Source organism: Flavobacterium frigidum (assembly GCF_048286795.2).
Genome location: NZ_JBLVPT020000004.1, coordinates 57,672 through 115,342 on the forward strand (window position 1 = coordinate 57,672; position 57,671 = coordinate 115,342).

Here is a 57,671-nt window from a genome sequence, read left to right on the forward strand (position 1 = left end):
TACAATAGGATCATTTCGGGAAATGTCCAACAGCGACTTGAAGTGGATAGTGTGGTATGTGATTTTGAAACCTATCCTTATGCTGTGAAAACGTACTCTAAGCAGTTCATCATTCGATCCAGTAATGTGACAAAAAGGAATCTCGTCACTTCGTGCTACCTAGTGAATTCCGTTCGTTCTGATAACAATCCACAAGGATTCAATATGGAGAAGTTTACGGTTTTAGAAAATAATGACCTAGAAATTATTGAACGTTAAAAATAACAAAGATGAAAGAGATTCGAACAAATATTGATCTATGGATCAATGAAGTTGAGGTGAAATGGAGGATGCTTCCATTGTAGAAACAGTATAAATATATCATGGTTTGTTTTGCCGTCTATCTAATGATCAGCATAGCTGGTATTCTTATCAGTTTGATTTAGTTCCAGTAGCGTGCAATCCCTTGAGGGATCATTAATACTAATTATAAAAAAGAAAAGACATGAAAGAAAGTGAAAACAAGAAAAATGCAGTCTATGTTACAGATGGCAGTGTACATACAGCTTCTGAAGGACTGGAAGTGATTAGTGAGGGTAAAGCCGAAAAAATTAAAAAGCCAATCATTTTTGGATTGATGGCAATCGTATTTTTTGGTTGTATGTATTTGATATTTAAACCAGCAGAAAATATAAGAAATATTGAGATTCTAGGACTTAACGACTCTGTTCCTCAGGCTACAACTATTGGTTTAGAAAATGACAAACAAAAAGCCTATGAACAGGAATTATTAGAACAGAAAAATCAAGAAAAACAAAATGCCCTGACATCTCTATCTGATTACTGGAATGAAGGGAGTACAGAAGAATCTTTGCAAGATGTTCCTGAAAAAAAAGGGAATACTAACGCCTCATTAAATAGTTATCGCAATGCACAAAATACATTGGGCAGTTTTTACAATAATGATAATTCTGAAACGCAGGAATTACGCAAGCAACTAGAGGAACTAAAAGAAGAACTGGCAAGAAAGGAAGAAACACCAACTAATATTGTTGATAATCAGTTGGAGTTAATGGAGAAATCGTATCAGATGGCGGCTAAATATTTGCCGATCAGTTCAGCTTCGCCCGAAACCAAGGCAACTGGAATTTCTTCACCACCAAAAGAAGCCTTTGTTTCCATAATTCCAGAAAGGCACAAGGTCGTTTCTAACCTGGAGCAAAAAGTTGAGGAACATCCAGTAGTAGCGGCTAGCAATAGTAAATTCACAAATAATAATCAACAACAGCAAGCAAAGAATAGTATTCGTGCTGTTGTTCAAGAAACACAACTCGTCTCCGAAGAAACTAGTGTTAGCTTGCGTTTATTGGAGCCCGCAAGGATACAGAACAAAACGATCCCTGTCGGAACTATTGTAACGGCAAATTCAAAGTTTCAGCAAGGTAGGTTACAACTGAAGATCAGCTCTATTGAGTTGGAGGGAAATATTCTCCCCATTGAACTCAATATCTATGGTTTGGACGGACAACAGGGATTGGCAGTACCTTATTCTCCAGAACGTACCGCTATGACCGACATGGCAGCCAATATGGGACAAACTTCTGGCAGCAGTATAATGTTGTCAACTTCCGCTGGACAACAGATCGCAGGGGATTTAAGCCGTGGATTAGTCCAAGGTGTTTCAAATTATTTCTCCAAAAAAATTAAAACTTCGAAAGTTACCCTAAAAGCAGGACTGCAAGTACTGTTAGTCTCAAAAAAATAATTGTTTAAAATGTAAATTATATAAAATGAAAACAACCGTAAAAAACACTTTGATTGTACTAATTTTAATGTTAGGATACACATCAATTACGCACGGGCAAGAGGCCTTGTGCACGAATGCAAAGAAAATTTTAAGTATAATAGAACCCTACGATATAGAAGTAACATTCGATAAAACCTCACATCTATTATTTCCCTCTGGTATTCGTTACGTAGATTTAGGTAGTACTAACTTGGTTGCTAGTAAGGCTGATGATTCTGGTAATGTTTTGAGAGTAAAAGCATTTGTTCGGGATTTTGAAGAAGAAACTAATTTTTCAGTAATTACGGAAGACGGAACTTTCTATAGTTTTAATGTCTCCTACAATTCGTGTCCTAGGGTTACTAATTACAGTTTTACTAAAACTCAAAAAAGCGATCGTGAATGGAATTCAAAACCAATTTTGTTTAAAGAACTTGGAACAAATTCGCCCAACCTGGTCGACGAATTAATGGAGGAGATCTATAAGCGAGACAAACCCTTTATAAAACAAATTGGTACAAGAAAATTTGGAATAGAATTTCTCTTAAAAGGTATTTATATTAACGACGACAAATTTTATTTTCATACACAAATTAAGAATTCAAGTTTCGTTTCATTTCCGATTGATTTTATAAATTTTAAAGTGATAGATAAAAAGAAAGCCAAACGCACGGTTGTACAAGAAGTAATTAAACAACCAATACGAGTTTATAGCGCTATCGATGAGGTACAAGGAAAAACGGTTTCCAGAAATGTTTTTGTTTTGGATCAATTTACCATCGCTGATGACAAAGTACTTCGCATAGAACTCCATGAAAAAAATGGTAGCCGATTGCAAGTTTTGGAGATTAAAAACAGTCACTTACTTAAATCCAAGTTAGTTAAGAAGCAACATACAGCGGAAGATTTAGAGTAGTGATCAAAACTAAATAACAACTGATTGCTTTACTAGATATAGTTTAGCAGTCACTTTGATTTTAAAAATTATAAAAAAATGTAACTATCTTCAAATAAGATACTTGTTGTTAGGTTGTTGCTAGTTTGTTGCTTTTTTTTGTAAATTTATAAAGTAATTTTTATAAATCTTTGAATATGAATCCTGCATTGTTTTTAGGTATAATTGCTCTAATTATAGGTGTAAGCCTTCGATATTGGATCAACAGACGAAAGTTTTACAGACGAAGTCCAATGGGAGTTGAGGGGTTTTCGAGTTACGAAAAATCAGTAGTAATAACATTCTTTGAAAGTGTGACCAAATGGATTTCCATTGGATTAATTTTTTTTGGTCTTCTTATGTTATGGAGTTATTCGAAAAAGGAGTCAAACGAAAAGAGGCCAGCTCCAATCAAAGTAGAAAATTTGCAATAATAAAGCGGCATTCTTTTGCTTCTTTTCTTTTGGCGCTTTTGTGGAAAGAAAAGAAGGCAGAAATAAGTAATAGGATAACGAATATCCTATCATTCAACTCGAACCTTTTCAGAAAGAATAGAAGGAAGCGTTGCGTACTGATTACTTTTTTCTGAAATGGTTCAACTATTTTCTTCAAAAAGACTTTCCCGACCATTTGGAAGGGAAGGTCTTTTTGAAATTTAAAATCGTAAGATATATATTCCCTAAAACAATAATTTAAAACTAATAAAAATAGACGGCCACTATCAAATTGGGCCGTCTATAGTTTTTAAAAGGATTACTAATTAAAACAATTCACACCCAGTTTTTGAAAATTAGTACAGATTTCAAAAGCTTTTTGAGATTTTAATTGAGCAGTACCCCCCAAAATAATGGATTGCAATTTGGCAGCGGTATCCTTGTAGCTACGTACATTTTGGTAGTAGCCTGTTACAGCGTTGTAAGCTCCAAACAAAGTTCCTTTTGTAGTGTTCATTTGTTGTGAGTCACTTGTCATAGCATAGGCAAAAGCATCTTCAACGGTATTTTTAAATACTGTGGATATTTCGTCATCATTTCCAGTTTTTAGATGTTGTAAGGTTTCTTTGTTAGGGCATAGTGCGAATTGGATCATTTTTTTAATTTCATTGTCGGCCACTTTTACTTTTGCCCAAATATTAAAAATGTCCTCTAAATGATTGCTAAATTCGTTTGCCAATCCCATTACTTTGTGCGCATTCTCCAAACGTTGTTTTGCTCCTGAAGTATGGCGTATGCGTACTACATTACTCATATTGCGAAGAGATGCGTTTAGGGTATTTTGGCAAACAATCCTAACGGGTGTAAATGCTGCCGTAATGCTTCCGCTACCATCGTGTGAAGTAGTGAGGAAAATATATTTTTCTGTAACATCATCACCATTGCCCACACGAATATAGTCCGGTAATTTAGCCGTAATAAAAATACGTTCTCCATTTCCTAAAGCGCCTGCAGTCTCGTACAAAATCCCATCAGTACCACCTACAATAGCATCAAAGAAACTAAATGCTTCACGATTTTGTACAATGTGATACTCTTTACCTACTACACCCAAAACAGCATTGTTATCCTTACGGATAGTAGCAAAATAATTGGGTACGTTTACTTCGTTGCCCCTTATTTCTAAACTGTCAGTAGGATCAATTATGTTTGATGCGTTGGTATAAAGAGGACTTTTTATAACTTCATAATCAAGTCCTGCGTGTTTAATAGCTTCGGCGCTTGTGGGATAGTCTGCTACTATTTGACCTAAACCGTGCCAAGCTTTTTCTTGAATGCTAAAAAATGAATAACGTCCTGTTCTTTCATTAAAATTTAAATTGTGTGCCATGATATTAAAATTTTAAAAGTTGAAAAAATGATTAAGTATTTAGTGTTAAAATGGTAGATCATCTAAAGGTTCCTCTATAATGATCTTTGTATTTTCTTGTTTTACGATAACCTGTGCATGTTCTATTTTCTTTTTACTTCCATGTAATTTAATAGTAGCTGTGTGAAAATTTAAGCTAGATCTTAGTTCTCCGTTATTAGCAGTCCAAGCTCTTGTACTTACACTTCCCGTTAGCTCTACTAAAGCACCTTTAATGAGTATTTTTGCTACATTTGGACTTATCCAGTAAGAGCAATCAAAATAGCTAGTTTGCTCTATGCGTTCACCTTGCTTATTTCGGTGGCTATCATTGATAGCTACTGAAAAATTCACTACTTTTTTGTCCTACGGTGTTGTGTGTACTTCCGCATCCCTTGTCAATCTTCCGATGATGTTCATGATTTTTATTTTAGGATTATTTTTTAAATTAATTTATTCGGTAATGAGAGGAGGTGTTGTTTTGTTTCACTCTAATTCCAATATAAATAGTATTAAATTTCATTGTTGACATTTTTTTTATTCGTCCAAAGAGCCGGAGTATGCTATGTTTCGTTTCGAGAGCATAAAAGGTTAGTGTTTAGCAAAAACAAGGTTTTATCAAATAAATACTACCCGAATGGGTGGAGATTTTTTGATAAACCCGTAGGGCTTGACCTTTTTTTTGCGTTAAAAACACTAGAATACCTTTGCTCTTGAAATGGGACAATTTAGCATACTGGTTTTTGAATAGTAATAGACTGGAAGCAAGGTTGCAAAGAGGATTGTGTGGGATTATAAAGTACAAGGTGACTCGTCAAATAAATAGTATGTAATATTATCAATCAACTATTTATCCAAAATAATGATATGGCTAGATAAGCCATGAAAAAGGATTTTGAAAATTATGGATACGTAACCGCTTAAATTTTCAAGATTCTTTTATTGATTATCCGACTAAGCTCTTTTGTGCTGAAGCGTAGCGGAAGTATAAATGTGCTTTGAGGATTGTATTGAATTATAATTGCTGCTCTTTAAATTGTTTATAATTTCAATTTTACAAAAATGAAAAATTTCTTAAGTGATTTAATGTTTTAGATTAGTGTGAAATAACTAAAGAATACGACTTAAATCGTCAGCCTTTTATTGGTAGTATTTTGGGAATAAGGAATTACGATTTACTAGTAAACAGAAGTTGTACAAAGTCAAGATTGTATTAAATAATAGACAGTTGTAGTCAAATTGGGTCTTTAGATGACAGAGTACAATTTATGAAATGGTTCTCTTTAAATTTAATCAACTAATTTTTATTGTTAACATTACAATTATCATTTAGTTGCTTAACGAAGAAAGGGAGGTTGTTTATGGAGGATGAAGTTAAAGACTTGATTAATATAGATATAGACTTGTTAAAAGATATAAATAATATTGAGAAAGAACAAAAATTTGTAAATTTGATGATCGATATTATTATCACAATCACATTAAACGAATTAAATGAAAAGAGCGATTAGATATTTAAGGTTCAGTCAATTGGGGCAAAGTAATGGTTCGATTGAAAGGCAGGAGCTTTATACAGATCAGTGGCTACAATTTAACAATGTTGAATTAGCTGATACTTTTATTGACCGCGGAAGAAGTGCAAAAACATTTGATCGCCCCGATTTTATAAAGCTTCAAGCGTTTATTTCCAAACATTTTAAAAGTGTTGATTATCTTCTGGTAGATCAGATGGACAGGTTTAGTAGAGATGCCGGTGAAGCAATGAGTATGGTTAAAATGCTACAACGGAAATACAGTATTCAAGTTGTAAGTGTCACTGAAGGAATAACATTCGATTATGATACGCCAGGAAGCTTTTTCAGAGCGGGACTACAACTTCTGCTAGCGGAAGAAGATAATATTAATAGAAGTATTAAAATCAGAGGTGGTTTATATACGGCTAGAGCAAAAGAAGGACGATATATTGGAATCAAGGCTCCCTTCGGCTATGTTAAATCTGGTGAAGGAAAAGCTAGAATGCTAGTAATTGAAGAGTCTCAGGCCAAGACAATTAAATTTATGTACGATTCTTATCTGCATGATATTCCACTTTATATAATTAAAGAACAAGCGTTTAAACTGGGGTTTAAAGCGAGAGGGAATACTGCAGTTGAGAGGATTTTGACAAATCCTGTTTATGCAGGTATGTTGCAGGTACAGGGTTATAAAGAGTATCCTGGTGGAATCTTTCCTGCAATACATGAGGCTATAATCGATAAGACAACTTGGCAATTGGTACAAAATAAAATGAAGAAGCCTGAAAAAATCAGGACAATATTGGATGAAAACTTACCACTTCGGGGAATTTTAAAATGTCATTGTGGAAACATACTTACAGGTGCTCCATCAAGAGGAAAATCTGGAAAGTATTTTAACTACTACAAGTGTAAAACGTCTAAACATAATAATATTAGCGCACTCAAAGCACATAATCAGCTTGCTGAAATTTTTGAGCTGATGAGTTTGCCACAAAATATAATATCTGATATTAAAAAGTCATCTGTTACAAAAATGGAAGAGAATTTAAAATCTAATAAACTTGTAATAAACCAAAAGAAAATTCTACTAGATGCAGCTCAAGAAAAAATGTTTTCTGTTGAAGAGAAATGGATTAAAAATGAGATATCTAAAGAAACATATGATAGATGGTATACCACTTATAATACCGAAGTCACATCTTGCAAAGATTCTATCACTCGTCTAAGCCATGTAGATAAACATGCATTTACAATTTTACAAAAAAACTTGGATTTACTTGTTGATTTAAAATCAATATATAATCGAGCTACTATTACCCAAAAGAGAGAATTTGTAAAGCTGGTGTTCGACAGCAACTTATACTATCAGGATGGTATCTATCGAACACCTACAATGATTGATTTATTATCACGTAATCACCTGTTAATGAAGGAAAAAGGTTTGCTTTTATACAATAAAAAAAGGGATGATTTTTCAATCATCCCATCCAGTGGAGTCGCCGGGAATCGAACCCGGGTCCAAACAAGCAACTAAAAAGCTTTCTACGCGTTTATTTCCTGATTGAGTTTTCGATAGTGTGCTAGGCCAGAAACAGCCACACGCTACTTATCTTCTTAATTTTGAAATCCACCCGAAGCTCATGGAAATCTAGGTTTATTTTTACGGTTCTCCTGGACTGAACGCCACAAACCAAGGCTTTCAAGGAGAATCCAGCTTTCCTATCTGATAGGAACGTGGCGTAATCGTACTATAATTCGGATTATGCAGCTAAAGCGTAGTTATTTTCGCCGTGTAAAATGGTAAGATCTTATATTTACGAGCAAGGTCTCAATGCTCGACGTGCTTACTGATCAATTCGACTTGCTGTCAAAACCAGTCGACCCCTTTTTATTTAAAATCAAAAACTGAATTTAAGTCTGCAAATGTACACTTTTTAACTTGAAAAAGTAGTGCTAGAACCATACTCAATTAGTATTACTTTATTCTTTTATTTTTATTCGTCTTTCAATTTGAAGGGATAGTCTCCAAACAACACTGCTAGTTTCCTTACGTCGTATGTTTTTCGGGTAAATTTATTCGAAAGTGCAATTATAGTGACGCCTTCTTTTCTTAGCGTAATGTAGGATGATGTATTTCCATGCCACCAACCGTTGTGAAAATAGAAGTTTTGTCCTGTTTGCCAATTAATCATTCGAATACCTAATCCATAATTTTTGGTACCCTTTCTTTCGTTGCTATACCCTTGATATACTTGTTTTTGAAGATCAGGTGTCAAAAATTTTGAACTATTTCTGGCTCTATCAAATTTCAATAAATCTCGTGGCGTAGAATAAATATTTTTATCGCCATAAATTGCATCCAAGTAGTCTTTGCCAATTTCTACTTTGTTTCCTTTATAAGAGGTAACGGCAGAATCTTTATCCCTATCGTAGTCAAAAACATAAGTGTTTTTCATGCCCAGCGGTTGAAAAATAATTTGGTGCATCGCATCTTTATAGGAAAGTTTTGTGATTTTTTCGATTATTAACGCCAACATCGCATAATTAGTATTGCAATAACTAAATCGCGAGTCTGTCTTAAATTCTAAACCAATATTTTTTGTTGCCATAATGCTCAAAATATCTTGGTTTGTTAATATGTTATGCCTATCCCAAACTGTTTTGTCACGATCTGTAAAATAGGCATAATTACGCATACCACTTCTGTGATTCAACAAGGTTCGAATGGTTACATCGGGATAGGGGAATTCCTTTAAAATTGTATTCACTTTTTGATCTAATTCAATCCTTTTTGCATTTACTAATTTTAGAATTGCAGTGGCTGTGATCACTTTACTCACTGAGGCAATGTGCAGTGGAGTAGATTTGGTAATTAGTGTTTTAGCTCTAAAATTAGAATACCCTTCGTACTGTTCGTAAATAATTTGGCCATTTTTAGCAACAAGAAAACTTCCGTTCGCACTATTATTAGGCCATTTTTTTTTGTAAAAAGAGTCGATAGAAGCCTTTTTTGTTTGAATATATTGAGCGGTTAACTTTGGCTCAGATTCTTTTAAGGGCTTCATTACAGGCAATGTACTTTTAGGGAGTTGCGCATCGTTTAATTCGATTTTCTTTTTCTCTTTATTGCAAGAGCTCAAAACCAAAAAAAGAAGCGATATATGTAGTATCTTTGTGTTTTTTGTAAAATTCATTGTCAAAGTGATAGAAAAGCAAATATATAGAATCAATGTCTTTTGATACCCTGTTTTTTTGAAACCTTAACAGTACTTTATAACTAAGCATTCCTTGTGTTTTTGTATCGTTTTGTACGTCAGTGTTTAAAAATATCTAACTTCCCGAATTGTACTAAAAAATAAATCATTTTTAGATTAAATTGTTATATTTGTAACAATAATGTGTTATAAAGTTATATTAAAATAATAAGATAAGAGAATATATGAAATTTGGAATCATAAAAGAAAGAAAAAATCCACCAGACCGAAGAGTTATTTTTTCACCAGATGAGCTGACGAGATTGAAAAATCAGTACCAAAATTGTTCCATAAAAGTAGAAAGTTCTGATATTCGGATTTTTACTGATGCGGAATATACAAATGTAGGAATTGAAGTTGCTACTGACATCAGTGATTGTGATGTTTTATTTGGAGTCAAGGAAGTTCCTTTAGAAAATTTAATTCCGAATAAGGCCTATTTCTTTTTTTCACATACCATAAAAAAACAGCCCTACAATAGAAAATTATTACAGGCAATTTTAGAGAAAAATATTGATTTGTATGATTACGAAACTATTGTAGACGAGCACAATCGCAGATTAATAGGTTTTGGTCGTTATGCGGGAATCGTAGGTGCATACAATAGCATTAGAGCTTTTGGGATAAAATTCGAGTTATTCAAATTGCCAAAAGCAGAAACATTATCTGGTAAAGAAGCTTTAATTGCACATTTAAAACGCTTGGTTTTACCACCCTTAAAATTTGTAATTACGGGAACTGGAAAAGTAGGAAATGGTGCCAAAGAAATTTTGGATGCTATAAAAATTAAGGAAGTTTCAGTTGAAAATTATCTAACAAAAAACTATACACAACCAGTTTACACCCAGATTGATGTATTGGATTATAACAAACGCAAAGACGGACAAGTATTGGATTTTAATGACTTTTACGATAATCCAGAGGACTATATTTCAGATTTTGAGCGATTTACAACGATCTCTGATGTTTATATTTCTGGGCATTTTCATGCCAATGATGCTCCCGTAATTTTAAGTCGTGAGATGCTCCAATCCAAAGATTGTAAAATCAAAGTTGTTGCTGATGTTTCCTGTGATGTTAATGGTCCTATTGCTTGTACGCTTCGATCATCTACAATTGCAGAACCTTTGTATGGTTACTTGCCATCAGAGCATAAGGAAGTTGATGTTTTTCATCCTGCAGCAATCGTAGTTATGGCAGTTGATAATTTGCCATGTGAATTACCAAAAGATGCCAGCGAGGGATTTGGAGAAATGTTTTTAGAACATGTTTTTCCTTCTTTCTTCAATGGTGACAAAGATGAAGTACTAAAAAGAGCTAAAATAACTGAACAAGGAAAATTGACTCCAAGATTTAGTTATCTGCAAGATTTTGTAGATGGGAAGTAATTTTTATTCTAATACGTTTAAAAAAACAGTTGTAAAATTAATTTTGCAACTGTTTTTTTTTGAAAGCAAGCATTGTTTATAAATCAATTTTTTTGTTGTCTCTAAATTTTAGTATACTACTAAAATACATACTAAAATAAGATTTTTTTCTTTTTTAGCCTTTCTTTTCCTATATTAACATAAAAAATCGATTTTTTTTGAAATTTTAAGATTAATTAGTTTTAAAAACCAAAATAATAATCTAATTTGCCTTCGACAATGCTTAATTATATGTTAAATCAAGAATTGTCTTTAATATAAGGAACTATTAACCCAAAAAGACCAATGAGAACGAACTTTACTTTGCTATTATTTTTACTTATTTCTTTTGTTGGATTAGCTCAAAAAAATGAGATTAAACAGGCTCAAGCCGAATTTAAAAGCGGTAACTTTAATGGAGCTTTATCTACACTAGTGAAAAGTGAATATTTAATCATCAATGCAACCTATGATGACAAGTCTGAATTTTATAAATTAAAAGCAGAAATCTATAAAAGTATTGCAGACAAAAATATTGACCCTGGGGCAAACTTAACTGCTGCTGTTGCTGCTTATAACCAATTGATGTTTGAGGAAGATCTTGGCCAACAATATAAATATACTTTGAAAGCAAAAGAATCTATTAAGTTGATTAAAACTGAAATGGAAAATAGTGCCAATAAGGATATTAAAGCTGAAAAGTACGCTGACGCAGCAAAAAAAATGTATAGTTTGTATGAATTAGATAAAAAAGACACTATTAATTTATACTTGTCTACATCTTATTATATGAAGGTTAAAGATTATGATGCCGCTCTTGTGAACTACAAATTATTACGCAAAATAAACTACACAGGCAAAGGAATGGAGTACTATGCTGTAAATAAGAAAACAAATGTAGAAGAGTTGTTTTTATCCGTTAGTGATAGAGACATTAATATAAAAGCGGGTTTACATGAAAGACCAAAAAATGTTTCGGCTAAATCTAAAAAGAATGAAATTTACCTGAATATGGGTTTCATTTACAGCGAAAAAAAGGACTTAAAATCAGCTGAAAATATTTACAAAGAGATGATTGCTTATAATCCTAAAAGTGCGGAACCGTACATTGAATTAGCATACACCTTGCTGGATCAAAAGAGGGCATTAAACGAACAAATGAGTCTTCTGGGCACTTCTGCAAGTGAAATGCTTGCCTATGATAAACTAAAGTTAAAAATGGATGATGTCGTTAAAGAGGCCATTTCATACTTAGAAAAAGCAAATGCAATCGAACCCAAGAATACAATTGTTTCCGATATATTACTTAAATTATATCGGTCAATGGATTTAACTGCAGAATACAATGCGCTGAAAGCAAGAATGTAATTTCCCTAAACTAATAAATATAATAAAAGCCCTGTAATTTATAAGAATTACAGGGCTTTTGCTTAAATTAGAGGAGTTTTTATTTGAGACTTCCAACCATATCTTCGGGTTTAACCCAAGCATCAAAATCTTCCGAAGTTACATAACCCAAACGAACGGCTTCTTCTTTTAAAGTAGTTCCGTTTTTATGTGCAGTTTGTGCAATTTCGGCTGATTTATAATAGCCTATTTTTGTATTCAAAGCTGTTACTAACATCAATGAATTGTCAACCAATTCTTTGATGCGTTTGTAATTTGGTTCAATTCCTTGCGCACAATGTTCGTCAAAAGACATACAAGCATCACCCAACAATCTAGCTGATTGCAAGAAATTTGCAGCCATTAAGGGTTTAAAAACATTCAATTCATAATGACCTTGCATTCCTCCAACAGTAATAGCAACATCATTTCCCATAACTTGCGCGCAAACCATCGTTAATGCTTCACATTGTGTTGGGTTTACTTTTCCTGGCATAATAGAAGATCCAGGCTCATTTTCTGGGATAATTATTTCTCCAATTCCGGAGCGTGGTCCAGAAGCCAACATACGTACATCGTTTGCAATTTTATTCAATGAAACAGCTAGTTGCTTTAAGGCTCCATGTGTTTCTACTATAGCATCGTGTGCAGCCAACGCTTCAAATTTATTTTCGGCAGTAACAAAAGGATGTCCTGTAAATTCAGCAATATATTCCGCTACTTTTACGTCATATCCTTCTGGAGTATTTAATCCTGTTCCTACCGCAGTACCGCCTAGAGCAACTTCTGATAAGTGAGCTAATGTATTTTTAACCGCTTTCAAACCGTAGTTTAATTGCGCTACATAACCTGAGATTTCTTGACCTAGAGTAAGTGGTGTAGCATCCATTAGATGTGTACGTCCTATTTTTACGACAGTATTAAACTCAATAGCCTTAGAATGTAGTGTATCTCTTAATTTTTCAACACCTGGAATGGTAACTTCTACAACTGCTTTATAGGCAGCAATATGCATTCCTGTTGGGAAGGTGTCATTTGAAGATTGTGATTTATTTACATCATCATTGGCTTTAATAAATTGTTCGCCTTCGCCAATATTAAATCCTTTCAGCACCTGCGCACGATTTGCAATTACTTCATTGACGTTCATGTTACTTTGCGTACCAGAACCCGTTTGCCAAATTACCAATGGAAATTCGTTATCTAATTTTCCAGCTAGGATTTCGTCACACACGGCACCTATTGCATCTCTTTTTTCTTGGGGTAATACTCCTAAATCACAATTGGCGTAGGCCGCTGCTTTTTTAAGATAAGCAAAACCTTCAATAATTTCCTTTGGCATGGAAGCCGATGGACCTATTTTGAAGTTATTTCTAGAACGTTCTGTTTGTGCGCCCCAATATTTATCTGCTGGAACTTGCACTTCACCCATGGTGTCTTTTTCTATTCTGAATTTCATTTTGTTGTTATTTAGAAAAAATTATTTTGTTTATTACGTTTTTTAGCCCTGATGGGAATGGAAATCCTTTTATTTTTATTTTCAAAAATAAAAGATTGGAGTGTACAGCGGGAAATAGCTCCAAATTCTGAGTTCAAAAATAAGGATAATTCCTTTTTTATAAAAATTGATTGGTAGTTTTTATGGTTTTTTATTGGTACGAAAAGGAATTAAACTTACATTTGTGGCTACATTCAAAATTCCGGAAAACATGTTTGAATTTTCACAGTATTTAGGCTTTTTACTTTTCTTAACCATTCTTACAATTGGGTTTTGGTTGATGTTTTTTCTAGTTGGTTTCGTATCCTATTGGGTAGGTGGAGCAAGTTGGGAGGCATACAAAGAGAAAAGAGCAAAAAAGAAGCAAGAACAATCAGTTTAATCTTTTTGTTAAATAAAAAAAGGACTCCTAATTAAGAGTCCTTTTTTTTATGTCTTAAAAAAAAATAGGACCCGTTCTCACGAGTCCTAATTTTTTATCCTTGATAATCTCCTTCACTATCTTGTTGATTTCGTTTAGATTGTTCTCTTTCGTTTTTTGCTTTGTTAAAACGGTAGGTGAATGATAGGGTAAACTGTCTTTCTCTCCACTGCATTTCACTGTAAGAACTTACAACACCTGGAAGAAATGTCTCCATCATTCTTTTTCTAGAATTGAATACATCGCTGATGTTGAATGAAAGTGTTCCTTTGTCTTTTAGAATGTCTTTACTAAATGCTAAGTTAGCACCAAAAACACCTAAACTTCTCCCTTGTGCATTATTTTGTGGTCCATTATAGGTAGCATTTGTTTGCCAGTCAATTTTGTATGGCAAGGTGATTTTTGAAGTCAGTCTTGTAGACCAAGACGTTGCTACATTATCAAAATTTTGTACAATTTCATTACTTTTAAAATCGATATAAGTAAAATCTCCTTGAGTTTCATTTCTAAAGAAATTGAAGTTACTGTTTAATTTCCACCATTTGAAAGGAGAATAGTTCAAAGTGAATTCAAATCCTAATCGATATTCTGTGGCTAAGTTTATTGGTGAGCTTATGATAACAGGCGTACGTTTGTCTGCACCACCATTAACTTGTGTTACTTCGCCATTTACAAATGTATCTTCTCCGTCAATTATAGTGACAACAAATTCACCAGATTCTCTACGAGCAAACTGAAAGGAATCGGTAGTTTTGTTTACATATAAGGAAGTATTAAAAGTTAATTTATCCCATCTTTTTATGTATCCAAAATCTAATGCATCTGTAAAAGCAGGATCAATATCAGGGTTTCCAACAAATATGTTTATGTTGCTTGACAAGTTGTTAAAAGGATTTAGTAATCGTCCTCTAGGTCTTTGTACTCTTCGGCTATAACTTATAGATGTACTACTCTTATCTGATATTTCGTAAGTGAAGAAGGCGCTTGGAAAAAAATTATTGTATTTTTTAGTATTGAAATCATTGGTTGCTAATTGATTGATTTCAATATTAGAATCTTCAAATCGCAATCCAAAAAGAGCAGAGAACTTATTAAATTTCACTCCATATTGTGTATAAACTGCATTTACTTTTTCTTTATATTGAAGCGTGTTAGTGAAATTTGTATTGATTTTACCATCATTAACTACACTATAATCGGTAAGCAATTCGGAGAAATCACCACGATATCCTGCTTCAAATTGACTGCTTTTCCCAAAGGGTAGCACATAATCTGTTTGTAGTAAGTTTCTACTTTGCTTTTGATTATTAATGGTATTGTCAAATTTAACTATACTTGTATTGGTGCGGGTATCTGTAATTAAAGCATCATTAAGTTCATCACTAGTCGAAAACGAGCCGTCGAAAGTCAATTTATGACCGTCTTTTTTGAATTTCTTAGTAAAATTCGTTGTAAATTCTACGTTTTCACTGTCGCTGTTTTCTAAATTGATACGGTTACGGGTATAGTCGTAGTTAAAATCGGCATCATAGTTATTCTGGAAAACGTTATCCACGTTAATACCATTACTTTTTCTGTAGTTTATTGAATTGGTCCATGAAGTCTTTTCATTCAAGTACAACTCAATTCCAAATGTTCCATTATACCCTTTATTGTCTCTTTCGTTTTCTCTAGTTTCATTTACATAATCGCGAGTCGAATTATCAGCATTTAAATACCTTGAATTTGTAAATGCATTTCCAGGATTACTGCGGTCATTATAACCTTGAGTAGTAAATAAGTTGAAATTTTTTGATTTGTAGTTCAAAGTACCGCTCAAACCATACGTTTCAGGATATCCAGCAGAAGCTATAATAGTTCCATTTAAACCTTGGTTTTTTCCTTTTTTTAAGATGATGTTTAGTAAACCTCCTCCGCCCTCGGCATCATAACGAGCAGAAGGATTGGTAATTACCTCTACTTTTTCGATTGCATCAGCAGGAATCAAACGGAGCGCTTCGGCAATATTAATGGCATTTGATGGTCTTCCGTCGATTAATACACGTACATTTTCATTTCCACGAAGGCTCACATTTCCCTCTACGTCTACAGAAACAGATGGTATATTATCAAGGACATCGCTTACAGTTCCTCCTTTTACCATAAGGTCACTACCTACGTTGTATACTTTTTTGTCTAATTTGATTTCGACAGTTGTTTTTTCGGAACGAATAACAACTTCGTTTAACTGATTTGCATCTTCATCTAAACTAATCAAGCCTAAACTGGTGTTTTTTTGAAGATTTTTTTGTTTAATTTCAGCTATTTTAAAAGATATAAACTCAATTTTTATGTCATATGTACCCGGTTTAACTTCTATTTCAAATTCCCCTTTAGGATTTGTAATTCCACCTGCTACAGGTTTTGGATTATTTGGAAGTAAAAAGGTTATTGTAGCATATTCAAGAGGTTGTTTACTGATTTTTTCAACAACTTTTCCTGTTATTTTAATTTTTGGAGCAACGACAACTTGTTGAGAAAAACTAAACAAAGTGGTGAATAATAATACAATAATTAAAACGGATTTGATTTTTTTCATTAGTTAAAAACTTTAGTTATGGCGTTTAGATTATAAAAGTATGTTTTGGTTTAATACTATAATTCACAAAAAAATGTTAATTAAATTAACTTGTGATTTAGAGGATAAAATCGGCGACTTTTTTTAGATCTCGTCCAACAATGGCGGAACTTTCTTTAATGACTATGGGTCTTTCAATTAATATTGGATTGGAGACCATGGCTTGAATGATTTCTTGTGCATTCAATTTTTGATCTTTAAAGTTTTCAATCCAAACTTTTTCCTTTTGACGAACCAGATCAAGAGGATCTAGCTGTAATTTCTCAATAACAACAGACAACTCGTCAAATGTTGGAGGATTAATTAAATAATTAATGATTTTGAATTCTTTTTTTGAATTTTCAATAAAAGCCAGGCAATCTCTGGATTTGCCACAGCGTGAATTATGGTATATTTGTATCATATTTTAGTACATTTCAGAATTTAAAAAGAATTAAATTTGTAACAAAAGTAAGGTTTGTTAAACTAATTAACGATAATATTAAACAAAAATAAAATGTTTGTAGAACAAGGAATTAAACCAGAGAACAAGTTTTGGAAGTATATCGTAGGTTCATTGATACTAATTTTAGCTTCGTTTATAGGTCAACTACCACTTATGATTGGTATAATTTATGAAACTCTTTTTAATGGTAAAGCATATCCAACAAATAATACAGCTTTGATGCACTTTTTTGATTCGAATGTAATGTTGTTTTTGATGTTGCTTTCATTTGTATTTATAATGCTAGGGATTATAATGGTCGTTCGTAATTTGCATAGTCAGACTATGCTTTCTGTTACCACGTCAAGAAAAAATATGGATTGGAGTAGAGTAGGGTTCGCTTTTGTGATATGGTCTCTTTTTACAGTAGTAGTGACCTTACTTTCTTATTATTATAGTCCGACTGATTTTGTTCTTAATTTTAAACCAATACCATTTGCAATTTTATTGATTATTGGTGTCGTTTTAATTCCGATTCAAACAAGCTCTGAGGAATATATCTTTCGAGGATATTTAATGCAAGGATTCGCTAATCTTGCAAGGAATAAATGTTTTCCGCTCTTAATGACTTCGATTATCTTTGGTGGGATGCATATTTTTAATCCTGAAGTGTCAAAAATTGGGTACATTATATTAGTATATTATATAGGAACAGGATTGTTATTGGGGATTGTTACCTTAATGGATGAAGGGATGGAGCTTGCATTAGGATTCCATGCAGCCAACAATTTAGTGGGTGCCTTGCTCATAAGCTCAGATTGGTCTGCATTTCAAACCAATTCAATTTTTAAAGATATTTCAGAACCATCTGCTGGATTAGACGTTATTTTTCCGGTGGTTATTATTTACCCAATACTTTTATATATCTTTAGTAAAAAATACAATTGGACCAATTGGAAAGAAAAATTAACAGGTTCAGTTTAATTAATGGTACTGTTTAAAACTTTAAAATTAAATCATTATGATTGCTACAATAACCTATCAAAATGTTCACAATCTTTTTAAGCTCAACGGATTTCACTTAAATCGTAACGATTTGTGCAGGGTAGCATATAGTTTTATCAAAGAAGGTGAGGAATTTGAAAAATCTGTAGGAGATTTTATTTTAGATTGGTTTGATAACAAATCATACATCGAAATGAATACTTCTGGAACTACAGGAACACCAAAATTGATTCGAGTAGACAAACAAGCGATGGTAAATTCAGCGCTAGCTACGGGAGATTTTTTTGAATTAGAACCTGGTGATAAAGCTTTGCATTGCTTGCCTACTAAATACATTGCAGGAAAAATGATGTTTGTGCGCGGTTTTATATTGGGACTTGAAGTTGATTTTGTGGCACCAAGTTCACATCCACTGCTACATAACGATACCAAATATGATTTTGTAGCGATGGTTCCTTTACAAGCCCAAAACTCCTTGTCTGCATTAAAAAATGTTAAAAAAATGATAGTGGGTGGGGCGAAAATGAGCAAAATACTAGAAAGCGGACTTTCGAAACTAAACTCAAAAGTTTTTGAAACCTACGGAATGACCGAAACCATAACCCACATTGCTGCAAAGGAAGTAGGAGAGCGTGCTTTTTCAGTTTTACCCAATATCCAAATCACTACAGACGATCGCAATTGCTTGGTTATAGATGCACCCTTGATATCAAATGAGCAAATTTGTACTAACGATATTGTAGAATTAGTGGGAGAAAATCAATTTGTTTTTTTAGGACGAATGGATAACATCATTAATAGTGGCGGGATTAAATTAATTCCAGAAAAAATCGAAGAAAAATTGTCAGATAAAATTGAGTCGAGATTTTTTGTAACAAGTACCGAAGATGCTGATCTTGGAGAAAAATTAATTTTGGTTATTGAAGGTGAAAAGCAGACACTGGATACAACTATCTTTGATAGTTTAGATAAATATGAAAAACCAAAAGAAGTTTTTTTTGTATCACAGTTTATTGAAACTGCAAATGGAAAGATAAAGCGTAAAGAAACTGCAGCTACTATTTGAAGTAATAGCTTGAGAGGCTGTTTAATCTATCAGTTAGTTATACCCAACATCCTTTTAAATTTGTTAGTTACATTAGTTTTTAGATCACTTTATAATACAAAAAAATCCCAATATTTATTGGGGTTTTGTTACCTTGACTGAAACAAACGCTTATATTATTAATATAACAAAAACGCATATAAACATATATATATTATACTAATAATATAAATATTACCATATTTATAGTGTAATATATTTGTATTTGTTTGTACGATGTCGTGTGGATTGTCGTGTAAAAATTAATGCTAAATGCGATTGAAATAAAATTTTAATATCAATAATTTTATTTTTATAAACAAGCAATTTGTAATAATTTTTTTATAAATTAGTCTTGATGAAAATTGTTATTTACAAGAGAATACGGACTCAATAAATTTACTATTTTTTAAAAAAAAACTCTAGTAATTGACTTTTTAAACTAAGTGAACAGTTATTTGCCGAAGCTAGTACAAAATTGATAAAATGAGCAGACTCCAAACAATAGAAAATAGACTGAAAGAAATAAATGGAACTGTGTTCCAAGAGCTTTGCGATAGTTATTTAATTATAAGAGATAATAATTACTTGGCTATATCTAGAACAGGAAGCCAAACAGGAAAACAAAAGACAACAAAAGGAACTCCTGACACATTTTTTCAATTGCCAAACGGCAACTTTTTATATTCAGAAATTACAACTGATACGAGTACAATAAATAAGTTAGCTAATGATATAAAAGCTTGTTTTGACCCCGATAAGACAAAAATACCTATTGACAAAATTCAAGAAATCGTACTTTGTTTCAATTGGAACATAGATCAAGAGAAAATAATTGAATTAAATGCATTAGCCCAAACTTTTAAAGCTGATATTAGAATTCGCTATTTAATGTTGCAAGAATTCGCGTTAGAACTCCATTTAAACCATAGAGATTTAGCTCATCATTATTTAGGGTTGCCTTTAGATACAGGTCAAATAGTTTCCATAGACAACTTTATCAAAGAGTATGATAGAGCGTCAAAGGGTATTGCTACTCCTTTAAACAACAGATTCTTACATAGGGAGACAGAATTAGAACAATTAAGTAATGCTATAGATAGTCACGACTTTATAATACTTACAGGAGCTCCTGGAGTTGGAAAAACAAAGTTAGCGATTGAAACAATCAACAATTATTTAGCAAACAATGAATCTTATCAAGCATATTGTGTTTCATATAAGAGCCACACTTTGCTTGAGGACTTGTATCAATATTTTGATGTAGAAAAAGACTATTTACTTTTTGTTGATGATGCAAATAGGATTGATGCTTTTGAACAAATAACAGGCTTTTTTAAGGCTAATAGAAACGGTAAACTTAAAATAATAATTACTGTAAGAGATTATGCGTTTCAAGAAATCGGAAGGAAATGCCAAGAGTTCTCAACTCAAAGAATAGACTTGCAAAAGCTAAACGATGAACAAATTATTGATATAATAAAATCTGAACCGTTTGAAATTTTAAACCCTGATTATCATAAAGAAATAGTTAGAATCTCAGATGGTAATCCACGATTAGCAATAATGACTTCCCTTTTGGCAAAAAAGGAACAAAACTTATATGCTTTACATGATGTTTCCGATTTATTTGAAAAGTATTTTTCAACTTTCATCAAAGATGATGGTGAGTTTGAAAATCCCTTAAATATTAGATGTCTTGGAATTATTACTTTCTTTTATACTATTCCGTATAAGAATAAAGAAGTAACAGAATCAATTTTAGAAAAATTTGATATTTCTTACAGTGATTTTATAGATACTATTGACAAACTTGACAAGTTGGAGTTGGCAGAAATACAATTTGAACACGTAAAAGTCCCTGAACAAAATCTTGCTACGTTTTTCTTTTACAAAGCATTTATAAAAGACAACTTACTTTCTTTTCAAGTTTTGCTAAACAACTATTTTGAAAATTATCAAAGTAGATTTACAGACAGTATAATTCCTGCGAATAATACATTTGGCCCACAAAATGTGATGGACAAAATTAAACCTGAGTTAGTTGAATATTGGAGCTTAGTTCGAATCAACAGTGAAAAGTCTTTTAATTTTCTCAATTCATTTTGGTTTTATTTACAAGACCAAACTTTAGAATTCATATATAAGTACATGGAAACATTTCCGAAAATTGAAAAAACTAAATATGATACTTCTTATGAAAATAATCAATTCAATTATGACAAGGATAATGTAATAGAATTACTAGGTAATTTTTTTCGTCTTAATAGTAGCACCTTAAAAGATTCAATTGAATTGTTGTTTGAATATGTCACCAGGAAACCATTTAAATTGCCGGAACTTATTCATAAAATTAGAGAATTATTAATTTTCGATAGAGATGATGAACATTTCGATTTTTATAGACAAAAAACTCTTTTCGATATATTAATATATGGTCTAAACAAAGATGATGAATTACTTTCAACATCATTTTATGAGCTTTCAAAAACTTTCTTATCCTATCAATTTCAACAATTTAAAGGAGCTAGAAATAATAGTTTTATTCACTATCAATATCCAATTCCTAACAATAATACTATACAAGAATTTAGAACAAAAATATGGGATTCATTAGATAATAGTTTTGCATCTCGTCGTGAAATGGCTTTCAGGTTATTAAAGAATTATTCACGAGTTCATCCCGATGTAAATAATGACATAATGGAATTTGACATTCCATTTGTTCTCAATATAATAGATAATCACTTAAACAATAAAATTTTCGAACATTGTAAATATGTTCAAGACCAAATTAGGTGGTTCAAAAGACACGAATTCAATTTACCTGAGTTCTCAAACTTCACCAACAAATTTGTTAATGAAACTTACTTGACATTCCTAAAAATAGATTGGGATAGATTTAGAGATAAGGAAATGTATGAATTTGATGATTTTCGAGAGTATGAAAGATTAAAAGAGGCAGAAATAAGAACCTCATTCATATTAACCAATGTTGATGAAATCATTATGTTTTACGACACATTTGTTCTATTAAAAAATTCTACAGACAATAATTGGAATTATAACAATACTCTTGATTTTGTTATTGATGAGAATTGTTCAAGAGATTTCGATATTGGACTTGCTTTATTAAAGAAAGTTGTTGAAAATGGTAATGAAATTAAATATGTGCCAACAGGCATTTTTATAAATCATTTAAAAATTGAAAATACAACAAATCAAATTTGGGAAATTATTCAGCAATTTGAGTTTGAATTAAAGGAACTTTGGGAGTTATCCTACTACCAGTACATAGATGATTCTTTAATCAATGCCGAACTGTCTGTATCGTTGGTAAAGACGATTTCCGAAATGAATAGTCCGAACACTATTTATTTTGACAGGCTCGCACGATTTTTAAACGTAGAACCAAACTTATTTCAAATAATTTTAAGAACCATTACAGAAAAAAACGAAAGAGAAGGTACACGATTACAAGTTTGGATGGACTTCTTCAGTAAGCATTTTGACAATCTCGGAGACGACATTGTGTTGATAAAAAAAGCTTATATACAACAAAACTTGATTCAAAATCATTTTGACTACGAAGGAAAAGGTTTTTTAGAAATACTAAAAATTCATAGAAATTTCTTAATAGAATTTGTTGAGAGTTTATATTCAGCAACTAACAGACATAGTCTTGGAGGTGACCATAGTGATATGAGCTATGTTTGGAATATAGAAAACATAGATGAGACGTTAATCCAAGTATTCGATTTAATAATTGAGAAAGACTCATACTTTGGTATTTTGGAACATTATTGTAATGTTTTCTTCAGAAACCCAAAAGAAGAAGAACACAAAAAAAGAGCAGATAATTTTATTAGACAATACGTCATTGATAATAATCACGATTATAAAAAAATGCAAATCATTGTTGACTTGATAAGACATTCAAGAAAAGAATTATTTGAAGAAATCTTTTTGCTATTTATTTCATTAAATCAAGATAGAGAGATTTTTGGGAGACTAATGTGGAGAGGAAATGGAGGAACATATTCAGGAGATGTAATTATTGGAGATATACAAGCTGCAGAATGGAGGAATTTATTTGAGATAACAAAAAAATCTGCTTTAGGAATAAAATTAATTCCAATTAAAAATTATATCAATGATCAAATTGAAAATTGTTTACGAAGCGGTGATAAAGAAAGACAGCGAAAGTTTTTGATAAAGGGTTATTGAATACAAAATTGAAAATTAATTGCCAAAAATGACTCTAACAATTTTATAAGTAAGGTAGCTTAAATCGAAAAAAAATAAGATTAAAATACTAATATCTGTTAACTTATTGTTTTACAGTTTTTTGATGTAGTTTGTAGATGTTAAATCAAATCAAAATTGTCGTGTGGATTGTCGTGGAAATATTAAAAATAAAAACTCAACTAAATGATAATCAGATAGTTGCGTTTTACTTCGTGACCTTGACTGGATTCAAACCAGTAACCTCTTGAGCCGTAATCAAGTGCGCTATTCAGTTGCGCCACAAGGCCATTTGCAAACCGTTATAATAACTTCATTGCGGGTGCAAATATAGGCATAAATGTGTAATTTGCAACTGTAAAATTATAAAAAAATAAAAAAATATGTCATTAGAAAAGTATATCCGTGATATTCAGGATTTTCCAAAGGAAGGAATTATGTTTAAAGACATAACTCCTTTATTAATTAATGCCGAAGCGAGAAAAAAGTGCCTTGATTTTCTGGTTGCGGCAGTGTCAAATCAAAGGATTGATAAAGTGATAGGGGTAGAAAGCCGCGGATTTTTCTTCGGTACATTGCTAGCTCAGGAATTGAATGCGGGTTTTATACCGGTTCGAAAGCCGAATAAATTGCCTTACGAAACCATTTCGGCCACTTATGATTTAGAATATGGAACGGATACTTTAGAAATACATGCTGATGCAATTCAAAAAGGAGACCGAATCCTGATACACGACGATGTTTTAGCGACTGGCGGGACAGCCCGAGCCGTATGTGAATTAGTCGAACGACTAGGTGGAGAAATCGTTCAGTGTAATTTTCTGATCGAATTAAGTTTTTTAAACGGCAGATCAAAACTAGATGGGAAAGCCATTTTTGCTGCCCTTACGTACTAGCGCAATGCCCTTGTGGTTACATAATATCTAAAACCAATAATTGCCATCTGCCATTTTTTAGCTTTGGCCAAATCCAAGCGCTGTTTGGTGAAACTAGGTAAAAGTATTTTGTTGATTTGTGCTAAAATTTTGAACATGTTTTTTTTCTAAAGGTATAAAAAAAGACGGTCTAGCTAGGGACCGTCTTTGTTTTGTTAATGAAAATTATATTTAGTCTTTATCTAAATTAGCTTGAATTTCATCTTTTCTAGCATGAATTTTATCTTTTCTAACTACAATTTCATCTTTTCTAGCTTGAATTTTATCTTTTCTGGCTTGAATTTCATCTTTTCTAGCTTGAATTTTATCTTTTCTGGCTTGAATTTCATCTTTTCTAGCTTGAATTTTATCTTTTCTGGCTTGAATTTCATCTTTTCTAGCTTGTTCGATATCTATCTTAGCTTGAATTTCGTCATTTTGAACTTGTATTTCTTCAGTTCTTTCTTTCTCATTTTTATTTATTAAAATTCTCATTTTTTTTTCATTTTCATCTCCTTTTTCAGGGGAACCTTTTGGTGCTCTAGGCGCTGTTGGGAAATTAGGCGCTTTTGGTGCTTTTACTGTTGGCTCTGCGGGAAAGCGAGGTGGAGTAGGTGGTGTTGGCATTTTAGAATATGATGTAGCCATCGAAGGTGGAACAGGAGCGACAGGTGTTTCCATATCGTTTGAAAATATGTCATCATTTTCATTACCTGTAATTGTATTATTTTCACAAAAAGTAAAATCTCCAGTACCATTTTTATTCTTTTTTAAATTAAATTTTACAGGTGTAATTGGTTTATCACTATCAATATTGTACTTACATCTTGAACCTTTGCTGTCTAAGGCTATAATAAATATACAAGTAATTTCTCCATTTAAGTTTCGTTTGATTTTTGAAATGTTGCATTCAACATTAGCATCGTTTTTTAATTTTTCGATATTATTTTTAATTTCTTCATCAGTAGTATTTTTGTCAATTGTTATTTCAATTATTTCTTGACTAGATTCTAACTGATTTGCAGCATTTTGGCGTTCTTGTGCAACTACTTTTACTTGAAATAAAATTACAAAAGTTACTAATGATGGAATAATGAGCGCATACTTCCATGAATTCCATTTTTTTGATTGGGTTTTGTTTAACATAACGATTCGTTTTTTGATTAATGATTGATAAAAAGAATTAGTAATTGTAAAGCAATTTTGATTAGAAACTACTTTCAAAAGCGTTATTTGATACGCTTTTTTGTCATTGGTATTTTGGATTGCTTTTTGATCAGCAATGTATTCTAAGTTTTGAATGAGTGCCTTTTTGTATAACCAAACAAAGGGGTTAAACCAAAAAACAACACAAAATATTTTTGAAATTAAGATGTCAAAAGAATGCTTTTCCCGGCTGTGTATCCTTTCATGTGACAATATATTTTGCAATTCATTATCAGAATACAATCTAGAATTGTACACGATATAATTGAAAAACGAGAAAGGAGCAATGTCTTTGTTTAAATCTACAATGGCTAATTTATCTTCTTTAATGAATTCTTTTTTATTCAAAATGTAAAAAAGCGAAACGATCTCTGCAATGATTTTAAATCCTAAAAAAGCTGCAACAATAAGGTAAGAACAGATTAAAATAAAGGACCAATTGATTTGGTTTTCTAAAGTAAAATGGTTTGTAGCTGCTACCGTATTTTTGCCCATTACGATTACATCTTGAAATGTATTTTTTGGAGTTGCCACAAAAACTACTTTTTCAAAGAAATAAAAGGGTAGTAGGAGCGAGGTAAACAATCCACCTATCAAGAACCATCTGTTTGCAGTGAAAAAGGTTTCTTTTTGCAACAAAATCGCGTAGGTAAGATAAAATATTATCAATAAACCAGAGACTTTTACGAAGTACAGAAGCAGATTTTCCATGTCTAAGACTTTTTTTCAATCATTTCAAGAATAGATCTTAACTCTTCAGCCGAAATTTTTTCTTCTTTGGCAAAATGCGACACCATATTTTTATAAGAACTATTAAAGTAATTATCGATAGCGGTATTCATAAAGCGTTTTCTATACTCTTCTAAACTTACGATAGGATAGTATTGATGTGTGTTTCCAAAAGCATAATGCGCTACAAAACCCTTCTCTTCCAGATTGCGAACAATGGTAGAAAGCGTGTTGTAATGCGGTTGTTCTTCGGTGATTTCTGCCATGATTTCTTTTACAAACGCTTTTTTGAGCTTCCATAAAATGTGCATGATTTCCTCTTCTTTATTAGTCAGTTTTTGCATGATTTTATTATTTGCAGCAAACATACAACTATATTTATAGTTTACGAACTATTTTTATAGTTATTTAACTAAATTTTTAGTTTAAAATTTACTATTTGGTTTAAATTATTGATTATAATTAACTTACTGTTTTTTGTGTTGTTTTTTTTATTGAGAAGTAAAGTTTAGTAAAGGTTGTGCTTGAAAAAGATACAAGGATTCAATAAAACGACTTTCAATTTGAAAATGCGTGTTCAAGGTACCCATGATTGATGAAAACGCTGTTTCGTGAGGGATAGTAGCGGCATCCTTTTATAAAATCCTGTTTTAAGGATTTCATAAAAGATACAGCGGATAGACCGACCACATTGCTAAAAGGGGCAATGGAACCTGCATGTTGATTTGCCCCTTTTTGAAATGTGGTCACGCCCAAAAAAAAATTATTGCTGCTCTTGTTGTACTAGTTTTTGTAACCAGATACACCCTCCAACGGCTAATATTCCTAGCGTTCCCATAACAAACCAGTTGGATTGATAGCCATATTGGTCAATTATTTCTAAACCAGTTTTAGAGCTGGCAATGTGTGCTAAACTGAAACTCATAGTAAACAAAGCCATATAGCGGCCTTCATGCCCTTTTGGAGCTCTACTCAGTGCAAATGAATTCGAAAACGGAAAAATAAACATTTCGCCAAATGTGATAAAAATAATACTGATCACTAATACACCTGCCCAAATATTTATTAGTAAAACATAAAAACTAATCGACATTAATAAAGATCCCCAAAGAATGATTTTTAGTTTATCAATGCCTTTTCTTTGACTAATACTAACAATTGGCATTTCTAAAAAGAAAATCAAAAGTCCGTTCAACGACAATAAAAGACCGCTTTGAAATTCAGTTAAGCCAAATTTTTCATTGTGATATAGCGGTAAAGTGGTAAAAAGTTGGAAAAACAGCATAGCCGAGACAAAGCATACAAAAAGAAAAATCCAAAATATTTTATCCTTGAAAACGGAGGCTGGTATCTCGGTTTCGTGGCTCGCCGTATTCAAATCGGCTGGTTTTTTACGTTCTTTTACTAGCAATGTAAAAATCAAAATCGAGATGATGCACGAGCTTCCATCTACCCAAAACAAACCGCTATAGCCTAAATTCATAATAATCAAACCTCCTAAAGCGGGTCCGGCAGTAAATCCTAAATTAACCGCAAGCCGCACTAATGTTAAGGCTCTGGTACGGTTTTCGGGTTTTGCATACGTACCTAGAGACACAAACATGGCGGGACGAAACATATCGGCAATAGTCATAATGACAAACATTCCGATGCACAATCCCCAAAATGTGCGTATGTATTGAATAGCGAAGAACAGTAGTCCGCTGGTAAATAAACTAAAAACCATGATTTTATAAAACCCAATTTTATCAGATAATTTACCGCCCAGCCAAGATCCTAGCATAGAACCAAAACCAAAAGCGACCATAATCCAACCTACTTGTGCGTAGGAAAAATTCAGATCTTCCTTTAAGTACTTGGATAAAAATGGCAACACCATCGTGCCAGCGCGGTTAATGAAAGTGATAAGTGTCAATATCCAAACTTCTCTGGTAAAACCTCTAAAATTATTTATGTAGCGTTGTAAAGCGTTTGCGAGCATATGTATTATTTCTATTGTACAAATTTACAATGTTTTTTAGGAGCTTTTTCCAGCTATTCGTTACAATCTTCTATTTTTTTTGCAGCAAAAAAATACAAGGATTTTCACTGCTATCTGGGCTAGAGTTTAACATCTTAAGGTCGTATGTTGCAAAATTACACTTGGCAACTTCCAACATTTAGACTAATTTTGCATAAAATTAAAATATGAAAACCAAAGTACTTTTTTTCTTCTTTATGCAGTTAGCTTTGGCTTACGGTCAAAATGCATTTAAATCGGCAGCAGTTGTACAATTTCAAAATAAGATGAATAAGGAATTCGCTGATGCAAAAAAGAGTCCGCTAACATCCGAAGATCGTGCAACATTTAAATCTTTAGCTTTTTATCCTGCCAATAAAACTTTTTTTGTCACAGCTACTTTAGTTAAAACAGAAAAGGAACAACCTTTTGAAATGAAAACTACTACTGACAGAAAGCCGCTGTATGTAAAATATGGAGAACTTTCATTTGTCATGAAAGGAAGGAGTTTTAAGCTAAATGTGTATCGCAATATCGAACTTTCTAAAAAAGAGGAGTACAAGGATTATTTTTTTTTACCCTTTTCAGATGCCACATCTGGCAAAGAAAGTTATATTGGTGGACGATATATCGATTTACGCGTTCCAGCAGGAAATACATTAACCATTGATTTTAATACGGCCTACAACCCGTATTGCGCATACAATTCGCAGTATTCTTGTCCCATAGTGCCGCTTGAAAATGATTTGGATATCGCCATAGAAGCGGGTGTCAAAAAGTTTCATGATTAAATGAAATTTTACAATTTACATACACATACAGCCACGCAGCAAGAAAATATTGTCGAGTTAGTCAATCAGTATCCACAGGATTTTGATGCTAGTATTCCAGTATATTCTATTGGTATTCATCCTTGGTTTATTGTCGAGGAGCGTTTAGCATCGGATTTAGATATAGTGGAAACAAAACTGCAAGAACCCAATTGTCTCGCGGTTGGTGAATGCGGATTGGATAAACGCATTGCAATTCCGATCGAATTGCAACAGTTGGTTTTCGAAAAACAGTTGGTTTTGGCACAAAAATATAATAAACCAGTGGTGTTGCACTGTGTAGCATCTTTTGATGAATTAATTGCAACAAAGAAAAAATTGAACATCACTATTCCTATGATCGTTCATGGATTTTCAAAAAGTGAACAACTCGCGAAACAATTAATAAGCAATGGATTTTATATCTCCTTTGGGAAATATTTGCTTTTGAATCCCGAATTAGAATCCGTTTTCAAGAGTATTCCAGATGATAAAATTTTTCTTGAAACCGATACAATTTCAGAAAACATTGCAGCAGTGTATGAATTGGCAGCAACATACAAAGGAATTTCAATCTTGGAAATGCAGGAACTCATAAAATACAATTTTCACAAAGTGTTTTTTAAGGAATTGTAGAAATATTAGAGTACCCTATCAATACTAAAATTAAAAAAAAGAGAATAATGGCAGAATGGACAGAAAGAGCAGAACTTCTATTCAAAAAAGAAGGTTTAACCAATTTGCAAAATGCAAATGTATTAGTAGTAGGATTAGGTGGCGTTGGTTCTTTTGCAGCTGAATTTTTAGCACGTGCAGGAGTAGGAACCATGACGATTGTTGATGGGGACGTAGTAGATATTACGAATATTAACCGACAATTACCTGCTTTGCATTCTACAGTCGGACAACCTAAAATAACGGTAGTTGGTGATCGATTGATGGATATTAATCCAGAATTGAAGTTAACTCGCGTACAAGAATTTTTATCTCCGGAGCGCGCTTTTGAAATAGTTTCTGAAGAATTTGATTATGTTTTAGATTGCATTGACAGTGTGACTCCCAAATTAAATTTGATTATTGCAGCAAAACGCAAAAGAGTAAAAATCATAAGCAGTATGGGTGCAGGAGGTAAAATGGAAGCTTCTAAAGTAAAAGTGACTGATATTACGAATACGGTGAATTGTTTTTTTGCAAAAACGATCAGAAGACGATTAAAAGAAGTTAAAATAGATAAACTAAAGGTGGTTTTTTCTTCTGAAATTCAGGATGAATCTAGTTTAAAAATGACAGATGGATCAAATTTTAAGAAATCATTTTACGGAACAAACAGTTATATGCCAGGATTATTTGGCTTGTACGCTGCAGAAACTGTGATTCGGTATTTACTTAAGAAATAGTGTTCAGTGCCTAGTATTAAAAAATCGGAGTAATCTAAAAAGTCTAATAATCTAAAAATAAATGATACAAACCGTAATTTTTGACATGGATGGTGTAATTGTCGATACAGAGCCCGTGCATCGCTATGCTTACTTCAAGCAATTTGAGGAATTAAATATTGCTGTAACGGAGGCAATGTACACTTCATTTACGGGTTTCTCTACTCGCAATACATTTCAAAAATTGAAAGAGATGTTTGTAATCGAGCAGGAAGTTGAAGATTTAATACAAAGAAAACGAAACATTTTTAATGATGCTTTTGATAGTAAAGCTGATTTAGAATTACTAGAGGGAGTTGAAAATCTCATCAAAGAATTACACCAAAACGGAATGCAATTGATTTTGGCTTCTTCGGCATCCAAAGTTACGATTGAGCGTGTGTTTAATAGGTTCAACTTACACAATTATTTTTCTTATAAAATAAGTGGAGAGGATTTTCCACAATCAAAACCACATCCTGCTATTTTTGAACACGCAGCAAGTCTTTCGATTGCACCAAAAGAAAGTTGCATTGTGATTGAAGATAGTACAAATGGTGTCAAAGCAGCCAAAGCAGCGGGTATTTTGTGTGTGGGATACAACAGTATTCATTCAGAAGCTCAAGATTTGTCTAAAGCAGATGTCATTATCAACCATTTTAACGAATTGGACTTTGATCTTGTTCGGAATTTGGATTCTAAATTAAGAAATAATTAACATTTTAAAGCTGTTGAATTTGTAAATTTGAAGTTCAAAAAAATTAAAGTATGAAAAAAATAATCCTTGTATTGGCTATCATTATAGCAAACTTTACTATCGAGGCTCAAGTAAAAACACCTCAGTCTAGTCCAAAATCTACTATTATGCAAACTGTAGGTTTGACAGAGGTAGAAATCGTTTATTCCAGACCAAGCGCAAGAGGCAGAGTCGTTTTTGGTAATTTGATTCCTTTTGGAAAAGTTTGGAGAACGGGAGCGAACGAAAATACAACGGTATCCTTTAGTGATGATGTAATTATTGATGGTAAAACATTAAAAAAAGGAAAATATTCGTTGTATACGAATCCAAAAATAGAAAGTTGGGAAATCATTTTCTACAAGACTACTGATAACTGGGGGAATCCAGAGGAGTGGAAAGAAGAAAATGTAGCACTTAGAGCTACCGTTAAACCAGAAACTGTAAATAAAAGTGTTGAAACTTTTACTATGGGAGTTAGTGGTTTAGACAATAACTTTGCTTTTTTAGAAATGTATTGGGAGAACTCTTATGCTGCTTTAAAATTTGAAGTGCCTACGCAACAAAAAGCAACTGCAAACATTGATAAAGTACTTGCTGGACCAGGTGCTGGAGATTATTTTTCATCGGCTCAATTTTTATTCCAGTCTAATGGTGACAATGCTAAAGCATTAGTTTATGTAAACAAAGCACTGGACATGACAAAAGAAAAACCGTTTTGGTACAACAGATTGAAATCCTTAATTCAAGCTAAATTAGGAGATAAAAAAGGAGCAATTGAAACAGCAAAATTATCACTTGCAGCAGCTGAGATTGCAAAAAACCAAGATTATGTAAAAATGAATAAAGACAGTATTGCAGAATGGAGTAAGAGTTAATTTACTGCATTTAAATACAAAATCCCGCTTCGATACTATATCGAAGCGGGATTTTTTTTTGTATTTTATTTCCAATTTTCAGCTATGATTTTTAGATCATATTCGGATTAGTACAGACTTAGGCAATGATAAATTTAACCGCAGATTTGCTGATTTTTATTTTGAATACGAAGCATTTGTGTTATCCTAATAAACCACCATTGATTCCCAGTTTAGTTGTATGCTGTAAAATGAATAACCGCAGATTCAAAGATTTTAATAATCTGCGAATCTGCGGTTTTGATTACAAAAGTTTATTTATTTAAAATTAAAACGCTTTTACTTTATGCTACAACTGCCTTCTGATTTCTAAAAATAGTCCATTGTAACAGCAACGAAATTACTATGGTGAGCATGGCTCCTATAAAATTTAACCATAGGTAACCCAGTTTTTCTTCTCCACTTGGGAAAATATAGATGGCATAATAATAGATAATAAAAATTGTAAGTTGACTAATTACCGCACTGTAAAAAATAGCTTTAGATTGTACATTTTTGATATAAAAACCAACCAGAAAAATCCCCAAAACGGTTCCGTAAAATATAGATCCAATGATGTTTACCAATTGAATCAAATTTTCAAATAAGGTACCAATACAAGCAAAAAGTATGGCAATAACACCCCACAATAGAGTGAAAAATTTTGTTGCGTACAAGTAATGTCTTTCTGATTTTTCTTCTTTTACATTTCGTTTATAAATGTCAATAGCAGTAGTTGATGCTAGTGCATTTAATCCCGAAGCGGTTGACGACATCGCTGCCGAAATAATTACGGCTAGTAACAAGCCAATAAGTCCTTTGGGTAGATAATTTAGGATAAAATGAAAAAACACATAATCTTTATCATTAGTCTCACTGTTGCTGTCGGCTTTTAGGATTATTTCCTTTGCTCGATCTCTCAAATCTTTTTCTTTATTTGATAATGCGACTAATTCTTTTCGAAGAATTGGATTGTCATAATCTTGATTGAGCTGATCGATATACAACAGATTAATTACTTTTTTATCTTCCGATAAATCGTCTAATTTTTTCTCCAAAGCATTGTATTCGCCCTTAAAAGCTGATTTTTCAATCATAGCTTTGTTATTTGGATTGAAATTCAAAGGAACGGGATTGAACTGAAAAAAAACAAATACCATAACACCAGTCAATAAAATAAAGAACTGCATCGGCACTTTTAATAATCCGTTCATGATCAGTCCCATTTGACTTTCGCGAACCGATCTCCCAGATAGATAACGTCCCACTTGGGATTGATCGGTTCCAAAATAGGCTAATGCCAAGAAAAAACCACCGGTTATTCCGCTCCAAAAGGTGTATTTTTCTTCGGGATCAAACGAAAAATTGACAATATTCATTTTATCATTCGCACCAGCGATATGCAAGGCAGAAGTAAAAGTCATGTCATTTGGTAAATAATGCAAGATCAGAAAAAAGGTAATAAACATACCCGACATGATGACAAACATCTGTTGTTTTTGAGTTACATTAACCGCTTTGGTTCCACCAGAAAAGGTATAAATGATAACTAGAACCCCAATGATAATATTCATATAAGTTAAGTTCCAACCTAATATCGCCGATAAGATAATGGCTGGTGCATAAATCGTTAATCCAGTTCCAAGTCCTCTTTGAAACAAAAACAAAATAGCCGCAAGCGAACGCGTTTTTAGGTCAAATCTTTTTTCGAGGTATTCATAAGCTGTATATACTTTGTATTTGTGATATAATGGGATAAAAGTAACGCAAATGACAACCATCGCTATGGGTAATCCAAAATAGAATTGCACAAAGCCCATTCCGTCATGGTAGGCTTGCCCTGGCGTCGATAGAAACGTAATGGCACTAGCTTGTGTTGCCATCACTGAAAGTCCTACAACGTGCCAAGGAGTTTCATTACTTCCTAGAATAAAGTCTTGAACATTTTTACTGCCTTTGGTTTTCCAAGCACCATAAATTACAATGAACAGTAAAGTGACTATGAGTATAATCCAATCAAATAATTGCATAATTTAGGCGTATAATTTCATGATGAGACAAAAGATCAAAATATAAATGGCATTGGCCACTAAGACCCAAGTATAGTTTTTTTTCCAGGTTTTTACTTTTTTTGTTTCCATTTTAGTTAGGTTTAGGGCTTTATTTTTTGTGTAGGAATCGTTTCTGATGGTTGTAACGAGATCATATTAGAAAGTAATTTATATGCACCGGTAACACCTTCAGGTAGTTCTCTAAAAAAACTTAACCCAGTATAAATGTAGTGTCCTTTTCCATAAGGAGCAATTAACAGCGCACCATTTTTTGGGCTTTCCCCTTTATCATTTGAAGATAAAATAGGAGTGAAGGCTGTATCATATTCACCCGGATAATACAATCCCTGCTCTTGTTTCCAGCCTTCAAAATCTTTAGTTGTAATTTTGTTTGGAAAATTCAAAACGGGATGATTTGGTGCTAAAAAGCGAACTTCTGCATTTTCTTCTGTAACTCGATCACGAGAAAGTTTTAAAGGGTACGGCGCAATATTCTCCGTTACTAAATCGCCAGCAGTATTGTATTGTACGAGCATTGTTTTTCCTCCTTTTACAAAATCAAAAAGTATGTTTTGCTTATTGGCTAAAGCGGTTACAGTGTTGTAAGCCCGAACTCCGGTCATTACCACATCAAAATTTTCTAATTTTTCAGGTGTAATGTCTTCAGGTTTAAGGAGCGTTAAGGTGTATCCTAATTGCGTTAAACTACTAGGAACTTCATCACCAGCACCCATGATGTAGCCAATTTTTTCGTTAATGGTTTTTAAGTCCGTTTTTATTACTTTGGCTTCAGCTGATTTTAAAACTTGTTGTTTGGTAATGTGGTCGTAATTAATGATAATTTGTTCCTTATCAAAACGTTTATTGTTAATAATTGCAATGCTTTTTGCAGTTGCTTCCTCCGATTTATTTGGAGCAGTTACTTCAAAATAGACGACTTGTTCGGTACCCTTTTTTTCAATACTAAACGGAATTGATTTTGGGACAATTTTCCAGTTGTTAGGAAGTTCAAGTTGTAAATCTCCTTTTAATGCGTCTTTTCCGGCCTTGATTTTCACACCTACATATTTACTTTTTGAATCTCTAAAAAGCAAAACTTTGTCAATAATTGATGTGGTCACCTCAGGCACAATATCCAGATAATTATAGACTTCACCCTTTACGTCGTCATTGAATTTGTAAACTACAGTCCGCTCAAATGGAATTTCGATTCCGTTTATTAGAATCGTAAAAACTACTTTAACTTCGCGAATAATATCAGGAATACCTCTATTTTGTTGCTGATTTACGGTATACATTCCTACTGTTCCTTTTTCGTCTAACCAATACGGTTGCGTGTAGTTAATTGATTCAGGTACTTTTAAATCGAGATTTATGTTATTTAGAATATTATTTTTTAACTCGCGATTCTGAGGTGTATTTATTTTTTCTGGTAAAGTGGTCACGCTCGTTAATTGTATAGGCGCTGAGCTTCTGTTAATGGCTTCAAGTTTCAGTTTAATAGTGCTTCCGGGAGTTGCTTCTTGATTTTGGGCTACGGCTTCTAAGTATAATCCTGAGCAGGCAGCTATAATTTCTTTTACTGCCTCAGATTTTAGCGGTACCCAATGATTTTCGTCCACAGCTTTCATCATAGCATAAGCTTTCGCCAAATTTGGAATACTCGCAGATGGATTGTTATAATTGTATTCTGCTACAATTTTAGATAGTAATTCGCCAATGGCTTTCCCTCCTTTAACACGATTCCAAGAGGTATCAATTCCTTCAAAAATAGATTTTTTAGCTTGCAGTGGTTCACCATTTATGAATTCTAAATATTCTGTTTCTTCACCTCGTGTTCCTGTGCTTCCAAAACCTTGTGATTGATGACGACTGCGACTTAAGGCAGCAATTTCCTGATTTGATTTACCAATGCCCGTATAAAACACACCAGTTTGCAAGGCAATTAAATTGGTTTTATCAGCTGCATTAAATTTTTCCATAGTACCGTAAAACCACCATGAGGTGTTAAAAAACTGGCGTTTTACTTGCCAAGGTTGTACAAATTCTAATTGTTCAGGAAAAATAGTTGGATCGTTTGCTAAGGCAAAACTTTCTACACTTAGCATTGCTGATGCCGTGTGATGACCGTGAGTGGTTCCTGCAGAGCGATGATCAAATCGGTTGACAATTACATCGGGTTGAAATTTTCGTATGGCCCAAACAACATCAGCCAATACTTTCTCTTTATCCCAAATTTCTAATGTCTCTGTTGGGTTTTTAGAAAAACCAAAATCGTTTGCACGAGAGAAAAATTGCTCCCCACCATCAATTTTTCTTGCTTCAATAAGTTCTTGAGTTCTTATCACGCCGAGTAATTCCCTTAGTTGCGTTCCTATTAAGTTTTGTCCACCATCTCCGCGTGTCAAAGATAAATAGCCAGTTCTAGCTTTTTGTTCGTTGGCTAAATAGGCGATTAAACGTGTATTTTCATCATCTGGGTGAGCCGCGATATAGAGTGCGGATCCAAGAAAATTTAGTTTCTCAATTTGATTGTAAATTTCAACAGAATTTGGCTTTTTGGGTTGTTGTGCAAGAAGTATTTGGCAACATAAAAGAAAGAGTAATAGTGTTGAGAGGGATTTTTTTTGCATTGTTTTAAATTTAATTTGCAATTGCTTCAAATGTAGGAATTAAATAATCTCTTCTAAAATGTTTTGTATTTTCTTTAGTAACAAAAAAGAGAGAGAGAATCAAAACTGATTCTCTCTCTCTTTTAAACTATTATTTGCTTAATCTCTATCATGTCCTTTTCCTTTACCATGCCCTTTATCGTGTTTTTTATATTCTTTTCGGTTATCATTATCATGATCTCTCTGATAATAATTTCTATTATCGTTGTCATAATACCTGCGATTATCATTGTAACCTATATTTCTTTGTTGGCTACCATGGTATCCTCTGTAATATTTTACTTTATGATTTCTAAAGTTGGTATACGGTCTAGAACCATGATAATCGTTGAGTACTACTTTGTATCCACCGTATAAATCATAGTTTCGATATTGATTTGGTAAATATCTAGAACGAATCCATCTACCGCCACCAAAATAAATGAATTGAGTAGCTCTCACATCATAATAGGCTTCAACATCTGGTAAGTAGTAATATTCAGCTTCAGCGTAGCCAACGGGACCCCAGTTTGGAGCGGTACCTATGTTAAGATTTACAGAAATTTGTGCATGTATGGTACTCGAGGCAAAAAGGATAATTCCTATGGCGATTAGTTTTAATGTTCTCATTTTTTCAAAAATTTAATTAGTAATAATTTTAATATAATAGCTCGTAAACACGATTCTTTTAAATTATTTCCAACAACTGTGCCAAAACATACAAAAGGACATTTAGTTAAGCATTAATATCCTAAAAAAAAGAGCCTCATTGCTGAGACTCTTCTTATAAATTATATAAAATCAGTATTAATTTTTTCCATTTCCATTATTCCCTTTTCCACCTTTATGTCCATTTTCTTTATGTCCATTTCCTTTATTACCATTCTCATAATTCCCATTACTTTTGTATGCCTTGTTATTATAACTTCGGTTTGAACCTATAGATTTTTGTGGTTTTCCTTTATATCCTTTGTAATATTTTACTTTGTGAGATTTAAAGTTACTGTAAGGTCTTGAACCACGGTAATCGTTTAGGACAACTTTATAACCATTGTATAAGTTATAGTTTCTGTATTGATTAGGAAGGTTTCTGGAACGAATCCATCTTCCTCCACCAAAATAAATAAACTGTGTAGCTCTAATATCATAATATGCTTCGATATCTGGTAAATAATAATAATCTACAGAAGAGTAACCAACTGGACCCCATGAAGGAGGATTACCTAAATTTACATTTACTGAAACTTGTGCTTGGGTTGCAGTCGTGGTAGCAAAAAGTATAATTCCTGCAATAATTAATTTTAATGTTTTCATTTTTCAAAATTTTAATTAGTAATTAATACCTAGTAATTTTTAGTTACCGTATTATCTCGTTTTATGATAAAGCCAACAACTGTGCCAATATCATATAATTAACAATTAATAGTGTTATTTTACTGCATAAAAAAAGGAAACGAATATCGCTTCCTTTTTCTACAGTTATAAATTTATTTACAATAAAAGGATCAATAAAAGAATAACTATTATAATTGCTCCTACAGAAAGATATACACCATTTCCTGTAGATTTTAATTCTGCTTTAATTGCACGCACTTCTTTACGCAGCTCTTTTTTCTCTGAAGCGTTTAAAGATGATTTGTCCATTGCTTTTATTTCGTCAAGACGATTCAGCAATACTTTAACTTCAGCAGGTACTTCTTTTGGAGTATTTGAAACCGAAGTTGGATTCTTCTCTGCGGCTAACATTTGTGTTGGAACAACGCTTAATGATAATACCATCATCATTAAATAAAAGGTGATTTTTTTCATTTTTTATGGGTTTTTGTTAGTAACTAATTACAGTATAAAAGTAAGCATTATTAACATATGTAATCTTATACAATTATTATATTAAATTACATAATTAACACTATTGGTTTTGCTGTTTTAAGAATAACTTATTGACACAATAAGAGTTATGTAAAAATAATAAAAAATAGTTATTTATAATGATTGCGGGTTATTTAAAAATAACGGCTCGTGGTTTGCCTAAATCAAAATCTTGAAATCCAAAATCAGTAGTTTCAAATGAGTTCGTTTTAAAAACATTTTCGCCGGTACCAGGAATTGATGGATAGTAGGATAGTGAAATTTGGAAGGCACTAAATATTAAAAAGTCATTGTTTATAATCATTCCTATTCCAACTTTAGAATAGGCTTTACTTACTAATAGTCCACGGGTAGGGGTTCCAAGCAATGCGATAGAATAGTTAAAGTAAGGGTTTAATCGAAATCCCCATAGATTCCATGGTGCATATGCCTGCGTTTGCAAAGTCATTATTGCTTTTTGGGTTCCATATTCAGGACTATTAAATCCTTGGATGCCATTGTTGTCATTAATACTAAGCTGATCGCCAATGCTATTAAGTCGTTTGGAACCAATTATCAGTTGTGGCTTTACGAACTGTCTTAATTTCCATTTCCCAAAGCTCATTAACTTGGTAAAGTAATTTGCTTGAAATGAAAAAGCACTTTGTTCGGTAATAGATTTATTTAGAAAAGTACCCAACTCAAAATTAGCGCTTAAAAATCCCCATTTATAATAATTTCCGAAAGCCGCACGTGCTCCTATGTAATAGCGCCCTAGATTATTTTTAAATTGATATCCCGAAGTAATTCCAAATATTTTTCCAATGGGAACATCTTCAATAATTCCATTTCTGAAAATATAATTATCTTGAACGAACTTACGTGATGCAAGACCAATTCCTAAAAATGAAAATTGTTCATTAGTGTAAAATTTTTCAGGATCGTAAACCAGAGCCGGACTCTCTAAATATTTTACATTTAAAAAACGACCTGCAAGTATTAGATTTGTGGTTCGGTCACTTTCAGTATTCCGGTTAAGAATTTTAAAGGCATAACCAAGCCATAAATCATGAGAATTGTATTTGAAATTTTGGTATGAAAATACACGATTGTTATCTGGAAGCGTGTCTTTTCTAAACTGTGTGTCAAGATAAATTCCTCCAGCCCATTTGGTAAGTGCAGAATAAAACAAACGTTCTATGTTGATGCTTTTACTGTAATAATCATCTAAATCGATCTGATAATTTACTGTAGTTTTAATGAATGTATTTTTAAAATTAGGAATGGTATACCCCACACCATAGGCATTTTTGCCATCGCTGAATCTGTTTCTAAATTTTGTATTTAATTCATGACCAGAACCTATGATATTTCTATCAATAATTTCAAATCTACTTCCGGAACTAGACACAGAGCCTTTTGGAATAATACTCCAAGAATCTAAAACTCTAATGTTAATATCAATCGAGTCACTATTGTTTAGAATTATTTGAGGAGCGATATCTACACGGCTTATGTACCGTTGGGTTCTAATTAAACGTTCAGATTCTTTGACCAATAAGGAATCAAATGGTTTATTTTTTTTTATGAGTAAAACATTTCTAATCGCACTTCGGCTGGTTTTTATGTGAATTCTATTACCAGAACGTTCTGCCCAATTTCTAGCTTTTTTGGTGGTGTCAAGTTCAGAATACCCGAATGGATCTAATGTTACAATATTGATGTTTCGAATAATTTTCCCTTCAAAATTTTTAAACACTTTAGGGGCAATAGCTAAATCTTTAGTTTTTAGATTTACAGGTCTAAACACGAGTCGATGAAGAACTTTTGTAAATTTATTTTTCTTAGAGTAGGTCTGTATTTGTTTATACATGGCTGAGGAATCTTTTCGCTTTTTTTCAACCTGAGAAAAAGAAATTTGATAACAGCAGGCGATTAAAATAAGTAGAACCAGTCTTTGTTTTTTAAACATGATAAAAAATAATAATTTTAAACATTGTTAACCAAACAAAAGAAAAATCTTTTAAGTACTAGTTCGAATTAACAAAATTCAGAATTTGAATAGTCGAAAGATACTCTTTTAAAGATTATTCGTTGGTTCTAGTAGTGTCATTTTCGGTTGTAGTTTCAGTAAATACGGGGACTACAATATCAGTCTTGATAACTATTTTTTTTGGTGTTGATTCAGAATCAAACAACGGTAGCTTAATGTTGCGCCAAGTATATGTTTTGGGTAAATGATCTCCCATAAGGTATCCCCAAGGTTCTAAAGATTCTACTCTATCAAAAATTACTTTGAGTACTGCCAGAATAGGAAGTGCTAAAAACATACCAGAAACTCCTGCAATTGCTCCACCTATAATAATTCCAATAATCGATACAAAGGCGTTTATTTCTACTTTTGAACTTACAATCATAGGAACCAAAATATTATTGTCAATTAATTGAACTATAACTGTGATAACGATGACACCAATAATTATGGACAAATCTGGTGAACTAGTTAGCGAAGCCACAATACTTAATACTCCAGCAAAAAGAATTCCGATGTACGGAATAAGATTTAAAATCCCTGTGATTATTCCCAATAAAATGGCATATTTCACACCAATTACCATAAACCCGAGTGTTGTCATTGTGGAGACCAAAATCATTTCAATGATTAAACCCACGATGTAACTGTTTATGGCAACTCTAATGTTTGTCAATATATCTTTTAACTGCTCGTGGTTCTCTTTTTTGAATAACTTCGATAAAAACAATAAAAAATGCGTTCGATACAACAGAATTAAAAAAGTATAAATAGGTATTAATGTCAAATTTACCAATGTATCAGTAAATGACATTAAAGTAGTACCAATCATTTCTTTTCCCTTTTCCATTGAATCTTCAGTAGCGGTATCAATATATTGCTTTTGCTCTCGGGAACTTAAATGGAAATTATCTCTTATAAAGCCTTGAATATTTCGAATATGAACGTTGATGTTACGCTCAATTTTATCAAAATCTTCTGCAAAATCACTTATTTGAAATGATAAAAAGACAAAAACCCCAATAAAAAACAAAACAAACAAAAGTACAGCCAGCATAACTGCCAAAACGTGTGGAAAGTAGAGTTTCGATTTTAGAAACTGCACTATTGGATACAGTAAAATAGCAAATAAAAAGGACATCATCACCGGCACTAAAATATCCTGACCAATATAGAGTACGAAAATTAGTGCTATTAGACCCAATAAAACAGCGGTTAATTTGGCATACAATGGAAATTTTAAAATGTCATTCATGTTTTTTATTCTTTAAATAATTGGTACACTATTCCATACTGAATGGTTTAATTCCTAATCGACAAATATGAAAAATTAAAAAAAATGAAATATTATATATTTTCTATCAATAGTTGTAAAATTATCACTTTTAAAAAATAAATTTGGAATCTAAAATCGAAAAAAGTTGTGAAATAATGTCTCAATCCACAAATTCTTTATCGTCAAAATAGTCTTTCAATATCGAAATTCCTTTTTGTAAAAGGAGATTATTGGGATAAATGATTTTTTCGCCTTCCCTTGTTTTTAGATACACATGAAATGCTCCAATATCTTCAATTTCAGCTTCGATAGGAAAATCTTTATCATGTATTTTTATGACATCACCAATTTTAAATGGGAATGAAAAAAACAAAATAACACCGGATGTAATGTTGCTTAAAATAGACCATTGGGCAAACATAGCAACACCCACAACGGTTGTGATAGAAGAAAGTGCGATAAAAATATCCTTGGTTTGCACTCCCCAAATAATGATCAAAGCAATTACGACCAAAATATTGATAAACAAGTGAATGTATTTTATCACTAAATTGGTTCTATGCTCCAGAGTTTGATTTGTTTTTGCGTAACGTCTCACCAGTTTTGTAGCAATTATTCGCAATAAAATTAGTAGAATTCCTAGAATTCCAGTGGCAATGAGTTCTCTAGTATATTCTTGAAAAAAGACCATATTCATAATTTAATTAAGCTAATTTACACAAATAGTCGAACACTTTGTCCGTAGGCAATCCCATTACATTGGCATAAGAGCCTTCAATTTTTGAAACGCCAATAAAACCGATCCATTCCTGAATTCCATAAGCACCAGCTTTGTCATACGGTTTATAATTTTCTAAATAATAATAAATGGCTGCATCACTTAGTTCCTTAAAGGTGACTTTGGTAACATCATGCAAAACATCCTCTTTCTCATTGGTTTTAAAACAAACCGATGTGATGACTTCATGGGTTGCATTTGATAAAGATTTCAGAATTTCAAAAGCATTTTTTTCGTCTTTTGGTTTACCCAAAGCGGTATTATTGTGCCAAACAATTGTATCGCTGGTTACTAGAATTTCACCTGCTTTTAATTCGCCTTCATAAGCACTCGCTTTTAACACCGCTAAATAGTTGGTAATTTGCTCGGCTTTTAACTCTGGAGGATAAATTTCATCAATTTCTTTTAATCTAATTTCAAAATCCAAGTCTAAATCCTTAAAAAATTGTTGGCGTCTTGGTGAACCCGAAGCCAGAATTAAACGGTATTTTTCTAATTTATTTTTAAGCATTGTATTTTATATTTATACTGATAATAACAACGGAGAGAATTCCAAAGAACATAATCCATTTCAAGAGCAAACTCAAGGTATAGAATTCCTTTTTAGTTTGTGCCGACCAAACTTTTACAGTAAAATAAAATAAAGGGCCCATTACAAAAAGCAACAAATAAATGGTGGTATAAATCAAGTTTAAAAGATAAGAATTGATATAATACAATAGTAATAAAATAGGAACAAAGCTAAGTCCAAATACTATTTTAGCAGTTCTTGATTTACCAATAACAATAGGTAAAGTGCGTATTCCTTGATTGTAATCACCATCTACATCTTCGATATCTTTGATAATTTCCCGAAGCATATTGATGAAAAAAGTAAAAATTGCATAATCCAAAAGTATAGAAAAAACAATTCTCATTTGTTGTTGGTTTCCAGCGTCTATTGCGGGTAGTAAGTCAAAAATACCAATGATAATGACACTGCAAGACAGTAGAATTGCCACTATGCTATTGCCAACAATCAGTATTTGTTTCAAACTTGTTGCATACAAATATAGGGTGGCAGCGATCAAAATAAAAACAGCCGCAAAGCTAGGTTTCAAGATCACATTTGACAAATAAAAACCAATTAACACACCGGCAACCGTAAGTGCCATATAAACGGTATACGCATTGGTTTCGGAAATATTTTTTCCAATTATAACATTATTTGGCTTATTGATTGCATCTGTTTTTTGGTCCAAAATATTATTAATTACATAACCACCAGCAGCAATCAAAACTGTGGATAAAACTAATAATCCATATTGCCAATCGGCTAGAGCCAAAGGAATATCTTGAATTTTAAAAAAAGCATACCGAAAAACAAGCTGCATAAAAGCAAGCATTAGTAAGTTTTGGTAGCGAATGAGTTTTAAAATTGGAAACATTGATGATATTTAAAATTATGATTTAACATTTAAAATAGTTCTAATCGTGTTTCCCATCAAAATGTGCCATCCATTTTCCTTGTGTTTTCATGACTTGTTCGATGACATCTCTTGCAGCACCTTTTCCACCGTTTTTGTGCGAAATATACTTAGAAATCGCCTTGATTTCTGGACTTGCATCTTGTGGACAGGCCGCTAAACCAACCAGTTTCATCACATGATAATCAGGAATATCATCGCCCATATATAAAACATGTTCAGGATTAATAGTGTAAACATCCGCGTATTCTTTAAATGTTTCTACTTTATTTGGTGTTCCTAAGTGAATGTCTGTAATTCCTAAATTGCGCAATCTTATGCGAACGCCTTCGTTGCTACCTCCAGAAATGATGCACACATTATAGCCACTTTCTACAGCAGCTTTCATGGCATAACCATCGCGAATATTCATAGTACGAAGAATTTCTCCTTCATTGGTCACAAAAACAGAACTATCTGTTAATACGCCGTCAACATCAAATATAAACGTGCTGATATCATTCATGATTTCTTTATAACTTTTTGCCATTCTCTTGTATTGATTGTGTTAGTGTTTGATAAATTTTAAGATGATTTTCATTTGTTAAAAAGGCCTCATGTGTTGCAATAGTAGCAATATCATTACGTTTCGCCGGACCAGTTTGTGCTTCTTGTGGCGAAAGTAACATTATTTTTTGAGCGGTTTCAGAAATTAAAGGAGTTAAAATTTCAAAAGGAACGCGGTTGTCATTACAAATTTCTTGTCCTATTTGATACAGATGATTGGTGAAATTGTTAACAAAAACGGCTGCTACATGCAAGGCTTTTCTTTGTTCAGAGTTAATTACAAATATTTTATCCGAAATTGATTTGGCTACTTTGTCTAATAATTGATAGTCAGTTGCATTTTCGCTTTCCAAGCAAATTGGAATAGTACTAAAATCTACTTCCTTATTTTTTGAAAAGGTTTGTAAAGGATAAAAAACACCTTTTCGATTATTATCATCCAAAGCAATCAAAGAAACGCCCCCTGAAGTGTGTACTACCAATCGATTTTTAAACGGAAGTTGAGCAGCAATCGATGCAATGACAGCATCAGAAACAGCAATAATGTAGAGATCTGCTTCTGCTAAAGAATGTAAATCATCCGTAATTTTAACATGATCGAGTAGGTGAGATACTGTTCCTAATCGCCTTGAATACACTTGTACCAATTCGATTTCAGTTCCCAAATTTTCAGCATTTTGAAAAGCAGTGATTAGATGCTGTGCTACATTTCCAGAACCAATAATAATAACTTTAGTCATGGGACAAAATTAGCAAAAAAATACGAAGTGTTTTTAGGGAATTTCTAAGTTGGTAATAAACTGAAAATCTATGAAAAATATGGTTTTACGCTTGAATTAGCATCTATTTAATTTTGGATTAAATTAACAAATGTGCGAATATAAGAGTCGAGATTTTTAAGTACTTTTGTGCCACTTTTATTAAAACTTAATCCCTTAAAAATGGATAAAAAAATAGTTTCTTTTTTGTTTTCTACTCGATTAATGGCTTTATTATTTATTGTTTATGCAGTTTCAATGGGTGCAGGAACTTTTATCGAAAGCAAATACAATACCGACACAGCAAAAATTCTAATTTATAATGCTTGGTGGTTTGAAGCCATTCATGTTTTTTTTATGATTAATTTTATTGGAAACATCAAGCGTTACCAATTATTAAAGAAAGAAAAATGGGCTACTTTATTGCTCCACCTCTCTTTTATTTTTATTATTTTAGGTGCTTTCGTAACACGTTACATTAGCTATGAAGGGATGATGCCCATAAGAGAAGGTGCCGCTGAGAATCAAATTTTTTCAGATAAAACCTTTCTGACTGTCTTTGTAGACGGTGAATTCAAAGGAGAAATGAAACGTCGTACGTATGAGAAACAAGTTCTTTTCTCTCCTGCAACGGACAACGATTTTAATATTTCTGGGAAATTTGCTGATACACCTTTTAAAATAGAATACGAAAATTTTATAATGGGTGCCAAAGAATACATCAAACAGGACCCTAACGGAGTGACTTATTTGAAAATTGTAGAAGCAGGTGATGGCGGACGTCATGAGCATTTCTTGAAAGAAGGTGAAGTTCAAAACATTCATAACGTACTTTTTTCGGTGAATAAATTTACAGATGGTGCTATAAACATAAACACGACGGGTACGGCTTATACCATTCAAACGCCATTTGAAGGAAACTTTATGCGAATGGCTGATAAATTACAAGGAAATGTAACAAAGGATGCGGTACAACCCTTAATGATGCGCTCTTTATATAGTATTGGCGAAATGCGTTTTGTATTCCCAGATTCTGCGGTGAAAGGAATAGTAGATTATAAATCAGATAATGATTTTAAAGCGAAAAATCATGAGGATGCAATTGCGGTGAAACTTACTGCTGAAGGTCAAGAAAAAACAGTTACGTTATTAGGTTCCAAAGGTAAAATAGGAGAATCTAAAACAGTTAAGATTGGGAAAATTGATTATACTTTTTTCTACGGAAGTAAAGCCTATGTTTTGCCTTTCAAGATTAAATTAAACGATTTCATTGCAGAAAAATACCCAGGAACAGAGAAAAGTTATTCCGCGTTTGAGAGTAAAGTAACGGTTCAAGATAAAGAACCATTTGAAGCCCGAATTTATATGAATAATGTACTGGATCATGATGGATATCGCTTCTTTCAATCGGGTTTCGATCCTGATGAAAAGGGAACTATATTATCTGTTAACCATGATTTTTGGGGAACAGCGCTGACCTATGCGGGTTATTTTATGTTGTATTTTGCAATGATGGCTATTCTATTTACTAAATATTCGCGTTTTGCAGATATCAAACGTAAACTGGAAGTAGTTAAAACAAAAAAGGCTAAATTATTGACCATTCTAGTGTTGTTATTCAGTTTGAGTGGTTTTGCGCAAGAGCAAGAACACAATCATGATGAACATGATGGTCATGCCCATGTCGAAGCTGCTAAGCCGCCAGTAAAACATGAGAACCATACCAAAAAAGTATTGAGTGAAGAAGAACTAAATACTTTGATCACTAAATACAAAGTACCTGAAGAACATGCAGCAAAATTCGGTCGACTAGTGATTCAAGATGGTGGGGGAAGAATGAAACCCATCAATACCTTTTCATCTGAATTGTTGCGTAAAGTAAGTCAGAGTGATTCCTACAATAATATGAATTCCGATCAAGTTCTCTTGTCTATCACTCAGTATGCCAGTTATTGGATTGAAATTCCAATTATTTATATCAAAAGCGGGAATGACAGTATTCGTAAAATTATAGGAATTGACAAGGAAGCTAAATTTGCTCCTTTCGTATCGTTTTTTGATGCAAAAGGAAATTACAAGCTTTCTAAATATTTAGAAGAAGCCTTCAAAGCGGCAAATCCTAATCAATTCGAAAAAGATTTTATTGAAACCGATAAGAAAGTAAACTTAATGGAATCAGCTTTGAGTGGTAGGATATTAAAAATTTTCCCAATACCAGAGGATAAAAACAGTAAATGGGTCTCCTACTTAGAATTGAATGAGTCGGGATTTAAAGGGATGGAAGCAACGTATACCAAGAATGTATTGCCGTTGTATTTTGGATCTTTGGCGAATGCCTCCAGTTCAAATGACTTTAAAACTGCTGATGAATTACTAGAAAGTATTACTGGTTTTCAAAAACGTTTTGGTAGTAAAGTAAGACCAAGCGAGGAACGAATTACATCTGAAGTATTGTATAATAAATATGATGTGTTTAATAAATTAACAACTTGGTATATTTTAGCAGCCATTGCAATGTTGATTTTTACCATTTTACAAATTTTCAAAGAACGTAAGTGGTTGCATTTCTCTGTTAATGTTATGCATATTATAGTAGGTTTACTATTCGTTTTACATACAGCAGGATTGATTGCACGCTGGTATATTTCTGGACATGCGCCTTGGAGTAATGCTTACGAATCGATTATATATATTGCATGGGCAACGATGTTTTTTGGATTGGCCTTTGACCGAAAATCGAAATTGACCGTAGCATCCTCTGCATTTGTGACGGGTATGATTTTATTCGCAGCCAACTTAAATTGGATTGATCCAGAAATTGCTAATTTACAACCTGTTCTAAATTCGTATTGGTTAATGATTCACGTAGCAGTGATTGTTGGAAGTTATGGGCCATTAGCTTTAGGAATGATTTTAGGAGCAGTTGCTTTGTTGTTAATTTTGTTTACCAATGAAAAAAACAAAGCCAAAATGGATTTGAATATTCAAGAAATAACTTATATCAACGAATTAGCATTAACGATCGGTTTGATCATGCTGACTATTGGTAACTTCCTTGGAGGACAATGGGCCAATGAAAGCTGGGGCCGTTACTGGGGATGGGATCCAAAAGAGACTTGGGCTTTAATCACAATTATGGTATATGCATTTGTCATTCACTCTCGTTTTGTTCCTTCTTTACGTGGAAAATGGATTTTTAATTTGATGAGCATGTTTGCTTTCATTTCTACATTGTTTACTTATTACGGTGTAAATTTTCACTTGGTAGGATTGCATTCGTACGCTAGTGGAGAAGCTCATTCATTGAATTGGATCTGGTACTCATTAGGTGCAATCACATTTTTCGGAGTGATATCTTATCCAAAATATAAAAAATATTATAAGAAATAAGTAGCAATAAGTATTTACTGAAGTATTTAGATTTATCCGAGCGCAATCGAGAACTTTTATCAAGACTCGACTGCTCCAGTCATAACAAGGTATATGTGATTAATTTTTTATTGCTTGTTCGAATTTAATGCAGAATTTTATAGGGTAACGACTGCGCTCGAATTGATAAAAAGAGTTTCAAATCGTAAAAGATTTTGTTATTATTTGCAATTTATGTACACAAAAAAGGTTCAACTTTACAGTTGAACCTTTTTTAATAATACAGAAAAAGATATAGTTTATACTTTTCCTAATGTATATAATTGTTCCATTGTAGGAGTCAGGCTTCCGCCTTTAGGCTCTAGCGTTATCCCAAATGCTTGCGCTTCATTAGCATTATTTACAGCAAATAATTTTTGATCATTTTTATCAAAATTTTCTAATAAACCGATGCTTGTAGGTGTTAAAGGATCTAGTTTTAATGCCCATACTTGATATACCATTCCTTCTGGTGGTTCTGGCAATCCAGAAGCATCAACATATACCACTTTTGTGTCTTGGTTCCAATATACTTTTGCAAAAGACTCTGGAGCGACTGCTTGACCACCTAAGCCAACAACGGTATTTTTGGTATCGCGTACTACTGCTAAACTTGTTTCAACAGCTGTATTTTTGATTTTTAAACTTTTAAATTCTTTCTCTAAAGTTGCTTTTTCGATTTGAGTATTTACAATTTGAGTACTAGATTGATTCAGCTGATTGTATTGGTAACCAACTCCAATTAACAATAGAATTGCCGCTGCCCAACCCATGTATTGAGATCTATTGCTAGATGGCTCCATTTGTATCACATTGGCATGTTTTAATTCTAGTTTTTCTTTAATTTTCTCAAAGTTGACCACTGAGTGAAAAGGAGAAAAACTGGATGATAACGCCACAATAGCTTTTTCAATAGAAATGATCTCTGAGTTTATCTCAGCAGAATTTCTTGCTTTGCTGGCAACTTCTTCATTTTCAGACTCGTTTAATAAGCCGTAAACATAAAGTTCCAAAATTCCTGATTCTATATATTCTTTTGTTTCCATTATACTTTCAAATAATTACGTAGATCGTTAATACAATTTCTATTTTGTGTTTTTACTGTTCCAAGGGGTATCGCTAATTCATCTGAAGCTTCTTGTTGTGTGTACCCTTTAAAAAATAGTAAGTCGATAATCTGAATGCATTTTGGTTTTAATTTTTTTACAAAATCTTGCAATCCAATGGTGTCCATCTTATCTGCCAGTTTCGAACTGTCTTCAAAGTGATTTACGAAATTATCTGTAGATAGGTTTTTTTGACTATTATTAAAATTCTTGGAACGCAATTTATCTATAGAAGTATTTCTAGCTATATTTAGTATCCAAGTGTAAAAACGTCCTTTGCTTTCATTGTATGAATCAATGTTTTTCCAAATTTTAACGAATACTTCTTGTAGAACGTCTTCTGCTTCCTCTCTATTTTTTACTAAAACACTAATTACAGAGAACAAGCTCTTAGAATACATATCGTATAGATGTGTAAATGCTCTCTCATCTTTTTTATAAATTAAAACCAATAATTCTTCTTGACTCATATCATTGTTTATTTTTAGTACTACAAATTTAAACTTTACTATCCATAAAAATAGTAAAATTATTCCAATGAACTTATTTCGGAAGTGCATTAATACGGCACATTTAATTTTTTTGATTAAAAACAGCTTTTTTGTAAAACTATTTTTGAATTGTTTACGTAAATATTCAAGTAAAGTATTTAAGGTACTCCTATAAAATATAACGAAATGCAGCTTATAAATTAATGTCCATGAACAAGTTAAACCGAAGGTTTAGCAATAGAAATTTAAATATCACAATAAGTTTTGTTGTTTGTTTGTTTGGAAGCCTGGCAGTTCATAGAGTCAGGCTTCTTTTTTATTTAACGACTGTTTAACAAAAAAATAGTTTGTTGCGACAAAAAATTATTTAATTTTATAAAAAAATTAATATTATGAAAAAGTTAGTATGCATTGCCACTTTTACAATGATTTTGTTCAGCTGTCAAAATCAGGCACAACCTAAAAAATCTGAAACTAATATGACAACACCAGAGGTTACTAAAGAAAATATTTATCAGTTCAAAGTGGAAGATCTATCTGGCAAAGTATTTGACTTTGCTACTTTAAAAGGAAAAAAAATCATGATTGTAAATACCGCTTCAAAATGCGGAAACACGCCTCAGTACAAAGGTCTTGAAGCAACGTACAAGGAATATAAAGATAAAGGTTTTGTGATTGTTGGTTTTCCAGCGAATAACTTTGCTTCACAAGAACCAGGTACCAATGAAGAAATAGCTACTTTTTGCCAGATGAATTACGGTGTTACTTTCCCAATGATGGACAAAGTATCTGTAAAAGGGGATGACATGGCAGCTATTTATCAATTTTTGACTCAGAAATCAAAGAATGGATTACAAGACTCTAAAGTAGAATGGAATTTTCAAAAGTACTTAATCAATGAGAAAGGGGAGTTGGATAAAGTAATTTCTCCGCGTACATTAATTACCGATCCTGAAGTACTAGATTGGATAAAAGCTTAATTTTCTACCGCTAATTTGCTAATTTTATTTTGTAAACAAAAAAAAGAGATTTTCATTTAACTGAAAATCTCTTTTTTTTTGTGGTTTAAGTACGTGTCGAATATTTTCTAAATTTGAAATCATTAAAAACTCAAGTTAGATAAAGAATCAGACCTTAATTTTTCTTAATTTCTTAAAGTTTATTTCTAATTAAATTTTTTCATTTTTGAAAATCTCAGCAACAGCAGCTTCATAATTCCGAATACTTTGTGCTTTTTTAATTTTTTTCAAAACCTTATGCGGATTGGCAAACGTAAGCGAAAAATATTCCCATAAGTGATACATTTTCAATAAAATATGTGTAGAACCTGAGAGTGATTCGCTGTAAATAGCATACAATGTATCATGAAACGCACTAAATAATTCCATTTTGTTGGTGGGATATTCCTGCGTATTCTGTTTTATCATACTTGGTAAGAATGGATCTGAGATTAATCCTCTCCCAATCATCCAGTGATCAATACTCGGATAGCGTTCTTGCATTTCATGAAATTTTGCAACAGATGTGATATCTCCGTTGTAATACAATTTGTGCTTGGTCGTATCAATACATTTTTGAAAGCCATCTAAATCTACACCGCCTTTGTATAATTGTTTTCCTAAACGAGCGTGAATAGCTATATTTTTCAGAGGATATTTGTCAAGAATAGGGAGTACATCAATAATTTCTTGAGGCGATTCATAACCCAATCGCATTTTCATTGATACTAAAACATCTGATTCCGTGTGTGCTCTTTCTAGAATATGATTGATTTTTTCGGTATTACTAATCAAACCAGATCCCATCCCAGACTTAGTCACCATCGGGTAAGGACAACCCAAGTTCCAGTTTAGTTCTTTGTAACCTAATTCTCGAACGTACTTTGCTACAAACAAAAACTCATCAGCATCATTTGTGATTACTTGTGGAATCACTTCTAAATCGAGATTGTTTTCAGGTAATAAGTCGCGTTCGTAAGAGGCTTTAATCACCATTTTTCCGTTCAAGCGAATATATGGTGAATAAAAAGTATCGATACCTCCAAAAAGTTTGTTTTGGGAATTTCTAAATCTAAAATCTGTAAAACCCTGCAAAGGGGACGAAAGCAATGTAAAACTCATAATTACTATAAAAACACAAAAGTACCTTTTTCAAGTTAGTAACACTAATTAAGGGGTCTTATTCTATAATCAATTGCATAAAAACCGAGTGCAACCAGCGATCAAATTTATATCCAGATTCCTTAATAATCCCTACAGTTTTGAAACCAAATTTTTCATGAAACTCCACACTGCTTTGATTTTCAGCATCTATTACGGCAATCATAGTGTGTAGCTTTTGATTCTTAGCAAGCTGAATGAGTTCTTGTAAAAGCAGTTTTCCAATCCCTTTTCCATGATGATTTTCGTTGACATAAACAGAATGTTCAACTGTAAATTTGTATGCCTCACGAAAACGAAACTCGCTATACATACCAAAACCAACCGCAATTCCGTCTAGTTCAGCAACTAAAACTGGAAAGCCTTTTCTGATTTTTTCTTCTAAAATATTTTTTTGTTGCTCAAATGACCTGATAGTATAATCATACAAGGCAGTCGAGTGTAAAATATTGAAATTAATGATGTCCAATATCGCTTGGATATCTTCAATTTTATAAGGTCGTAACGTGATTTTCATGAGTTGTTTATTTGCTTCAAAATTAAGAAAAAACAGCTAAAAATTAAGGAAAAAGGATTGCAAGTTTGTAACTTTGTATTTCAGAAAATTGATACAATGATATACCCCAAAATACCTTTAGCTCAAAGCATTATTGAGATTTGTTTGGCCAAAGGAATTACCAACATTATTATTTCTCCAGGTTCCAGAAATGCACCCTTAACGATAGGTTTTGTGAGTAATCCAGCCTTTCAATGTTACAGTATTGCTGATGAACGAACGGCAGCTTTTTTTGGATTAGGAATGGCGCAACAAACTGGAAAACCAGTTGTATTAGTTTGTACATCGGGTTCTGCTTTACTAAATTATTACCCTGCTTTTGCAGAAGCATTTTACAGTCAGATTCCTATGATTGTGATTTCGGCAGATCGCCCACAAAGTAAAATTGATATTGGCGACGGACAAACCATCCGTCAGGAAAATGTATTTGAAAATCATAGTTTGTACAATGCGAATTTGCATGAGGATGTTTCGGCTGAAAATGATTTAAAAATCAACGAGGCGATCAATATTGCTATTTCTCAAAAAGGTCCTGTTCACATTAATGCTCCTTTTGAAGAACCTTTGTACGAGACCGTGTCGGAACTTTCAGTCGAAGTAAAAACTACTGCTTCCGCAAATGTGACTCAGACGCTTTCCATTGAAGACATTTTGGAATTTGCAACTATTTGGAACAATTCAACCAAAAAAATGATTTTGGTTGGAGTGAATGAACCGAATGTCATCAATGAAAAAATAATTGAGGCTTTCGCCAAAGACGAATCGGTTGTGGTGTTAACCGAAACGACTTCTAACTTGCATCACGATACTTTTATCAACAATATAGATACGATAATTACACCTTTTACGAATGAAGATTTTGAAAATTTTTGTCCAGAAATTTTAGTCACTTTTGGCGGAATGGTCGTTTCGAAACGAATCAAAGCTTTTTTAAGAAAATACAAACCCAAACACCATTGGCATATTGATTCTTGGCGAGCGTATGATACGTTTGGCGCTTTGACTAAACATTTTGAAGTAGACCCAAATATGTTTTTTGACACTTTCTTACCGCTTACAAATGCAATAGAAAGTGATTATTTTCAGCAAGTAGACGCTGTAAAAGCATTGCGAAAGCTAAAAAGTGATATTTATTTAGATAAAATTCCTTTTTCGGATTTTAAAGTTTTTGAAAAAGTGATGCAGGGTTTACCAATCAATAGTCAGTTGCAAATCAGCAATAGCTCGGCTATTCGCTATGCGCAACTTATAGACATTCACCCTACAATTGAGGTATATTGTAATCGTGGAACTAGCGGTATTGACGGAAGCACCTCGACGGCTATTGGTGCGGCTGTAGCCAATGCAAAACCGACTGTTTTTATTACAGGTGACATCGGTTTTTTGTATGATAGTAATGCATTATGGAACAATTACATTCCTAAAAATTTCAAGATCATAGTGATTAATAACGGTGGAGGAGGAATTTTTAGAATTTTACCCGGACATGAGGAAAGCCCTGTTTTTAACACTTTTTTTGAAACTTCACATTGTTTAACGGCAGAACATTTGACTAAAATGTTTGGTTTTGAATATACAATCGCTAGTGATGAGGCAAGTCTTGAAAGTGGTTTGTCTACGTTGTATGGACAAAATGACAAACCTAGTCTTTTAGAAGTTTTTACACCTACATTACTAAATGACCGTATTTTACTCCAATATTTTAAAGAATTAGTGTAATTTTTTTTTGAAATTTGTAAAATTAAATGAATTATTGTTTAAATTTGAGAATACAAAAACCAAATAATCAAAACAAAACTTTAATTTATGAGTGCAAGAGAAGAATTAATTGTGAAGTATGCTGCTGATTTGAAAGAAAAATGTGGTGTAAATCCAGATATGGATTTGTTGACAAAAGTAACTATTGGTTGTGGACCGTCAATTTATAATGCTGATGCAGCAACGATAGCCGGAAGTCAGCAATCAGAATTAGATACGGTGAAAAACAATTTCTTAATTAAGAAATTAGGTCTTGCTGAAGGTCCAGAACTAGATGTCGCAATTGATGCTGTAATGGAAAAATACGGTCGTTCTAACAGGAATAAATACAGAGTGGTAATTTATTATTTACTGGCTGTTCACTTCAAAAAAGAAAGTGTTTACAATTAATACTTAATTGGTAAATGGTAGCCATAAAAAAAGCGTTTGCCTCAGGCAAACGCTTTTTTGTTTGATGTTTTATTGAACCTCTAAAAAATACGATTTAGTACTTAAAACTTAATTCTCTAAATGGCTGAGTGATTAAAAATCTTCTAAAATTTAACGAATTGGTATTGGAAAAACTGGTAAACTGGAATGTCCTAATGCATCTACAGCTTGAACAGCAAACAAAAAGTTATCTTTTGAATACGGGATTACAGCTTTTGTATCTTTCACAAAAATTGTTTTTTCCCAATGTTGAGAGGATGTTTCTCGTACTAGAATATGATATCCGTAAACTGACTTTCCTTCAGGTGCAGCCCAAACTAATGTGGAGAAATTTGTTAAATCCTTCACTTCAATTCCAACGTTTGTTGGTGCTTTTGGAGACCACGCTAAATTACTGAATGTAGCCAAGTTAGAACAGGCTACTTTCTTTAAATATTCAAAGTCCATAAACTCAGCAAGATCGCCATATTGAATGTCATTTTCTTTACGTACGTTTTGGTGTTGATGGTCATAGTTTTCATTCATTTCACAAAAACGAATGGCTGTGAATCCATTTTGACTAAAAGGAGTGTGATCACCTCCGCGCAAGAAACGGTCGTTGCGATACACTAAATTAATATCCAGTTGCTCTACATATTGATTGGTAACCGTCTTGATGTATCGGGCTAATTGTCTGGATGGACTGTCATTATCACGATTAGTTGATTTACGCATTTTAGACTCCGCTTCTGTTTCTAAATAAGGGATGGTTTCACTAAAAACGCGTACTTTAGTATTGTCACGTAGCATTGTCCCGCTAGACAAGCTGTTGCCAATCATGTCGTTATTCAGCATCACAATTACATTCCATTTGCCATCTTTGGCAACATCTGCTAAATGTTTGGCTCCATACAATCCTTGCTCTTCACCAACAACAGCTACAAAAATTAAGGTAAAAGGAAATTCTCTCTTACTCATGATTCGGGCCAGTTCCATCATAGCTGCTACTCCAGAAGCATCATCATTTGCACCTGGTGCGTCAGATTTTGCATCCATTACATCTGAGGCACGTGAATCTAAATGGCCGCTTATAATCATTACACGATCATCAGTAGGATCAGTTCCTTTTAAAGTTGCCATTACGTTTCCTAATTGGCTGTCGGTGGCAATTCGTTTTCCATCGGCTTTGATAGTAAAAAAATCAATAACAGAAGTTAGTCTTCCGCCTGATGCCATTGCATAGTTGTCAAATTCTGATTTTACCCAGCGCTGTGCTGCACCTATACCGCGAGTATTGCTTTTAGTATCGCTCAAAGTGTGACGGGTTCCAAAAGAAACGAGTTTCCGAACGGTAGCTTCCATGTTTTCCGATTTTACTTCGGCTACCATTTTCTTTATTTCGGGATCATCGATTGTAGTTTGTGCGTAATTGGTATGAGAAATGAATAGTAGTAGGAACAAACAGAGAATTGAAGTTGGTTTCATTAATTGTTTTTTTAGTTTTACCAAAGTTAGTAAAAAAGAAAAAGAGTTTTTCATGTCTTAGTAATTTTAGGATTTTTTTGAGGTTAAAATCAAAAGCTAAGACTTGTTTTGCAATTCAGGATTCTACCTTTTAAGTTTTTTTTATTTGTATGCAGGGATTGTGATGTATTGTTTGTGTTGAACAAGCTGTGAAATTCTTGCTGTTAGGGGTGCGTTTATCTTAGTATTTAATTATTTGTTTTAAATGATGCTCCAAATGTTCAACATAGTCAGTTATCAAAAATTTTAAAGTCAGAATATTTTCTTTGATTTTCACTTCTTTTGTTAGGCTATCGTTAGGTATTTTTTTGATGATTTCAAGAAGTTGTTTGTTGTAGCTTGTCCAAAATGAAATAATTTGTTGAGCATTTATTGCTTGATAAAAACTAAATTCATTCCATTTGTTTTGGTCGTAACTAATTTCGGGTATATTTTCAAATTGTCCACGAATAAATCTTTGGTGATTATTAGTTGCGCTGTCTATCAAATGTCCAATAATCTCTTTTTTACTCCATTTTTCTACGGATGTTTTATATGAGAGATTTTCTTCACCAATTTCATAGAGAAGATTTGGAATTATTTCTATTAAATATTCTAATCTTTTTATTGTTATTTCAATCATTTATGTTTTTTTACTAATTATCGGCTTACTTCAGTTTGTATATAATTTAAATTTTTTTATTCCCATCGTAAATATAGTCGATTTAAACTACAAAAAATTAATTTTTTGCAAGAAGTAGATTGCTGATTACC

Annotated in this window: 48 protein-coding genes, 1 tRNA gene, 1 other RNA gene and 1 pseudogene (1 of these 51 only partly in view); 21 read left to right on the forward strand and 30 right to left on the reverse strand. The window is 32.7% G+C overall.

Annotated features, from left to right (window positions below):
- From traK to ACNQGB_RS06700, 4 genes are all read left to right on the forward strand, one after another.
- Positions 1-258, forward strand: the end of a protein-coding gene (traK, locus tag ACNQGB_RS06685; protein ID WP_417944479.1) for a conjugative transposon protein TraK. It extends 366 nt beyond the left edge of the window; the window shows 258 of its 624 coding nt (coding positions 367-624); the start codon falls outside the window, past its left edge; the stop codon is at positions 256-258.
- Between the two features lie 226 nt (positions 259-484).
- Complete coding sequence (gene traM / locus ACNQGB_RS06690) at positions 485-1,744, forward strand: conjugative transposon protein TraM (protein WP_417944478.1); 1,260 nt, start codon at positions 485-487, stop codon at positions 1,742-1,744.
- Positions 1,745-1,769: 25 nt separating this feature from the next.
- Positions 1,770-2,681 carry a conjugative transposon protein TraN gene (gene traN / locus ACNQGB_RS06695; protein ID WP_417944477.1) on the forward strand — a complete coding sequence of 304 codons (912 nt, stop codon included), beginning with the start codon at positions 1,770-1,772 and terminating at the stop codon, positions 2,679-2,681.
- A 176-nt stretch (positions 2,682-2,857) separates the two neighbouring features.
- Positions 2,858-3,133: a molybdenum ABC transporter permease gene (locus ACNQGB_RS06700; RefSeq protein ID WP_417944476.1), complete on the forward strand. Its 276-nt coding sequence runs from the start codon at positions 2,858-2,860 to the stop codon at positions 3,131-3,133.
- A gap of 322 nt (positions 3,134-3,455) precedes the next feature.
- Here the strand turns inward: ACNQGB_RS06700 and ACNQGB_RS06705 are convergent, their stop codons facing one another.
- Both ACNQGB_RS06705 and ACNQGB_RS06710 read right to left on the reverse strand, forming a co-directional pair.
- A complete protein-coding gene (locus tag ACNQGB_RS06705) occupies positions 3,456-4,523 on the reverse strand; it encodes a DUF932 domain-containing protein (protein ID WP_417944475.1) in 1,068 nt (355 codons plus the stop codon).
- Positions 4,524-4,568: 45 nt separating this feature from the next.
- A pseudogene (locus ACNQGB_RS06710) lies at positions 4,569-4,961 on the reverse strand (single-stranded DNA-binding protein).
- Between the two features lie 1,074 nt (positions 4,962-6,035).
- Here ACNQGB_RS06710 and ACNQGB_RS06715 point away from each other — a divergent pair.
- Positions 6,036-7,592 (forward strand): recombinase family protein, encoded by a 1,557-nt coding sequence (locus ACNQGB_RS06715; RefSeq protein WP_417944474.1) that lies wholly within the window; start codon positions 6,036-6,038, stop codon positions 7,590-7,592.
- Here ACNQGB_RS06715 and ssrA read toward each other — a convergent pair.
- Positions 7,547-7,943, reverse strand: a transfer-messenger RNA (tmRNA) gene (gene ssrA, locus ACNQGB_RS06720). The two genes, ACNQGB_RS06715 and ssrA, sit on opposite strands and share 46 nt — an antisense overlap.
- A 109-nt stretch (positions 7,944-8,052) precedes the next feature.
- Positions 8,053-9,252: a serine hydrolase domain-containing protein gene (locus tag ACNQGB_RS06725; protein WP_417944473.1), complete on the reverse strand. Its 1,200-nt coding sequence runs from the start codon at positions 9,250-9,252 to the stop codon at positions 8,053-8,055.
- A 245-nt stretch (positions 9,253-9,497) separates the two neighbouring features.
- On the opposite strand from ACNQGB_RS06725, the gene ACNQGB_RS06730 reads away from it, so the two are divergent.
- Positions 9,498-10,700, forward strand: a complete 1,203-nt coding sequence (locus ACNQGB_RS06730; RefSeq protein WP_417944472.1) for an NAD(P)-dependent oxidoreductase — start codon at positions 9,498-9,500, stop codon at positions 10,698-10,700.
- Between the two features lie 324 nt (positions 10,701-11,024).
- On the forward strand, positions 11,025-12,086 hold the full coding sequence (locus ACNQGB_RS06735; protein WP_417944471.1) for a tetratricopeptide repeat protein: 1,062 nt from the start codon (positions 11,025-11,027) through the stop codon (positions 12,084-12,086).
- 79 nt (positions 12,087-12,165) lie between these two features.
- Here ACNQGB_RS06735 and fumC read toward each other — a convergent pair whose 3' ends face one another.
- Complete coding sequence (gene fumC, locus ACNQGB_RS06740) at positions 12,166-13,563, reverse strand: class II fumarate hydratase (protein ID WP_417944470.1); 1,398 nt, start codon at positions 13,561-13,563, stop codon at positions 12,166-12,168.
- Positions 13,564-13,786: 223 nt separating this feature from the next.
- On the opposite strand from fumC, the gene ACNQGB_RS06745 reads away from it, so the two are divergent.
- Positions 13,787-13,984 carry a hypothetical protein gene (locus tag ACNQGB_RS06745; RefSeq protein ID WP_165150931.1) on the forward strand — a complete coding sequence of 66 codons (198 nt, stop codon included), beginning with the start codon at positions 13,787-13,789 and terminating at the stop codon, positions 13,982-13,984.
- A 94-nt stretch (positions 13,985-14,078) separates the two neighbouring features.
- Here the strand turns inward: ACNQGB_RS06745 and ACNQGB_RS06750 are convergent, their stop codons facing one another.
- Positions 14,079-16,601, reverse strand: coding sequence for a TonB-dependent receptor (locus ACNQGB_RS06750; RefSeq protein ID WP_472777088.1), 2,523 nt, complete (start codon positions 16,599-16,601; stop codon positions 14,079-14,081).
- A 97-nt stretch (positions 16,602-16,698) separates the two neighbouring features.
- A complete protein-coding gene (locus ACNQGB_RS06755; protein ID WP_417944590.1) occupies positions 16,699-17,043 on the reverse strand; it encodes an ArsC/Spx/MgsR family protein in 345 nt (114 codons plus the stop codon).
- A 93-nt stretch (positions 17,044-17,136) separates the two neighbouring features.
- Between ACNQGB_RS06755 and ACNQGB_RS06760 the strand changes: the two genes are divergently transcribed.
- The 3 genes from ACNQGB_RS06760 to ACNQGB_RS06770 all read left to right on the forward strand — a co-directional run bounded on the left by ACNQGB_RS06760 (position 17,137) and on the right by ACNQGB_RS06770 (position 23,380).
- Positions 17,137-18,048, forward strand: coding sequence for a CPBP family intramembrane glutamic endopeptidase (locus ACNQGB_RS06760; protein ID WP_417944589.1), 912 nt, complete (start codon positions 17,137-17,139; stop codon positions 18,046-18,048).
- Positions 18,049-18,085: 37 nt separating this feature from the next.
- Entirely contained in the window at positions 18,086-19,135 is a 1,050-nt protein-coding gene (locus ACNQGB_RS06765; protein WP_417944588.1) for an AMP-binding protein, read from the forward strand.
- Positions 19,136-19,639: 504 nt separating this feature from the next.
- Positions 19,640-23,380: an nSTAND3 domain-containing NTPase gene (locus ACNQGB_RS06770; protein WP_417944587.1), complete on the forward strand. Its 3,741-nt coding sequence runs from the start codon at positions 19,640-19,642 to the stop codon at positions 23,378-23,380.
- 234 nt (positions 23,381-23,614) lie between these two features.
- Here ACNQGB_RS06770 and ACNQGB_RS06775 read toward each other — a convergent pair.
- A tRNA-Arg gene (locus ACNQGB_RS06775) sits at positions 23,615-23,688 on the reverse strand.
- 93 nt (positions 23,689-23,781) lie between these two features.
- Here ACNQGB_RS06775 and ACNQGB_RS06780 point away from each other — a divergent pair.
- Positions 23,782-24,294 (forward strand): adenine phosphoribosyltransferase, encoded by a 513-nt coding sequence (locus ACNQGB_RS06780; RefSeq protein WP_417944586.1) that lies wholly within the window; start codon positions 23,782-23,784, stop codon positions 24,292-24,294.
- On the opposite strand, the gene ACNQGB_RS06785 is transcribed toward ACNQGB_RS06780, so the two are convergent.
- The 4 genes from ACNQGB_RS06785 to ACNQGB_RS06800 form a co-directional block, all read right to left on the reverse strand.
- On the reverse strand, positions 24,291-24,431 hold the full coding sequence (locus tag ACNQGB_RS06785; protein WP_417944585.1) for an SsrA-binding protein: 141 nt from the start codon (positions 24,429-24,431) through the stop codon (positions 24,291-24,293). The two genes, ACNQGB_RS06780 and ACNQGB_RS06785, sit on opposite strands and share 4 nt — an antisense overlap.
- 73 nt (positions 24,432-24,504) lie before the next feature.
- Positions 24,505-26,229: a M56 family metallopeptidase gene (locus ACNQGB_RS06790; protein WP_417944584.1), complete on the reverse strand. Its 1,725-nt coding sequence runs from the start codon at positions 26,227-26,229 to the stop codon at positions 24,505-24,507.
- Between the two features lie 2 nt (positions 26,230-26,231).
- Positions 26,232-26,591: a BlaI/MecI/CopY family transcriptional regulator gene (locus tag ACNQGB_RS06795; RefSeq protein ID WP_309755806.1), complete on the reverse strand. Its 360-nt coding sequence runs from the start codon at positions 26,589-26,591 to the stop codon at positions 26,232-26,234.
- A gap of 419 nt (positions 26,592-27,010) precedes the next feature.
- A complete protein-coding gene (locus tag ACNQGB_RS06800; protein ID WP_417944583.1) occupies positions 27,011-28,228 on the reverse strand; it encodes an MDR family MFS transporter in 1,218 nt (405 codons plus the stop codon).
- 206 nt (positions 28,229-28,434) lie between these two features.
- Between ACNQGB_RS06800 and ACNQGB_RS06805 the strand changes: the two genes are divergently transcribed.
- From ACNQGB_RS06805 to ACNQGB_RS06825, 5 genes are all read left to right on the forward strand, one after another.
- On the forward strand, positions 28,435-29,037 hold the full coding sequence (locus tag ACNQGB_RS06805) for a DUF1684 domain-containing protein (protein ID WP_417944582.1): 603 nt from the start codon (positions 28,435-28,437) through the stop codon (positions 29,035-29,037).
- Entirely contained in the window at positions 29,038-29,691 is a 654-nt protein-coding gene (locus ACNQGB_RS06810; RefSeq protein WP_417944580.1) for a TatD family hydrolase, read from the forward strand.
- A gap of 47 nt (positions 29,692-29,738) precedes the next feature.
- Positions 29,739-30,452 carry a tRNA threonylcarbamoyladenosine dehydratase gene (locus ACNQGB_RS06815; RefSeq protein ID WP_417944579.1) on the forward strand — a complete coding sequence of 238 codons (714 nt, stop codon included), beginning with the start codon at positions 29,739-29,741 and terminating at the stop codon, positions 30,450-30,452.
- 61 nt (positions 30,453-30,513) lie between these two features.
- Positions 30,514-31,188: an HAD family hydrolase gene (locus ACNQGB_RS06820; protein ID WP_417944578.1), complete on the forward strand. Its 675-nt coding sequence runs from the start codon at positions 30,514-30,516 to the stop codon at positions 31,186-31,188.
- A 50-nt stretch (positions 31,189-31,238) separates the two neighbouring features.
- Positions 31,239-32,084, forward strand: coding sequence for a DUF2911 domain-containing protein (locus ACNQGB_RS06825; protein WP_417944577.1), 846 nt, complete (start codon positions 31,239-31,241; stop codon positions 32,082-32,084).
- A 323-nt stretch (positions 32,085-32,407) separates the two neighbouring features.
- On the opposite strand, the gene ACNQGB_RS06830 is transcribed toward ACNQGB_RS06825, so the two are convergent.
- The 12 genes from ACNQGB_RS06830 to ACNQGB_RS06885 form a co-directional block, all read right to left on the reverse strand.
- Entirely contained in the window at positions 32,408-34,132 is a 1,725-nt protein-coding gene (locus ACNQGB_RS06830) for a sodium:solute symporter family protein (RefSeq protein WP_417944576.1), read from the reverse strand.
- 122 nt (positions 34,133-34,254) lie between these two features.
- On the reverse strand, positions 34,255-36,786 hold the full coding sequence (locus tag ACNQGB_RS06835) for a PIG-L family deacetylase (protein WP_417944575.1): 2,532 nt from the start codon (positions 36,784-36,786) through the stop codon (positions 34,255-34,257).
- Positions 36,787-36,924: 138 nt separating this feature from the next.
- On the reverse strand, positions 36,925-37,434 hold the full coding sequence (locus tag ACNQGB_RS06840; RefSeq protein WP_309755798.1) for a hypothetical protein: 510 nt from the start codon (positions 37,432-37,434) through the stop codon (positions 36,925-36,927).
- 177 nt (positions 37,435-37,611) lie between these two features.
- Positions 37,612-38,118, reverse strand: a complete 507-nt coding sequence (locus tag ACNQGB_RS06845) for a hypothetical protein (protein WP_417944574.1) — start codon at positions 38,116-38,118, stop codon at positions 37,612-37,614.
- A 177-nt stretch (positions 38,119-38,295) separates the two neighbouring features.
- Complete coding sequence (locus tag ACNQGB_RS06850; RefSeq protein ID WP_417944573.1) at positions 38,296-38,613, reverse strand: hypothetical protein; 318 nt, start codon at positions 38,611-38,613, stop codon at positions 38,296-38,298.
- 190 nt (positions 38,614-38,803) lie between these two features.
- Entirely contained in the window at positions 38,804-40,525 is a 1,722-nt protein-coding gene (locus ACNQGB_RS06855; RefSeq protein WP_417944572.1) for a BamA/TamA family outer membrane protein, read from the reverse strand.
- 214 nt (positions 40,526-40,739) lie between these two features.
- On the reverse strand, positions 40,740-41,939 hold the full coding sequence (locus tag ACNQGB_RS06860) for an AI-2E family transporter (RefSeq protein WP_417944571.1): 1,200 nt from the start codon (positions 41,937-41,939) through the stop codon (positions 40,740-40,742).
- A 181-nt stretch (positions 41,940-42,120) separates the two neighbouring features.
- A complete protein-coding gene (locus ACNQGB_RS06865; RefSeq protein WP_417944570.1) occupies positions 42,121-42,651 on the reverse strand; it encodes a mechanosensitive ion channel domain-containing protein in 531 nt (176 codons plus the stop codon).
- Between the two features lie 13 nt (positions 42,652-42,664).
- Entirely contained in the window at positions 42,665-43,249 is a 585-nt protein-coding gene (locus ACNQGB_RS06870) for a Maf-like protein (RefSeq protein WP_417944569.1), read from the reverse strand.
- Positions 43,242-44,165: a geranylgeranylglycerol-phosphate geranylgeranyltransferase gene (locus tag ACNQGB_RS06875; protein ID WP_417944568.1), complete on the reverse strand. Its 924-nt coding sequence runs from the start codon at positions 44,163-44,165 to the stop codon at positions 43,242-43,244. Before ACNQGB_RS06875 ends, ACNQGB_RS06870 begins: the two co-directional genes overlap by 8 nt.
- Before the next feature lie 40 nt (positions 44,166-44,205).
- Positions 44,206-44,733 carry a KdsC family phosphatase gene (locus ACNQGB_RS06880; protein WP_417944567.1) on the reverse strand — a complete coding sequence of 176 codons (528 nt, stop codon included), beginning with the start codon at positions 44,731-44,733 and terminating at the stop codon, positions 44,206-44,208.
- Entirely contained in the window at positions 44,717-45,490 is a 774-nt protein-coding gene (locus ACNQGB_RS06885) for a Rossmann-like and DUF2520 domain-containing protein (RefSeq protein WP_417944566.1), read from the reverse strand. Before ACNQGB_RS06885 ends, ACNQGB_RS06880 begins: the two co-directional genes overlap by 17 nt.
- Positions 45,491-45,691: 201 nt before the next feature.
- Here ACNQGB_RS06885 and ACNQGB_RS06890 point away from each other — a divergent pair, with 201 nt between their 5' ends.
- On the forward strand, positions 45,692-48,898 hold the full coding sequence (locus ACNQGB_RS06890; RefSeq protein WP_417944565.1) for a cytochrome c biogenesis protein: 3,207 nt from the start codon (positions 45,692-45,694) through the stop codon (positions 48,896-48,898).
- Positions 48,899-49,176: 278 nt separating this feature from the next.
- On the opposite strand, the gene ACNQGB_RS06895 is transcribed toward ACNQGB_RS06890, so the two are convergent.
- Together ACNQGB_RS06895 and ACNQGB_RS06900 are read right to left on the reverse strand one after the other, a co-directional pair.
- Positions 49,177-49,962: an anti-sigma factor gene (locus tag ACNQGB_RS06895; protein WP_309756544.1), complete on the reverse strand. Its 786-nt coding sequence runs from the start codon at positions 49,960-49,962 to the stop codon at positions 49,177-49,179.
- Entirely contained in the window at positions 49,962-50,492 is a 531-nt protein-coding gene (locus ACNQGB_RS06900) for an RNA polymerase sigma factor (RefSeq protein WP_417944564.1), read from the reverse strand. The genes ACNQGB_RS06895 and ACNQGB_RS06900 overlap by 1 nt, the downstream gene beginning before the upstream one ends.
- Positions 50,493-50,905: 413 nt before the next feature.
- Between ACNQGB_RS06900 and ACNQGB_RS06905 the strand changes: the two genes are divergently transcribed.
- On the forward strand, positions 50,906-51,493 hold the full coding sequence (locus ACNQGB_RS06905; RefSeq protein WP_417944563.1) for a glutathione peroxidase: 588 nt from the start codon (positions 50,906-50,908) through the stop codon (positions 51,491-51,493).
- 189 nt (positions 51,494-51,682) lie between these two features.
- On the opposite strand, the gene ACNQGB_RS06910 is transcribed toward ACNQGB_RS06905, so the two are convergent.
- Both ACNQGB_RS06910 and ACNQGB_RS06915 read right to left on the reverse strand, forming a co-directional pair.
- The gene (locus ACNQGB_RS06910; protein ID WP_417944562.1) at positions 51,683-52,633 is read right to left on the reverse strand and encodes a tRNA dihydrouridine synthase; all 951 of its coding nucleotides are present in this window, start codon (positions 52,631-52,633) and stop codon (positions 51,683-51,685) included.
- Between the two features lie 58 nt (positions 52,634-52,691).
- Positions 52,692-53,189 carry a GNAT family N-acetyltransferase gene (locus ACNQGB_RS06915; RefSeq protein ID WP_417944561.1) on the reverse strand — a complete coding sequence of 166 codons (498 nt, stop codon included), beginning with the start codon at positions 53,187-53,189 and terminating at the stop codon, positions 52,692-52,694.
- A 96-nt stretch (positions 53,190-53,285) separates the two neighbouring features.
- Between ACNQGB_RS06915 and menD the strand changes: the two genes are divergently transcribed.
- Complete coding sequence (gene menD / locus ACNQGB_RS06920) at positions 53,286-54,947, forward strand: 2-succinyl-5-enolpyruvyl-6-hydroxy-3-cyclohexene-1-carboxylic-acid synthase (RefSeq protein ID WP_417944560.1); 1,662 nt, start codon at positions 53,286-53,288, stop codon at positions 54,945-54,947.
- Between the two features lie 87 nt (positions 54,948-55,034).
- Positions 55,035-55,376 (forward strand): DUF2853 family protein, encoded by a 342-nt coding sequence (locus ACNQGB_RS06925; RefSeq protein WP_417944559.1) that lies wholly within the window; start codon positions 55,035-55,037, stop codon positions 55,374-55,376.
- A 150-nt stretch (positions 55,377-55,526) separates the two neighbouring features.
- On the opposite strand, the gene ACNQGB_RS06930 is transcribed toward ACNQGB_RS06925, so the two are convergent.
- Positions 55,527-56,879 carry a M28 family metallopeptidase gene (locus ACNQGB_RS06930; RefSeq protein ID WP_417944558.1) on the reverse strand — a complete coding sequence of 451 codons (1,353 nt, stop codon included), beginning with the start codon at positions 56,877-56,879 and terminating at the stop codon, positions 55,527-55,529.
- A gap of 220 nt (positions 56,880-57,099) precedes the next feature.
- The gene (locus ACNQGB_RS06935; protein ID WP_417944557.1) at positions 57,100-57,540 is read right to left on the reverse strand and encodes a DinB family protein; all 441 of its coding nucleotides are present in this window, start codon (positions 57,538-57,540) and stop codon (positions 57,100-57,102) included.
- Positions 57,541-57,671 lie beyond the last annotated feature (131 nt).

Bases quoted from the DNA above. Each gene is read 5' to 3' on its own strand.
- traM (WP_417944478.1), top strand. From the start codon at position 485: ATGAAAGAAAGTGAAAACAAGAAAAATGCAGTCTATGTTACAGATGGC.
- traN (WP_417944477.1), top strand. From the start codon at position 1,770: ATGAAAACAACCGTAAAAAACACTTTGATTGTACTAATTTTAATGTTA.
- ACNQGB_RS06700 (WP_417944476.1), top strand. From the start codon at position 2,858: ATGAATCCTGCATTGTTTTTAGGTATAATTGCTCTAATTATAGGTGTA.
- ACNQGB_RS06705 (WP_417944475.1), bottom strand. From the start codon at position 4,523: ATGGCACACAATTTAAATTTTAATGAAAGAACAGGACGTTATTCATTT.
- ACNQGB_RS06715 (WP_417944474.1), top strand. From the start codon at position 6,036: ATGAAAAGAGCGATTAGATATTTAAGGTTCAGTCAATTGGGGCAAAGT.
- ACNQGB_RS06725 (WP_417944473.1), bottom strand. From the start codon at position 9,252: ATGAATTTTACAAAAAACACAAAGATACTACATATATCGCTTCTTTTT.
- ACNQGB_RS06730 (WP_417944472.1), top strand. From the start codon at position 9,498: ATGAAATTTGGAATCATAAAAGAAAGAAAAAATCCACCAGACCGAAGA.
- ACNQGB_RS06735 (WP_417944471.1), top strand. From the start codon at position 11,025: ATGAGAACGAACTTTACTTTGCTATTATTTTTACTTATTTCTTTTGTT.
- fumC (WP_417944470.1), bottom strand. From the start codon at position 13,563: ATGAAATTCAGAATAGAAAAAGACACCATGGGTGAAGTGCAAGTTCCA.
- ACNQGB_RS06750 (WP_472777088.1), bottom strand. From the start codon at position 16,601: ATGAAAAAAATCAAATCCGTTTTAATTATTGTATTATTATTCACCACT.
- ACNQGB_RS06755 (WP_417944590.1), bottom strand. From the start codon at position 17,043: ATGATACAAATATACCATAATTCACGCTGTGGCAAATCCAGAGATTGC.
- ACNQGB_RS06760 (WP_417944589.1), top strand. From the start codon at position 17,137: ATGTTTGTAGAACAAGGAATTAAACCAGAGAACAAGTTTTGGAAGTAT.
- ACNQGB_RS06765 (WP_417944588.1), top strand. From the start codon at position 18,086: ATGATTGCTACAATAACCTATCAAAATGTTCACAATCTTTTTAAGCTC.
- ACNQGB_RS06770 (WP_417944587.1), top strand. From the start codon at position 19,640: ATGAGCAGACTCCAAACAATAGAAAATAGACTGAAAGAAATAAATGGA.
- ACNQGB_RS06780 (WP_417944586.1), top strand. From the start codon at position 23,782: ATGTCATTAGAAAAGTATATCCGTGATATTCAGGATTTTCCAAAGGAA.
- ACNQGB_RS06785 (WP_417944585.1), bottom strand. From the start codon at position 24,431: ATGTTCAAAATTTTAGCACAAATCAACAAAATACTTTTACCTAGTTTC.
- ACNQGB_RS06790 (WP_417944584.1), bottom strand. From the start codon at position 26,229: ATGGAAAATCTGCTTCTGTACTTCGTAAAAGTCTCTGGTTTATTGATA.
- ACNQGB_RS06795 (WP_309755806.1), bottom strand. From the start codon at position 26,591: ATGCAAAAACTGACTAATAAAGAAGAGGAAATCATGCACATTTTATGG.
- ACNQGB_RS06800 (WP_417944583.1), bottom strand. From the start codon at position 28,228: ATGCTCGCAAACGCTTTACAACGCTACATAAATAATTTTAGAGGTTTT.
- ACNQGB_RS06805 (WP_417944582.1), top strand. From the start codon at position 28,435: ATGAAAACCAAAGTACTTTTTTTCTTCTTTATGCAGTTAGCTTTGGCT.
- ACNQGB_RS06810 (WP_417944580.1), top strand. From the start codon at position 29,038: ATGAAATTTTACAATTTACATACACATACAGCCACGCAGCAAGAAAAT.
- ACNQGB_RS06815 (WP_417944579.1), top strand. From the start codon at position 29,739: ATGGCAGAATGGACAGAAAGAGCAGAACTTCTATTCAAAAAAGAAGGT.
- ACNQGB_RS06820 (WP_417944578.1), top strand. From the start codon at position 30,514: ATGATACAAACCGTAATTTTTGACATGGATGGTGTAATTGTCGATACA.
- ACNQGB_RS06825 (WP_417944577.1), top strand. From the start codon at position 31,239: ATGAAAAAAATAATCCTTGTATTGGCTATCATTATAGCAAACTTTACT.
- ACNQGB_RS06830 (WP_417944576.1), bottom strand. From the start codon at position 34,132: ATGCAATTATTTGATTGGATTATACTCATAGTCACTTTACTGTTCATT.
- ACNQGB_RS06835 (WP_417944575.1), bottom strand. From the start codon at position 36,786: ATGCAAAAAAAATCCCTCTCAACACTATTACTCTTTCTTTTATGTTGC.
- ACNQGB_RS06840 (WP_309755798.1), bottom strand. From the start codon at position 37,434: ATGAGAACATTAAAACTAATCGCCATAGGAATTATCCTTTTTGCCTCG.
- ACNQGB_RS06845 (WP_417944574.1), bottom strand. From the start codon at position 38,118: ATGAAAACATTAAAATTAATTATTGCAGGAATTATACTTTTTGCTACC.
- ACNQGB_RS06850 (WP_417944573.1), bottom strand. From the start codon at position 38,613: ATGAAAAAAATCACCTTTTATTTAATGATGATGGTATTATCATTAAGC.
- ACNQGB_RS06855 (WP_417944572.1), bottom strand. From the start codon at position 40,525: ATGTATAAACAAATACAGACCTACTCTAAGAAAAATAAATTTACAAAA.
- ACNQGB_RS06860 (WP_417944571.1), bottom strand. From the start codon at position 41,939: ATGAATGACATTTTAAAATTTCCATTGTATGCCAAATTAACCGCTGTT.
- ACNQGB_RS06865 (WP_417944570.1), bottom strand. From the start codon at position 42,651: ATGGTCTTTTTTCAAGAATATACTAGAGAACTCATTGCCACTGGAATT.
- ACNQGB_RS06870 (WP_417944569.1), bottom strand. From the start codon at position 43,249: ATGCTTAAAAATAAATTAGAAAAATACCGTTTAATTCTGGCTTCGGGT.
- ACNQGB_RS06875 (WP_417944568.1), bottom strand. From the start codon at position 44,165: ATGTTTCCAATTTTAAAACTCATTCGCTACCAAAACTTACTAATGCTT.
- ACNQGB_RS06880 (WP_417944567.1), bottom strand. From the start codon at position 44,733: ATGGCAAAAAGTTATAAAGAAATCATGAATGATATCAGCACGTTTATA.
- ACNQGB_RS06885 (WP_417944566.1), bottom strand. From the start codon at position 45,490: ATGACTAAAGTTATTATTATTGGTTCTGGAAATGTAGCACAGCATCTA.
- ACNQGB_RS06890 (WP_417944565.1), top strand. From the start codon at position 45,692: ATGGATAAAAAAATAGTTTCTTTTTTGTTTTCTACTCGATTAATGGCT.
- ACNQGB_RS06895 (WP_309756544.1), bottom strand. From the start codon at position 49,962: ATGGAAACAAAAGAATATATAGAATCAGGAATTTTGGAACTTTATGTT.
- ACNQGB_RS06900 (WP_417944564.1), bottom strand. From the start codon at position 50,492: ATGAGTCAAGAAGAATTATTGGTTTTAATTTATAAAAAAGATGAGAGA.
- ACNQGB_RS06905 (WP_417944563.1), top strand. From the start codon at position 50,906: ATGAAAAAGTTAGTATGCATTGCCACTTTTACAATGATTTTGTTCAGC.
- ACNQGB_RS06910 (WP_417944562.1), bottom strand. From the start codon at position 52,633: ATGAGTTTTACATTGCTTTCGTCCCCTTTGCAGGGTTTTACAGATTTT.
- ACNQGB_RS06915 (WP_417944561.1), bottom strand. From the start codon at position 53,189: ATGAAAATCACGTTACGACCTTATAAAATTGAAGATATCCAAGCGATA.
- menD (WP_417944560.1), top strand. From the start codon at position 53,286: ATGATATACCCCAAAATACCTTTAGCTCAAAGCATTATTGAGATTTGT.
- ACNQGB_RS06925 (WP_417944559.1), top strand. From the start codon at position 55,035: ATGAGTGCAAGAGAAGAATTAATTGTGAAGTATGCTGCTGATTTGAAA.
- ACNQGB_RS06930 (WP_417944558.1), bottom strand. From the start codon at position 56,879: ATGAAACCAACTTCAATTCTCTGTTTGTTCCTACTACTATTCATTTCT.
- ACNQGB_RS06935 (WP_417944557.1), bottom strand. From the start codon at position 57,540: ATGATTGAAATAACAATAAAAAGATTAGAATATTTAATAGAAATAATT.